This is a genomic window from Streptomyces sp. URMC 123 (assembly GCF_051386515.1).
In the GTDB taxonomy this organism is placed as follows: Bacteria; Actinomycetota; Actinomycetes; order Streptomycetales; family Streptomycetaceae; genus Streptomyces.
Genome location: NZ_JBPQTV010000017.1, coordinates 1 through 41,742 on the forward strand (window position 1 = coordinate 1; position 41,742 = coordinate 41,742).

General features: G+C 71.0%; 33 protein-coding genes and 3 pseudogenes. 25 read left to right on the forward strand and 11 right to left on the reverse strand.

The features are described from left to right. Positions 1-64: 64 nt before the first annotated feature. From alc to ACSNOD_RS04410, 5 genes are all read left to right on the forward strand, one after another. Positions 65-1,204: an allantoicase gene (gene alc, locus ACSNOD_RS04390; RefSeq protein WP_436765407.1), complete on the forward strand. Its 1,140-nt coding sequence runs from the start codon at positions 65-67 to the stop codon at positions 1,202-1,204. A 154-nt stretch (positions 1,205-1,358) separates the two neighbouring features. Then, a complete protein-coding gene (locus tag ACSNOD_RS04395) occupies positions 1,359-2,609 on the forward strand; it encodes a sensor histidine kinase (protein WP_436765378.1) in 1,251 nt (416 codons plus the stop codon). Further along, the gene (locus tag ACSNOD_RS04400; protein WP_436765379.1) at positions 2,606-3,370 is read left to right on the forward strand and encodes a response regulator transcription factor; all 765 of its coding nucleotides are present in this window, start codon (positions 2,606-2,608) and stop codon (positions 3,368-3,370) included. The genes ACSNOD_RS04395 and ACSNOD_RS04400 overlap by 4 nt, the downstream gene beginning before the upstream one ends. Before the next feature lie 166 nt (positions 3,371-3,536). Further along, positions 3,537-4,172 (forward strand): bifunctional 4-hydroxy-2-oxoglutarate aldolase/2-dehydro-3-deoxy-phosphogluconate aldolase, encoded by a 636-nt coding sequence (locus tag ACSNOD_RS04405; protein WP_436765380.1) that lies wholly within the window; start codon positions 3,537-3,539, stop codon positions 4,170-4,172. 222 nt (positions 4,173-4,394) lie between these two features. Further along, a complete protein-coding gene (locus ACSNOD_RS04410; protein WP_436765381.1) occupies positions 4,395-5,645 on the forward strand; it encodes a cytochrome P450 family protein in 1,251 nt (416 codons plus the stop codon). Positions 5,646-5,696: 51 nt separating this feature from the next. On the opposite strand, the gene ACSNOD_RS04415 is transcribed toward ACSNOD_RS04410, so the two are convergent. Next, the gene (locus ACSNOD_RS04415) at positions 5,697-6,698 is read right to left on the reverse strand and encodes a Gfo/Idh/MocA family protein (RefSeq protein WP_436765382.1); all 1,002 of its coding nucleotides are present in this window, start codon (positions 6,696-6,698) and stop codon (positions 5,697-5,699) included. A gap of 75 nt (positions 6,699-6,773) precedes the next feature. Here ACSNOD_RS04415 and ACSNOD_RS04420 point away from each other — a divergent pair, with 75 nt between their 5' ends. The 9 genes from ACSNOD_RS04420 to ACSNOD_RS04460 all read left to right on the forward strand — a co-directional run bounded on the left by ACSNOD_RS04420 (position 6,774) and on the right by ACSNOD_RS04460 (position 15,991). Continuing rightward, the gene (locus ACSNOD_RS04420) at positions 6,774-7,574 is read left to right on the forward strand and encodes a GntR family transcriptional regulator (protein WP_436765383.1); all 801 of its coding nucleotides are present in this window, start codon (positions 6,774-6,776) and stop codon (positions 7,572-7,574) included. Positions 7,575-7,867: 293 nt separating this feature from the next. Then, positions 7,868-8,887 (forward strand): sugar ABC transporter substrate-binding protein, encoded by a 1,020-nt coding sequence (locus ACSNOD_RS04425; protein WP_436765384.1) that lies wholly within the window; start codon positions 7,868-7,870, stop codon positions 8,885-8,887. Further along, positions 8,884-9,942 carry an ABC transporter permease gene (locus ACSNOD_RS04430; RefSeq protein ID WP_436765385.1) on the forward strand — a complete coding sequence of 353 codons (1,059 nt, stop codon included), beginning with the start codon at positions 8,884-8,886 and terminating at the stop codon, positions 9,940-9,942. The genes ACSNOD_RS04425 and ACSNOD_RS04430 overlap by 4 nt, the downstream gene beginning before the upstream one ends. Positions 9,943-10,088: 146 nt before the next feature. Then, positions 10,089-10,946 carry an ATP-binding cassette domain-containing protein gene (locus ACSNOD_RS04435; protein WP_436765408.1) on the forward strand — a complete coding sequence of 286 codons (858 nt, stop codon included), beginning with the start codon at positions 10,089-10,091 and terminating at the stop codon, positions 10,944-10,946. A gap of 168 nt (positions 10,947-11,114) precedes the next feature. Continuing rightward, complete coding sequence (locus ACSNOD_RS04440; protein WP_436765386.1) at positions 11,115-12,266, forward strand: ROK family glucokinase; 1,152 nt, start codon at positions 11,115-11,117, stop codon at positions 12,264-12,266. Then, positions 12,263-12,883 (forward strand): sugar kinase, encoded by a 621-nt coding sequence (locus ACSNOD_RS04445; protein WP_436765387.1) that lies wholly within the window; start codon positions 12,263-12,265, stop codon positions 12,881-12,883. The genes ACSNOD_RS04440 and ACSNOD_RS04445 overlap by 4 nt, the downstream gene beginning before the upstream one ends. A 107-nt stretch (positions 12,884-12,990) precedes the next feature. Continuing rightward, on the forward strand, positions 12,991-13,440 hold the full coding sequence (locus tag ACSNOD_RS04450; RefSeq protein WP_436765388.1) for a hypothetical protein: 450 nt from the start codon (positions 12,991-12,993) through the stop codon (positions 13,438-13,440). 138 nt (positions 13,441-13,578) lie between these two features. Next, positions 13,579-15,042, forward strand: a complete 1,464-nt coding sequence (locus ACSNOD_RS04455) for an MFS transporter (RefSeq protein WP_436765389.1) — start codon at positions 13,579-13,581, stop codon at positions 15,040-15,042. Between the two features lie 97 nt (positions 15,043-15,139). Continuing rightward, on the forward strand, positions 15,140-15,991 hold the full coding sequence (locus ACSNOD_RS04460; protein ID WP_436765390.1) for a helix-turn-helix transcriptional regulator: 852 nt from the start codon (positions 15,140-15,142) through the stop codon (positions 15,989-15,991). A 69-nt stretch (positions 15,992-16,060) separates the two neighbouring features. Here ACSNOD_RS04460 and ACSNOD_RS04465 read toward each other — a convergent pair whose 3' ends face one another. Next, positions 16,061-17,599: an FAD-dependent monooxygenase gene (locus ACSNOD_RS04465; RefSeq protein ID WP_436765391.1), complete on the reverse strand. Its 1,539-nt coding sequence runs from the start codon at positions 17,597-17,599 to the stop codon at positions 16,061-16,063. Positions 17,600-17,679: 80 nt separating this feature from the next. Between ACSNOD_RS04465 and ACSNOD_RS04470 the strand changes: the two genes are divergently transcribed. Next, positions 17,680-18,420 (forward strand): TetR/AcrR family transcriptional regulator, encoded by a 741-nt coding sequence (locus tag ACSNOD_RS04470; RefSeq protein ID WP_436765392.1) that lies wholly within the window; start codon positions 17,680-17,682, stop codon positions 18,418-18,420. Positions 18,421-18,520: 100 nt separating this feature from the next. Here ACSNOD_RS04470 and ACSNOD_RS04475 read toward each other — a convergent pair whose 3' ends face one another. Further along, entirely contained in the window at positions 18,521-19,057 is a 537-nt protein-coding gene (locus ACSNOD_RS04475) for a PadR family transcriptional regulator (protein ID WP_436765393.1), read from the reverse strand. Between the two features lie 125 nt (positions 19,058-19,182). Here ACSNOD_RS04475 and ACSNOD_RS04480 point away from each other — a divergent pair, with 125 nt between their 5' ends. Beyond that, positions 19,183-20,466 carry an MFS transporter gene (locus ACSNOD_RS04480; RefSeq protein WP_436765394.1) on the forward strand — a complete coding sequence of 428 codons (1,284 nt, stop codon included), beginning with the start codon at positions 19,183-19,185 and terminating at the stop codon, positions 20,464-20,466. Between the two features lie 117 nt (positions 20,467-20,583). Here the strand turns inward: ACSNOD_RS04480 and ACSNOD_RS04485 are convergent, their stop codons facing one another. Beyond that, positions 20,584-21,435 carry a class I SAM-dependent methyltransferase gene (locus ACSNOD_RS04485; RefSeq protein ID WP_436765395.1) on the reverse strand — a complete coding sequence of 284 codons (852 nt, stop codon included), beginning with the start codon at positions 21,433-21,435 and terminating at the stop codon, positions 20,584-20,586. 159 nt (positions 21,436-21,594) lie between these two features. On the opposite strand from ACSNOD_RS04485, the gene ACSNOD_RS04490 reads away from it, so the two are divergent. Further along, positions 21,595-22,182, forward strand: coding sequence for a TetR family transcriptional regulator (locus ACSNOD_RS04490; RefSeq protein WP_436765396.1), 588 nt, complete (start codon positions 21,595-21,597; stop codon positions 22,180-22,182). A gap of 191 nt (positions 22,183-22,373) precedes the next feature. Next, on the forward strand, positions 22,374-22,535 hold the full coding sequence (locus ACSNOD_RS04495) for a hypothetical protein (protein WP_436765397.1): 162 nt from the start codon (positions 22,374-22,376) through the stop codon (positions 22,533-22,535). Positions 22,536-22,664: 129 nt separating this feature from the next. Here ACSNOD_RS04495 and ACSNOD_RS04500 read toward each other — a convergent pair whose 3' ends face one another. The 3 genes from ACSNOD_RS04500 to ACSNOD_RS04510 form a co-directional block, all read right to left on the reverse strand. Further along, a complete protein-coding gene (locus ACSNOD_RS04500) occupies positions 22,665-23,774 on the reverse strand; it encodes a hypothetical protein (protein WP_436765398.1) in 1,110 nt (369 codons plus the stop codon). Positions 23,775-23,776: 2 nt separating this feature from the next. Then, positions 23,777-24,841 carry a hypothetical protein gene (locus ACSNOD_RS04505; protein WP_436765399.1) on the reverse strand — a complete coding sequence of 355 codons (1,065 nt, stop codon included), beginning with the start codon at positions 24,839-24,841 and terminating at the stop codon, positions 23,777-23,779. A gap of 153 nt (positions 24,842-24,994) precedes the next feature. Beyond that, entirely contained in the window at positions 24,995-25,126 is a 132-nt protein-coding gene (locus ACSNOD_RS04510; protein WP_436765400.1) for a hypothetical protein, read from the reverse strand. Between the two features lie 54 nt (positions 25,127-25,180). Here ACSNOD_RS04510 and ACSNOD_RS04515 point away from each other — a divergent pair, with 54 nt between their 5' ends. The 4 genes and pseudogenes from ACSNOD_RS04515 to ACSNOD_RS04530 all read left to right on the forward strand — a co-directional run bounded on the left by ACSNOD_RS04515 (position 25,181) and on the right by ACSNOD_RS04530 (position 30,035). Next, positions 25,181-26,146 (forward strand): DMT family transporter, encoded by a 966-nt coding sequence (locus ACSNOD_RS04515; RefSeq protein ID WP_436765401.1) that lies wholly within the window; start codon positions 25,181-25,183, stop codon positions 26,144-26,146. Between the two features lie 950 nt (positions 26,147-27,096). Then, a pseudogene (locus ACSNOD_RS04520) lies at positions 27,097-27,330 on the forward strand (HNH endonuclease); the annotation flags it as partial. A 99-nt stretch (positions 27,331-27,429) separates the two neighbouring features. Beyond that, positions 27,430-28,257, forward strand: a complete 828-nt coding sequence (locus tag ACSNOD_RS04525) for a hypothetical protein (protein ID WP_436765410.1) — start codon at positions 27,430-27,432, stop codon at positions 28,255-28,257. 782 nt (positions 28,258-29,039) lie between these two features. Beyond that, positions 29,040-30,035, forward strand: coding sequence for a hypothetical protein (locus ACSNOD_RS04530; protein ID WP_436765402.1), 996 nt, complete (start codon positions 29,040-29,042; stop codon positions 30,033-30,035). Between the two features lie 190 nt (positions 30,036-30,225). Here the strand turns inward: ACSNOD_RS04530 and ACSNOD_RS04535 are convergent, their stop codons facing one another. The 4 genes and pseudogenes from ACSNOD_RS04535 to ACSNOD_RS04550 form a co-directional block, all read right to left on the reverse strand. Further along, positions 30,226-30,867 carry a LysE family translocator gene (locus ACSNOD_RS04535; protein WP_436765409.1) on the reverse strand — a complete coding sequence of 214 codons (642 nt, stop codon included), beginning with the start codon at positions 30,865-30,867 and terminating at the stop codon, positions 30,226-30,228. Positions 30,868-31,060: 193 nt separating this feature from the next. Continuing rightward, positions 31,061-31,555, reverse strand: a complete 495-nt coding sequence (locus ACSNOD_RS04540) for a YbaK/EbsC family protein (protein WP_436765403.1) — start codon at positions 31,553-31,555, stop codon at positions 31,061-31,063. Positions 31,556-31,644: 89 nt separating this feature from the next. After that, positions 31,645-31,734, reverse strand: a pseudogene (locus ACSNOD_RS04545) (IS5/IS1182 family transposase); the annotation flags it as partial. Between the two features lie 169 nt (positions 31,735-31,903). After that, a complete protein-coding gene (locus ACSNOD_RS04550; RefSeq protein ID WP_436765404.1) occupies positions 31,904-33,412 on the reverse strand; it encodes a coproporphyrinogen-III oxidase family protein in 1,509 nt (502 codons plus the stop codon). A 225-nt stretch (positions 33,413-33,637) separates the two neighbouring features. Between ACSNOD_RS04550 and ACSNOD_RS04555 the strand changes: the two genes are divergently transcribed. The 3 genes and pseudogenes from ACSNOD_RS04555 to ACSNOD_RS04565 all read left to right on the forward strand — a co-directional run bounded on the left by ACSNOD_RS04555 (position 33,638) and on the right by ACSNOD_RS04565 (position 41,670). Further along, on the forward strand, positions 33,638-36,505 hold the full coding sequence (locus ACSNOD_RS04555; RefSeq protein WP_436765405.1) for a BTAD domain-containing putative transcriptional regulator: 2,868 nt from the start codon (positions 33,638-33,640) through the stop codon (positions 36,503-36,505). 1,642 nt (positions 36,506-38,147) lie between these two features. Continuing rightward, positions 38,148-39,232: pseudogene (locus tag ACSNOD_RS04560) on the forward strand (IS110 family transposase). Positions 39,233-39,363: 131 nt separating this feature from the next. Further along, on the forward strand, positions 39,364-41,670 hold the full coding sequence (locus ACSNOD_RS04565) for an alpha/beta fold hydrolase (protein ID WP_436765406.1): 2,307 nt from the start codon (positions 39,364-39,366) through the stop codon (positions 41,668-41,670). Positions 41,671-41,742 lie beyond the last annotated feature (72 nt).

Genomic DNA, 41,742 nt, shown 5'->3' on the forward strand with positions numbered 1-41,742 from the left:
GCCCGAAACCGTCCCGCCCGAAACCGTCCCGCCCGAGGCCGCCGGCACCGTCGGCGCCGCCGGCATCCCCCGCTTCACGGGTGCCGCGAGACCGTACGGCGGCGGCGACCCGTACGCCGACTACCGCGGCGCCACCTTCCCCTTCGGCCACCTGCCCGACCTCGCCGACCGGCGGCTGGGGGCCGGGGTCATCGCCGCCAACGACGAGTTCTTCGCCGAGCGGGAGAACCTGCTGGCCCCCGAGGCACCCGTGTTCGACCCCGAGCACTTCGGGCACAAAGGCAAGGTCATGGACGGCTGGGAGACCCGCCGGCGGCGCGGCGCCTCGGCCGAGCGGCCGCACCCGGAGGACGACGACCACGACTGGGCACTCGTCCGCCTGGGCGTCCCCGGGGTGATCCGGGGGATCGTGGTCGACACCGCGCACTTCCGGGGCAACCACCCGCAGTCGATAGCCGTCCAGGCCACGGCCGTGGACGGCTCGCCCTCGCCCGAGGACCTGCTCGACCCCGGGGTGAAGTGGACCGAGCTCGTGCCCCGCACCCCCGTCGGCGGCCACGCGGCCAACGGCTTCGCCGTCGAGGTGCCGAGGCGCTTCACCCATCTGCGGCTCGCCCAGTACCCCGACGGGGGCGTCGCCCGGCTGCGCGTCCACGGCGAACCCGCCCCCGACCCGGCCTGGCTGGCCGCGCTCGGCACCTTCGACGTGGTGGCGCTGGAGAACGGCGGCGCGGCCGAGGACGCCTCCGACCGCTTCTACTCCCCGCCGGTCCACACCATCCAGCCCGGCCGCTCGCGGAAGATGGACGACGGCTGGGAGACCCGCCGCCGCCGCGACCGGGGCCACGACTGGGTGCGCTACGCCCTCACCGAGCAGTCGGTGATCCGCGCGATCGAGATCGACACCGGCTGCTACAAGGGCAACGCCGCGGGCTGGGCGGAGCTCCACGCCCTCGACGCCTCCGGCGGCGCCGACCCGGCGGACCACGCCTCGGACGCGTGGCGGCCGATCCTGCCGCGCACCCGGCTCCAGCCGGACACGGTCCACCGGTTCACCGTTCAGGCGTCGCCGGCCGCCACGCATGTGCGCGTCGACATCTATCCCGACGGCGGCATCGCCCGGCTGCGGCTGCACGGCTCGCTCACGGAGGAGGGGGCACGCCGCCTGACGGCCCGCCACCTCGAACTCGGGGGCGGGGCCTGAGGGGGAGGCGACGCCCGGGGGTACGGGCCCGCGCGGCCCCCGCGACCAACGGCGTACGACCGAAGTCGACGTTTCCGCGCCGTCGGTCGGTGATCGCCGCCAGTAGATTGCCGAGGTGAGCGGCGAGGGCGGAACGGGCGGAGGCGGCGGAGCGGTGGCACGACGAACCGGGGCGGAGTACGCCTGGCTGCTGCCGTCGGCCCTCCTCGGCGACGACGGCGACGGCGATCGTGACGATGGCGACGGCGATCGCGACGGGCGCCCCCGCCCCCGTACGCCCCGCGACTGGGCCGTCGACCTCTGCTGCTTCCTCTTCGCCGCCGGACTCGGCCTGCTGACCGCCAAGGACCTGCCCCACAACCCGTATCTGTCCGACACCCAGGCGGCGGTGGACCAACTGCTCGGGGCCCTGGGCTGCGCCGCGCTCTGGCTGCGCCGCCGGTGGCCCGTCGGCCTCGCCGCGGTGCTGGTGCCCGCGTCCCTGGTGTCGTCGACCCTCGCCGGCGCGCTCGCCGTCGCCCTCTTCACCGTGGCCGTGCACCGGCCGTTCCGCCAGGTCGCCGCCATCGGCGTGCCGGCCGTGGCGGCCGCGCCCCTCTCCGCCCTGCTGATCCCCGAGAAGGAGCTCGGCTTCGGGGCCCTGACCCTGCTCGGCCTGGTGATCTACCTCGCGGTGACCGGCTGGGGCATGTTCGTCCGCGCCCGCCGCCGGCTCGTCATCGCCCTGCGCGACCGGGCCCGGCGGGCCGAGAGCGAGGCCCGGCTGCGGGCCGCCGAGGCGCAGCGGCTGGCCCGGGAGGCCATCGCCCGCGAGATGCACGACGTGCTCGCCCACCGGCTGTCGCTGCTCAGCCTGCACGCGGGCGCCCTGGAGTTCCACCCGGACGCGCCCCCGGAGGAGGTGGGCCGCGCCGCGGGCGTCATCCGCGACAGCGCCCACCGGGCCCTGGAGGACCTGCGCGAGGTGATCGGCGTGCTGCGCGCTGCCGGGCCCGAGGACGGCGACCGGCCGCGGCCCACCCTCGCCGACCTGCCCCGCCTGGTGGCGGAGTCCCGCGCGGCCGGGGCGCGGGTGACGCTCGACGACCGGCTCGGCGAGCGCTCCTCGGTGCCGGAAGCGGTGGGGCGGACGGCCTACCGGATCGTCCAGGAGGGGCTCACCAACGCCCGCAAGCACGCCCGGGGCGCGCACGTCACGGTGACGCTCGCGGGCGCGCCCGGCGAAGGACTCACGGTGGAGGTGCGCAATCCGGTGCCCGGCGGCGGGCCGGGGGAGATCCCCGGCGCCGGTCAGGGGCTGATCGGGTTGGCCGAGCGCGCCGCGCTCGCCGGCGGACGCCTCGAACACGGCCTCACCGGTGGGGGAGACCACCGGCTGCGCGCCTGGCTACCGTGGCCCGCATGAGCACACCGCCCCTGCCCCGGCCCGCCTCCGTCCCGTCGTCCCCCGCGCCCGGCGGCACCGGCCCCGTACGGGTGCTGCTCGCCGACGACGACCCGCTGGTCCGCGCCGGGCTGCGGCTGATGATGGGCGGCGCCCGCGACATCCGGGTCGTCGCGGAGGCGGCGAACGGCGCCGAGGTCGTCCCCCTGGTGGCGGAACACCGCCCCGATGTGGTGCTCATGGACATCCGGATGCCGGTGCTGGACGGGCTGGCGGCCACCGAGGCGCTGCGGTGCCGGCCGGGCGCGCCCGAGGTGCTCGTGCTCACCACCTTCGACACCGACGAGCACGTGCTCAGGGCGCTGCGGGCCGGCGCGGCGGGCTTCGTGCTCAAGGACACCCCGCCCGCCGACATCGTCGCGGCCGTACGGTCGGTGGCCGCCGGGGAGCCGGTGCTGTCACCCGCCGTGACCCGGCGGCTCATCACCCATGTGGCGGGCCGCGCCCCGGCCGGGGGGCCGGGCGGGGTCGGCGAGCGGGACACCGGCCGGCGCGAGCGCGCCCGTGCCGTGCTCGACCGGCTCAGCGAGCGGGAGCGGGAGGTCGCCCTGGCGGTCGGGAGGGGCCGGTCCAACGCGGACATCGCGGCGGAGCTGTACATGAGCGTCGCGACGGTGAAGAGTCATGTCTCGCGCGTTCTGACCAAGGCCGACCTCAACAACCGGGTGCAGATCGCCCTGCTCGCCCATGACGCGGGCCTGCTGGACGACGACGCTCCCTGAGCGTGCCCGGCGCCGGCCTCGAAGCGGCCCGGAGCCGCCCCGCGCACCCCGCTCCGGAGGCGTGGAAAAGCGCGCCCCGCGCGTGTGGCGCGGGGCGATGACGGGTACTGGGCCCTCCCCGGAGGGGGACCACGCACCAGGAACGACAGAAGGGCGGCGAACTGCCGTGTACCGCTGGGAGACGACCCGCGCCGCACTGGCACAGCGGGTCCTCGCCATCGTGCGCACCGACAGCTACGACCAGGCTGCCGCGACGGCCGACCATCTGATGTCCGGCGGGATCACCAACCTGGAGATATCGCTGGCCACGCCGTTCGCCCTGGAGGTCATCACCACCCTCAGCCGGGAGATGGGCGAGGAGGCGCTGATCGGCGCCGGCACCGTGCTCGACGCCCCCTCGGCGCGGCTCGCCATCGACGCCGGCGCCCGGTTCCTGGTGTCCCCGGGGCTCGACGCCGACGTGATCCGCACCGGACACCGGTACGGGGTGCCCGTCTTCCCCTGTGTCACGACCCCGACGGAGATGGTGCACGCCCTCGAACTGGGCGCCGACGCGCTGGGGCTGTTCCCGGCGTCCAGCCACCGCCCCTCCTGGCTCAGGGACGTACGGACCGCCCTGCCCCAGGCCCCGCTGCTGCCCAGAGGCGGGGTGACGGTGGAGAACGCCCCGGAGTGGATCGCCGCCGGGGCGGTCGCCTGTGCGATGGGTACCGAACTCGCGGAGGGCGACCGGGACACGGTCGCCAAGCGGGCCTCGGACCTCCTCGTCCGGCTGGCGGAGGTCGAGCCCGTACGGCTGTAGGCATGCCCGTACGGCTGTGGGCGTGCCCGCGCGGCTGTGGGCATGCCCGCGCCGGGCGGGACCCGCCGGGCCGTGACCGCACCGGAAGGAGGAGGCCGATCCGGCCGTGCGTACTCTCCCGGGAGGACGTACGGCCGGAACTCGCCTCCTCCACCAGGCCGATGACCGCCGCCCGGACCTCGATCTACGGTGACGCCAGTCGAGCGAAGGGCGGACGCGCGCATGACCGGGACCCGGACCACGAGCCGCGACGAGATCATCGACCTGCTCGCCACCTACGGCGAGGCCTTCCTCGCCGACCCCTACCCCGTCTACGCCGAGCTGCGCTCCCGGGGTCCGGTGCACCGGGTGCGCTCGGCCGACGGCTACGAGACCTGGCTGGTCGTCGGCCAGGAGGAGGCGCGCCACGCGCTGGCCGACCCCCGGCTCAGCAAGGACTGGCAGACCTCCAGCACCTGGTCGGAGGAGGCGTACCCGCCCATCTACACCACCATGCTGGAGAGCGACCCGCCGCGCCACACCCGGCTGCGGCGGCTGGTCGCGCGCGAGTTCACCGGCCGGCGGGTCGCGGCGCTGCGGCCGTCGGTCCAACGGCTCACGGACGACCTGCTCGACGCGATGCTCGCCGCCCCCGACCGCCGGGCCGACCTCGTCGGCGCGCTCGCCTTCCCGCTGCCGATGGGCGTCATCTGCGAGTTGCTCGCCGTGCCGGCCATGGACCGGGAGGCCTTCCGCTCCTGGTCGAACGAGTTGGTCGCGCCGACCGGGCGGGAGGCGGAGCAGGCCGCCGCGGAGGCGATGACCGACTACCTCCGCGACCTCATCGAGGCCAAGCGCCGCACTCCCGGCGACGATCTGATGAGCGATCTCGTCCGGGCCGAGGACGACGGCGGCGGGGCCGACGGCGGGAGCGGCGGCGAGGCGGCCGGCCGGCTCACCCCCGACGAACTGATCGGCATGGCCTCCCTGCTGCTGATCGCCGGCCACGAGACGACCGTCAATCTGATCGCGAACGGCGTCCGCGCGCTGCTGGCACACCCCGACCAGCTCGCCGCGCTCCGCGCGGACCCCGGCCTCCTCGACGGCGCGGTCGAGGAGATGCTGCGCTACGACGGGCCCGTCGAGAACGCGACGTACCGGTTCGCGCGCGAACCGGTGGCCATCGGGGACGTGGTCGTCCCCACCGGGGACTCGGTGCTCGTGGCACTCGCCGCCGCGGATCGCGACCCGGGCCGCTTCGCCGACGCCGACCGGTTCGACATCCGCCGCGCGCCCCAGGGACACCTCGCCTTCGGCCATGGCATCCACTACTGCGTGGGCGCTCCGCTGGCCCGGCTGGAGGGGCGGATCGCGATCGGCACGCTGCTGGCGCGCTGCCCGGACCTGGCGCTGGACATCACCGGTCCCGAGGCGCTCGAGTGGCTGCCCGGCTCCCTGATCCGCGGGGTCCGCCGCCTGCCGATCCGCTGGTAGGCCCCCGTACCCGCCCTCCGGGCGCGTGCCACCCCGCCCGGAGGGCGGTCCTCACCCGGGGATCTCGGCGAGAGCCACCGGCCGCCGCTCCCGCCGGGAGACCTCGCACGCCTCCGCGACCCGCAGCGCGGCGAGCGCCTCCCGGCCGTCGCAGGGGTTCGCCCGCTCCCCCCGTACGACCTCGACGAACGCGTGCAGTTCGGCCTCGTACGCGGGGGCGAACCGCTCCAGGAAGCCGGGCCACGGCTTGTCGGGCGCGGCCGGCCCGGCCGCCTCCACGGAGGTGAGGGGCGTGCGCTCGTCGAGCCCGACCGCGATCTGGTCGCGGTCCCCGGCCAGTTCCATCCGTACGTCGTAGCCCGCGCCGTTGCAGCGCGTGGCCGTCGCCGTGGCGAGGGTGCCGTCGTCCAGGGTGAGCAGCACCGCGGCCGTGTCGACGTCGCCCGCCTCCCGGAACATCGCGGGCCCGCGGTCCGAGCCGACGGCGTACACCTCGGTGATCTCGCGGCCGGTCACCCAGCGCAGGATGTCGAAGTCGTGGACGAGGCAGTCCCGGTACAGCCCCCCGGAGAGCGGCAGATAGGCGGCGGGCGGGGGCGCCGGGTCGGAGGTCACGGCGCGCACGGTGTGCAGCCGGCCGAGCCGGCCGTCGCGTACGGCGGCCCGCGCGGCGGCGTAGCCCGCGTCGAAGCGCCGCATGAAGCCCATGTGCAGCACCGTGCCGGCCCGCTCGACCTCGCGCAGGGCCGCGCTCGTGCCGGCCAGGTCGAGCGCGATGGGCTTCTCGCAGAACACCGGCAGGCCGGCCCGGGCCGCCCGGCCGATGAGCTCGGCGTGCGCGGCGGTCGCGGCGGCGATGGCCACCGCGTCGACGCCGGCGGCGAAGAGCGCCGCCACGGATTCCGCGGCCGTCGCCCCCGTCCGTTCCGCGACCGCCGCGGCCCGCGCCGGCTCCGCGTCCGCCACCACCAGGGAGTCCACCGAGGGGTGCGCGCCGAGCACCGCCGCGTGGAACGCTCCGATTCGGCCAGTGCCGATGAGTCCGATTCGCATGCGCACCAACGTCGCCCCCGCGCCTCCGTGCTGTCAATAGTTTGTCCGGACAATCAATCTTCACGACTTCCCGTCATGCACCCCGGCGACTACGCTCACCCCGTGGCAAAGGTGGTTAAAAACGAGGCGGACCCGACCGCGGCCCTGCGGCTCAGCGTCGACCGCGGCAGTCCCGTTCCGCTCTACTTCCAGCTCGCGCAGCAGCTCGAAGCGGCGATCGAACAGGGCAAGCTCGCCCCCGGCAGCCTGCTCGGCAACGAGATCGACCTCGCCGGCCGGCTGGGGCTGTCCCGGCCGACCGTGCGGCAGGCCATTCAATCCCTGGTGGACAAGGGGCTGCTGGTGCGCCGCCGGGGCGTGGGCACCCAGGTGGTGCACAGCCAGGTCAAGCGCCCGCTGGAGCTGAGCAGCCTCTACGAGGACCTGGAGGCGGCGGGGCAGCGCCCGGCCACCCGGGTGCTGCGGCACGGCGTCGAGCCGGCGTCCGCGGAGGTCGCCGCCGCGCTCGGCGTGCCGGAGGGCGCCGAGGTGGTCCTGGTGGAGCGGCTGCGGTACGCGCACGGCGAGCCCATGGCGCATCTGCGCAACCATCTGCCGGTCGGGCTGCTGGAGCTGACCACCGCCCGGCTGGAGGCGACCGGGCTCTACCGGCTGATGCGCGAGGCGGGCATCACCCTGCACAGCGCCCGCCAGTCGGTGGGCGCCCGCGCGGCCACGGCCGAGGAGGGGGAGCGGCTCGCGGAGCCGGCCGGCGCGCCGCTGCTGACCATGGAGCGCACCACCTTCGACGACACCGGCCGGGCCGTGGAGTTCGGCTCCCACACCTATCGCGCCTCCCGCTACTCCTTCGAATTCCAGCTCCTGGTCCGTTCCTGACACCCGTTACCGACGGTTCGTCGCCCGATCGCCACGGCAGTCGGGGGCCGGCGCCCGGCCACCCCGCCCGCGTAAGAATGTTCGGACAAAGTATTGACGGGGTGCGCCGGCCGCCGTTAGAACTCCTCCAGCCGCACTCCGGCGGCCCGGAAGGGAAGGCGGACCACCCGATGAAACGCCGGTCAACAGTGGTGACGGATACTTGGGCGGCCGGGGTCGGACATTTCACGCCACGGCGCGCCGGACAGCGGCGACACGCGCAGCGAGCTACACAGGGAGAGAGGCACGTTTTCGTGGCAAGGGTTCGGACACGGGTACGAGCGTCGGCGGTCGTTCTGGCGACGGTGCTCGGCGTGGCCCTGGCAGGGTGCAGCAGTACGGGCGGCAAGCGGGCGGAGGAGCGGGCCGCGCGGGCCGCTCAGGCCGCCGAGGGTCGCGCCGCGGTGAACACCCCGCGCTGGACCTTCGCGATGGTCACCCACTCGGGTGATGGCGACACGTTCTGGGACATCGTCCAGAAGGGCGCCAAGCAGGCCGCGGTCAAGGACAACATCGAGTTCCTCTACGCCCACCACAAGGAGGGCAAGGAGCAGGCGCAGCACGTCCAGACCATGATCGACAAAAAGGTCGACGGGCTGATCGTCACCCTCGCCAAGCCCGACGCCATGAAGGACGTCGTCGACAAGGCCGTCAAGGCCGGCATCCCCGTGATCACCGTGAACTCCGGCTCCCAGGAGTCCAAGGACTTCGGCGCGCTGAGCCACATCGGCCAGGACGAGACCATCGCGGGCGAGTCCGTCGGCGAGGAGCTCAACAAGCGCGGCCGCAAGAAGGCCGTCTGCGTGCTGCACGAACAGGGCAACGTCGGCCACGAGCAGCGCTGCTCCGGGGTGCGCAAGACCTTCAAGGGCGAGCTGGAGAACCTCTACGTCGACGGCACCAACATGCCCGACGTCCAGGCGTCCATCGAGGCCAGGCTGCAGTCCCAGCGCGACACCGACGCCGTCGTCACCCTCGGCGCGCCGTTCGCCGCGACGGCCGTCCAGGCGAAGAAGCAGGCCAACAGCGAGGCGGAGATCGACACCTTCGACCTCAACGAGAGCGTCGCCCAGAGCCTGAAGTCCGGGGACCTCGGCTTCGCCGTCGACCAGCAGCCCTACCTCCAGGGCTACCAGGCCGTGGACCTGCTGTGGCTCTACCGCTACAACGCCGACGTCCTCGGCGGCGGCCGGCCGGTGCTCACCGGCCCGCAGATCATCACCAAGGACGAGGCCGCCAAGCTGGAGGAGTACGCCAAGAGGGGGACCCGATGACCGCCACCTCGCCGGCACCGGCTCCACCGGTGGGGAAGGGCGACGAGCGGCTGGTGCGCACCTCGCTGCCGCGCCGGCTGCTCAGCCGCCCGGAGCTCGGCTCCGTCGTGGGCGCGCTGGCCGTCTTCCTCTTCTTCTCGGTGGTCGCCGACAGCTTCCTGCGGGCCTCCAGCCTCAGCACCGTGCTGTACGCGGCCTCCACCATCGGGATCATGGCCGTGCCCGTGGCGCTGCTGATGATCGGCGGCGAGTTCGACCTCTCCACCGGTGTGATGGTCACCTCGTCCGCGCTGATCTCCTCGATGTTCAGCTACCAGATGACGGCGAACGTCTGGGTGGGCGTCGGGGTGTCCCTGCTCGCCACGCTGGCCATCGGCTTCTTCAACGGCTTCATGCTGATCCGCACCAAGCTCCCCAGCTTCATCATCACGCTGGGCACGTTCCTGATGCTCACCGGCCTCAACCTGGGCCTCACCAAGCTGATCAGCGGCACCGTCTCCACCAAGTCGATCAGCGACATGGAGGGCTTCGAGTCCGCCAAGGCGCTCTTCGCCTCCCGGCTGACCCTCGGTGACGTCAGCCTGCAGATCACCGTCCTGTGGTGGCTGGGGCTGGTGGCGCTGGCCACCTGGGTGCTGCTGCGCACCCGCGTCGGCAACTGGATCTTCGCCGTCGGCGGCGGCGAGGACGCGGCCCGCGCGGTCGGCGTGCCGGTCACCAAGACCAAGATCGGCCTGTACATGGCGGTGGCCTTCGCCGCCTGGGTCTCCGGCCAGCACCTGCTGTTCTCCTTCAACGTGGTGCAGTCCGGCGAGGGCGTGGGCAACGAGTTCCTCTACATCATCGCGGCGGTCATCGGCGGCTGTCTGATGACCGGCGGCTACGGCTCCGCCATCGGCTCGGCGGTCGGCGCGCTGATCTTCGGCATGACCAGCAAGGGCATCGTCTACGCCCAGTGGAATCCGGACTGGTTCAAGTTCTTCCTGGGAGCCATGCTGCTCCTGGCCACCCTGCTCAACGCATGGGTCCGCAAGCGGGCGGAGGCGACGAAGTGACGCGAGGCGAGGACGTGACGCGGGGCGAGGATGTGACGCGGGACGAGGAGGCGGCGCCGGGCGGAGACGGCGTGACGCGGGGCGAGGACGTGACGCGGGGCGACGAGGTGGCGCCGGGCGGAGACGGCGTGACGCGGGGCGAGGACGTGACGCGGGGCGAGGAGGCGGCGGCCGGCGACCGTACGCCGGGTCGTACGCCGCTGGTCGAGCTCAAGGACGTCAGCAAGTACTACGGCAACATCAAGGCCCTCGAAGGCGTCTCCCTGGAGGTGCACGCGGGCGAGATCAGCTGCGTGCTGGGCGACAACGGTGCCGGCAAGTCCACCCTCATCAAGATCATCGCCGGTCTGCACCGGCACGACGCCGGCACCTTCGCCATCGAGGGCGAGCCCACGGCGCTCTCCTCCCCCCGCGAGGCCCTCGACCGCGGCATCGCCACGGTCTACCAGGACCTGGCCGTCGTGCCCCTCATGCCGGTCTGGCGGAACTTCTTCCTCGGCTCGGAGCCCACCCGCGGCAAGGGCCCCTTCCGCCGCCTGGACGTGGCGACGATGCGCGAGACCACCCGCGCCGAGCTGCTGCGCATGGGCATCGACCTGCGCGACGTCGACCAGCCCATCGGCCAGCTCTCCGGCGGCGAGCGGCAGTGCGTGGCCATCGCCCGCGCCGTCTACTTCGGCGCCAAGGTGCTCGTCCTGGACGAGCCCACCGCCGCCCTGGGCGTCAAGCAGTCCGGGGTCGTCCTCAAGTACGTGGCCGCCGCCCGCGACGCCGGTCTCGGCGTGGTGTTGATCACCCACAACCCGCACCACGCGTATCTCGTCGGCGACCGGTTCGTCCTCCTGAAGCGGGGTGCCATGTTCGGCAGCCACACCAAGCGGGAGATCACGCTGGACGAGCTCACCCGCCAGATGGCGGGCGGTTCCGAGCTCGAGGAGCTCAGCCACGAGCTGCGCCGGGCACCCGCCCCGGACCGCCTCGGGGCCGGCGCGGGCGAGCGCTGAGGGCGAGGCCGGCGAGCGGCCGGCATGTGCGTCCCGTACTGCGCGTAAGGCACAATCGCCACGAGCGACCGATCGACCGGACCGCCCGCGGCACGCCCTGGAGGGCGGGCCGCGGGCGCCCGTGCGACGGCCGCGCCGAGGACTGACCGCAAGCGACCCAGGGACGAGATGAGCACCTATCGGGAGCTGACCCACCGCGGCTCGGCGAGGGCCACCGTCCTGCGCACCGTCGGCACCCGCGAGCGGCGCTCGCACCTGACCGCCCCCCGGGTGCCCACCGTCGGCATCGACATCGGCGGCACCAAGGTGATGGCCGGCGTCGTCGACGCCGACGGCACCATCCTGGAGAAGCTGCGGACCGAGACGCCGGACAAGTCCAAGAGCCCCAAGGTCGTCGAGGACACCATCGTCGAGCTGGTCCTCGACCTCTCCGACCGGCACGATGTGCACGCCGTGGGCATCGGCGCGGCCGGTTGGGTCGACGCCGACCGCTCGCGGGTGCTCTTCGCGCCCCACCTGTCCTGGCGGGACGAGCCGCTGCGGGACGCCCTCGCCGCCCGGCTGGCGGTGCCCGTGATGGTGGACAACGACGCCAACACCGCCGCCTGGGCGGAGTGGCGCTTCGGCGCCGGCCGCGGCGAGGACCACCTCGTGATGATCACGCTGGGCACCGGCATCGGCGGTGCCATCCTGGAGGACGGCCAGGTCAAGCGGGGTCGCTACGGCGTGGCCGGCGAGTTCGGCCATATGCAGGTCGTCCCCGGCGGGCACCGCTGCCCGTGCGGCAACCGCGGCTGCTGGGAGCAGTACAGCTCCGGCAACGCCCTGGTCCGCGAGGCCCGTGAGCTCGCCGCGGCGGACTCCCCGGTGGCGTACAACATCATCGACCGGGTCAAGGGCAACATCCCCGACATCACCGGCCCGCTCATCACCGAGCTGGCCCGGGAGGGCGACGCCATGTGCGTCGAGCTCCTGCAGGACATCGGCCAGTGGCTGGGCGTCGGCATCGCCAATCTCGCCGCGGCCCTCGACCCGTCCTGCTTCGTGGTCGGCGGTGGCGTCAGCGCGGCCGACGACCTGCTGATCGGCCCCGCCCGGGACGCCTTCCGCCGCCACCTCACCGGGCGCGGCTACCGCCCCGAGGCCCGGATCGTGAAGGCCCAGCTCGGGCCGGAGGCGGGCATGGTCGGCGCCGCCGACCTGGCCCGGCTGGTGGCCCGCCGGTTCCGCCGCGCCAAGCGTCGCCGGGTCGAGCGGTACGAGCGCTACGAGCGGTACTACTCGCAGGTCACGCGCGCGGCCCGGGGGGCACAGCGGTGAGCGGCGCGGACCACCCGGCGGAGCGGCCGGCCGACCGCCAGGCCGAGCGGCCGGTGGAGCGGCCGGTGGAGCCGCCGGCGGAGGACGGCCCTCCGCCGCCGCGGACCAGCCTGCGCCGGCGCTGGCTGACCCTGCTCGTGGTGATCCTGCTCATCGGCTTCCCGACCTGCTATCTGGTGCTCTCCGCCGTGCAGAGCCGCGAGAGCGGCAACGACAAGCAGGACAAGGCGGCGGCGACGGGCCTGACCTGGGACTACCCCAGCAAGGTGCAGAGCCGGATCTACGATGTGCCGATCCCGCCGGGCTCGCTGGACGTGGCGTACTACGAGACCAACTCCTGGCGCACGAGCAAGCTGTACGTGCAGTTCATGACGAACGCCTACGGTCTCGACCTCTACTTGCGCACCATCGGCACCAGCCCTTCCCGCCTCGAACCGGGCCGCACCACGATCGACGCGGAGGACGCGGCGGCGGTCGGCTGGCGGCTGGGCGACGGCGAGCACTGGTCCGGCACGGTGCACACGAAGGTGAAACCCCAGCCGGAACAGGAAATCATGGTCGACCGCAGCAACCCCGAACACCCCATGGTGTACGTGGTCTCCGAGGCGACCCCCTGACGCCCCTCAGGGGCCGGACCGCCCCGGGGCCGAACATGACGACGGCACGACGATCAGCGCTGACGGGGGCGCTCGCCGCCTGCGTACTCCTGGCAGGCTGCTCGCACATGAACGACGACGACGTCGCGGTGCGTGACACCGCGCGGATGAAGGAGACGGTCGGGAGGGCTTCCGGCACGCTCCTCGACATCATGGGCCTGGCGGGCAAGACGACCGAACCGGGGCCGGCGGCATCGCCCTGCGACGGCCGCCCGTCGGGGGAGGGCGTCCGCGTGATCCGTCACCCCTGGAGCCTGTACGACGTGCCGGTGGACGACATGTACGCGGCCATGGACCGGTTGCGCGAGCAGCTTCCCCGCAAGGGCTGGAAGATCGTCAAGGACGGGCCGGACAAGAGCCCCGCCAGGACGCCGCAGATCGTCGCCGACTCCACCGAGGAACCCCTCTCGGCGGACATCAGGCTGCTCGACGAGCGCCCCTACGGCAAGCACACGTCCTTGCTCGAAGTGACCGTGGTCTCCACATGCTTCAAGGAGGCCAAGCCCTCAGGGAGCTGACCTGAGGCACGGCCTCCCTCCTGTTCGCCGTCCGACGTCCACGGGCTGGCCCAGGGTGGCACTGCCAGTGACAGTCTCCGCGGGGGTGCCGTCAAGAGGGAACTGGCTGGCCGGCGACGGGCGGTCGAGCCTTGGGGCATGACAACCGCCGAGACCACGACGACCGCCGCGGCCGCGGAGCCGTCGGTTCCCGCTCCCGCCCGGATGACCGGACGCCAGATCGCCGCCCTGGTGGCGCTCCTGGCGTCGCAGTTCATGATGGCCGCCGACTTCTCCGTGCTGAACGTCGCCCTGCCCGAGGTCGGCACCGCCCTCGGGTTCTCCACCGGCGGCCTCCAGTGGATCACCACGACGTTCGCGCTGTGTGCCGCCGGCTGCACCCTGGTCCTGGGCCGTGTCGGCGACCACGTGGGGCGGCGGCGCGTCTTCACCGCCGGAATGGCCGTCCTCGCCGTCTCCTCCCTCGTCGGAGGCGCCGCCGAGTCGCCCACGACGCTGCTGATCGCCCGTACCCTCCAGGGCCTGGCCACGGCCGCCGTCACACCCGCCGCGCTCGCCCTGCTCACCACGGCCTTCACCGCGCCCGCCCTGCGCACCCGGGCGCTCGGTCTGAACAGCGTGATGATGAGCTCCGGCTTCAGCGTCGGCGCCATCCTCGGCGGTGTCCTCACCGACGTGTTCTCCTGGCGCTGGGCGTTCTTCATCAACATCCCCGTGGCCATCGCCGCGATGCTCGTCGTGCCGCGGGTCGTCGACGAGAGCAAGGCCGAGCGGCGCACCCGGATCGACCTGCCCGGCGCGGTGCTCGTCACCCTCGGTCTCTTCGCCGCGATCCACGGCGTCACCCGCGCCGGCGAGGAGGGCTTCGACCCGGTCGCCGGCATGGCGCTGCTCGCGGGCATCGTGCTGCTGGGCGCCTTCTGGGCGGTCGAGAGCCGTACGGCCGACGCGCTGGTGCCGGTGCGGGTGCTGAAGAAGCCCGACATCGCCTTCGGCAACCTCGCCGCCCTGTTCGTCTTCGGCGGCGAGACGGCGCTGATCTTCTTCACCGGCCTGTACGTGCAGGACGTGCTCGGACTGTCGTCCCTGGCCGCCGGGCTCGTACTGCTCGGCATCGGTACCGGCCAGATCATCGCCGGCACGGTCGGCCCGCGCATCCTCCAGCGGGTCCCTCCGCGCACCCTGCTCGGTGTCTCCCTGACCCTGCAAGGCGCGTTCATGCTGCCCGCGCTGTGGGCGACGTCGGACTCGCGCTGGCTGATTCCGCTGGTCGCCACCCAGTTCGTGAACGCCTTCTTCTCCATGACGGCCGCCCTCTCCTTCATGGTCCTGGCCACCTCCGCCGTCGACTCCGACCTGCGGGGCATGGCGACCGGCATGGCCACCCAGAGCCAGCAGATCGGCATCGCCATCGGCATCCCGCTGCTCAGCGCGGTCTTCGCCGCCGTCATCGGGCACGGCACGTCCAGCGGGCCGGGGACCGCCGCCGAGGAGCTGACCGGCATCCACGCGGCGATCGGCGTGGCCGGCGGCTGTCAGATCGCGATCGGCCTGCTGCTGTGGGCGGCGCTCCGCCACGGGGCCGCCCCGCGGGTTCCCTAGGCGGTGTCGCCGAAGTCCGCTTCGACAGGCGCCCGTCGCCCGGCGCCCGTCGCCGCGGCCGATGCCGTACAGCACCCATAATCGAACGGTGGAACGCATGGTGAACACAGACCTCGGCAGCTACCTGCGCCGGATGCGCGAACGCGTCCGGCCGGAGCAGATGGGCCTGCGCTCCATGGGGTCCCGGCGGGTCCCAGGGCTGCGGCGCGAGGAGGTGGCCGCGCTCGCGGGCGTGAGCCAGACGTACTACACCCGGCTCGAACAGTCCCAGACCGCACACGCCTCGCCGCAGGTCCTGCTCTCCATCGCGCGGGCCCTGCAGCTGAGCGCCGACGAGCGGGACTACCTGCTCAAGATCGGTACGCCGGTGTCGAACCCGCGGGAGCCGGCGCCGCGCGGCGACCAGGTGAGCCCGTACACGCGGATGCTGGTGGGGTCGCTGGAGAACGTGGCGGCGGCCGTCCTGAACTACCGCTGCGACATCCTCGCCTGGAACTCCCTCTACCACCGGCTGTTCGCGCCGCACCTCGACGTCGACGCCCCGGAGCGCGCCGACGATCGGCCCAACATCATCAAGATGAACTTCCTCGACGAAGCCGTGCGTTCGCTGTATGCCGACTGGACCGCGGAGTCGGAGGCGAACGTGACGTATCTGCGGTTCATCTCCGGCGATCACCGGCACGACCCGCGACTCGCCGAGCTGATCGGTGAGCTGACCATGGGCAGCGAGGAGTTCGCCGAGCTGTGGTTTCGTCAGCGGGTGGCGAACTGCGTCGACGGAACGAAACTGTTCGACCATCCCGTGGTGGGCGAGCTGGAGCTGATGTACCAGTCCGCGGATCTCCAGGACGGCAACATCCTGAAGCTCTACCACGCGGAACCCGACTCCCCGCACGAGGCGGCCCTGCGACTGCTGGCGGTGGACCTGGACCCGGTGCGCCACGGCTGACCCGAGCTGCCTTCGGCACGCCGCTCCATGGCGTTGAGCCCCAGCGCCAGCGCCGGCACCTCGCGTCCTTCACACGGTCGCCCTCGTGGAGCCGTGCAGTGTGGTCCAGTACTGCTCGACCCGGTCGACGGTGCCGTGGTCGGTCACCAGGCCGAGGTAGCCGTCCGGGCGAACCAGCATCAGGGTTCCGTCGGTCGCGTCGTATCCGGCGCGGATGTGTCCGTGGCTGTCGATCAGCGCGTGTCGGCCGGCCGACTGGCCTGGCCGGACCACGACATGGGCGTGGAGGGCGGCGCCGAACCGGTCGTTGAGCGCCGCGACGGTGGGCGCGTACGCCGTACCGAAGGCCAGGAGGGTCCAGTGCGGGCCGTGGAACAGGTCGAACAGCCGCGTCGGTCGGCCGTCGGCCGTGGTCGCGGGTGCGTCCGGCGCCCGGTCGCCCGCCCTGATCGCGCCGGGGCGGGCGCGGTCGTCGCGGGAGAGTGGACTGGTGCGGTGGTTCAGGGTGAGCCCGTGCACCTCGGGGCCGCGTACGTGCGCGTCGGCGTCACCGCGCTGATGCTTCTCCAGCAGGGCTGTGGCGATGTCCAGCGCTGTGCGGGCCGCCGCCATCCGCTCCGGTTCGTAGCTGTCCAGCAGGAGGCCCGGGGCGCCGGTCAACGCGGCGGCGAGCTTCCAGCCGAGGTTGTAGCCGTCCTGGATGCCGGTGTTCATGCCTTGGCCACCGGTCGGGGGGTGCACATGCCCGGCGTCCCCGGCGAGGAGAACCCGCCCCTCCCGGAACCGCTCGGCCAGCCGGGTGTTCGCCCGCCAGGTGGTGTGCCAGGTCACCTCGCGCACCAGGATGTCGTTCCTGCCGGACGACTCTGCGATCTGCCGCTGCAGGTAGTCGCGGAGCGGCTCGTCCCGGTCGGCCGGGGGGCGCGCCGCGACGACGAACAGGTCGGTTCCGGCCAGCGGCACGGCCGAAACCTGCGCGTCGCCGTTCTGCCAGATCCGGCCGTGGTCGCGGCCGAGCCCGTCAACGCGGGCGTCCGCGAACAGCATCGTGGTGGCGTCGTCGGTCTCGCCGGGGAAGGCGATGCCCAACCGCTTGCGCACGGTGCTGCGCCCGCCGTCCGCGCCCACCAGATACCGGGCGCGCACGGTCTCGACCGTCCCGCCGGCGGCCAGCGTCGCGGTCACGCCGTCGGCGTCCTGGCTGAAGTCGACCAGCTCGGTCGACCGTTCCACGTGTGCGCCGAGCGCGGCGAGCCGCTCGCGCAGAATCTCCTCGGTGCGGAACTGGGGCACGAACCAGATGTTCGGATACGGCACGGACGGCGTCGGTTCGGCGGGCTCGCCCATCCGGCCTTCCCAGACGACCCTCTCGCCCCGGTAGGCGCGCATCACCGTGCCGAGAGCTCCACCGGCCAGGATCGGCTCCAGAATCCCCAGATCGGCGAAGACCTCCATGGTCCTCGGCTGAATGCCGTTGGCGCGCGACCCTCCTGAGAACCGGTCCACCCGATCGACGACGCGGCACGCGACCCCCCGCCGGGCGAGCTCGCAGGCGAGGGTGAGCCCGGTCGGACCGGCCCCGGCGATCAGCACGTCGATATCGGTCATGGCGCCCCCACACTCCTTCGGTGTACGCCGTACGAGCGTTTCGTACGGCGTACCAATAACGCTAACGGTACAGTGTACGAATGGCAACGGCGGAGGACTCGGCGCTCATCTGGACCCGTCCGGAACCCGGCACCCGCCGGCCGAAGTTCACTCGCGAGCACATCGCGTCGACTGCGCTGGCGATCGCCGACGCCGAGGGGCTCGCCGCCGTGTCGATGCGGCGGATCGCCGGCGAACTGGGCGCGGGCACCATGACGCTCTACTACTACGTCCGCACCAAGGACGAACTGATCGCGCTGATGGACGACGCGATCATGAGTGAGGCGCTCGTTCCCGCCGACGAGTTCCCGACCCACTGGTACGACGCGCTCGCCGCGGTCGCCACGCGCACCTGGGACGTGCTGATGCGGCACCCCTGGGCCCCGCACGCCCTGCGGAACGTGCCGGCCGGACCCAACGCCATGCGTCACTTCGAACAGTCGCTCGCGGCCGTCGCCGACACCGACCTGCGACCGGACGCCAAGCTCGCACTGCTCGCCATGGTGGACGACTACGTCCACGGCAACGTGCTGCGCGCCGCCGAGAAGCGCTCGGCCGCCGACAGGGTGGACAGCGAGGCGGCCGTGGCGGCCGCGCGGTTCACCGAGGCTCAGCTCACCACCGGGGATTTTCCGTACACCCGGGCGCTGTTCGGCGGTGACGCTCCCCGGACGGCGATCCCCCGCCTCGTCGGCGACCTGTCCGAACGCGACCGGTTCCGTCAGGGCCTGTTCGCACTGCTGGACGGCGCGGCCGGCAGGATGGGGCTCGGCCTGCCGTAACGGTGAGCACGCCGGTGGCGACCTGCCCGAGGTGGCCGCCTCGGGGCCCGGCCGCGTCCGGCGTGGCTCCGCTCCGCGGGGAAGGCCGCGCAGGAGGGCGTCAGGCCGGGTCGAGGTCGGCGATGGTGGCGTCGAGCCACGCGAGTTCCGCTTCGGACGTGGCCCTCGCGATCGTGAGGACCCCTCGCCGGAACGGGTCGTCCACGTCCGGGATGCCGAGGGGACGGTCACCGCTGTAGAAGAAGCTGCTCGGTTCCCGAAGGAAAGTGCGCCGCCTGCGCAGCACCTCCGCCTGGGCGTGCCGGTCGGGGAGATGGCGCAGGAAGGCCAGCAGGGTGAACCAGCGGTTCTCGTCGGTGATGAAGGGGTCGGCCGGTTCGCGGAGTTGCCCGAGCAGCACCTGACGGCCCTCCGGTGTCAGGGTCAGCATGTGCCGGGGCGCCGCCGCCGCGCCGGGTTGGGACTCCCGCACCAGCAGGCCGGCCTTCTCCATGCGCCTGATCGCCGGGTACAGCGTGCCGTGGCTGATCGCGCGGACGTGCCCGGTCAACCGCGCGACCCGGGTGCGCAGTTCGTAGCCGTGCAGGGGCTCTTCGTGGAGAAAGCCCAGGATGGCGAGGTCCAACATGCTTGACATGGTCGAACAGCATAGGGCTAGAGTCGATCATAGGTCGATACGACACATGGCGTAACGACGTATATCGATGACGACTCCCGGCTCCCGCGTGTCTTCTCCGCGGCCCCGGGCAAGGAGGTAGAGCCTTGTCGGCCTCATCCACGACACCGACCAACCGGAGCGCGCGACAGGGGGCCTTAGGCGCCGCCGAGCCGGCGCGCCCGGCCTTTCCCGTCGCGGCACTCGCGGCCCTGTCGCTGTCGGTGTTCGCCCTCTGCTCGGCCGAGTTCGCTCTCATCGGCCTGCTGCTCAACGTCTCCGACGACCTGCACGTGTCGGTGGGCACCGCCGGCCAGTTGCTGAGCGCCTATGCCATCGCCGTCGCGATCGGCGGGCCGATCGTCACGGTCATGACCTCGCGCGTCGCCCCCAAGGCGCTGGCCCTCGCCCTGCTGCTGATCTTCGCCGCGGCCAACGTCCTGGGCGCCCTCGCTCCCTCGTTCGGCCTGCTCGTCGCCGCCCGTACGCTCGGTGCCCTCACCCACAGCACCTTCGCCGCGGTCTGCGTCCTCATCGCCGTACGCCTCTCCCCGCCCGATCGCCGGGCCTCGGCCATCGCCTGGGTCGCCGGCGGGCTGGGCCTGGCCACCGTGCTGGGCGGTCCCATCGGCACAGCCATCGGCGAGCAGTGGGGATGGCGGGCCACCTTCTGGTGCGTCGCCGGGGCGGCGGCGATGGGCTTCCTGGCCCTGGCCTTGCTGATCCCCACTCACCTCGACCGCGGCCAGGGCGAATCCCCGCGCGCCGAACTCGGCATCCTGCGCCGCGGCCAGGTCCTGTGCGCGCTGGCCGTCACCGCGGTCTCCCAGGCCGGCTGGTTCCTGCTGTACAGCTACATCTCACCGCTCCTGCGGAACGTCACCGGCTTCGGTGCCGGCGCCGCGACGATCCTCCTCTTCGTCTTCGGCTTCGGCGGCTTCGTCGGCAACGCCCTCGGCGGCAAGCTGGCCGACCGCACGCTGCGCGGCACCCTCGTCGGCATGCTGGCCCTGCTGGCCGCGACCTTGTCGGTGCTCTCCTTCGCCGCCGAGTCCCGGGTCGTCGTGCCGGTCGCGGTCTTCCTGATCGGCCTGGCCTCCGGTGCCCTCGTGCCCCCGCTCCAGTCCTGGGTCCTCGGCGCCGCGGGCGGCGGTTCCGCCCTGGCCCTGGCCGCCAACACCTCGGCCTTCAACCTGGGCAACGCCCTGGGCTCCTGGTCGGGTTCGCGGTTGCTCGACGCCGGCGCCGATGTCACCACCCTGGCCTGGATCGGCGCCCTTGTCGTCCTCGTCGCCCTCCTCGGCGTTCCGGCGGCCCTCGCGCGCTTGGAGCGGAGCTCCCGAACGTCCTCCCGAACGCCCTCCCGTGGGGCGAGCCCGGGTGACAGGTGACAGGTGAGGCGGTGGGCGCCGGTCCGGCGCGTGCGTGGCCGCAGTCGCGGCCGAAACGGAACCGGCGCGAGCCCGGAGAAGGTCACGACCACGCGCCAAGGGCCTGTCCGGTGGGCGTCAGCCGGTCGGGCGGCCCGCCGTGACCAGCCACGACGTGCTGCGCAGCCGGACCGTGCCGTCCGCCGCCTCGTAACCGCGCAGGTGGTCCGTCAGGGCGCGGCGGGCGCGGGCCCGTACGGTCGCGTCGGCCCGCTCCATCAGGTGGCGGCCGGGACCCGTCCGCAGCAGGAACTCCGCCGCGTCGGCGGCTCCGCGCCCCCATGCCCCGTACGCCTCGGCGCGGTCCACGGCGATGCCGGTGAAGCCGGCCGCGGTGAGGATCTCGCGGATGCGGTCCGGCGAGGCCAGGGAGAACATGCCGGGCGATCCCGTCCGCCCGAAGTCGCCGACCGGCAGGAAGTCGCGCAGTGACGTCATCGCCACGACCCAGTCGTTGAGCGGGCCGTCCGCCGGGCAGACGAATGCCAGGCGCCCGCCGGGCCGCAGCGCCCGGCCGATGTTGCCGAAGGCCGCTATGGGGTCGGCGAAGAACATCACCCCGTAGCGACTGATCGCCGCATCGAAGGCGCCCGCGTCGAAGGGGTGCGCCTGCGCGTCACCTCGCACGAAGGAAACGTTGGCCACGCCCTCCCGCTCGGCGCGGGCACGGCCCTCGGCCAGCATCGGGCCGGACAGGTCGAGACCCAGCGCGTGGCCCCGGGGCGCCCTGAGCGCGGCGAGGCGCGTGGTCTGCCCCGAGCCGCAGCCGACGTCGAGGGTCCGGTGGTCCCCGGCGATTCCGGCGGCGTCGAGGAGCGGCTCGTTGAAGCCCTCGTTCACGGCGTTCCAGCGGTCCTGGTGGCGGGCCCAGTGGGCCCCTTCCGGACCGTTCCATGCCTGTGCCTGCGCGGTGTTGACGATGTCCGGCACGAGCGCCTCCTGGGGTGGGCGAGCAAGTATGGGCGTGCGCCCAAACAGTATGGGCGCGCGCCCATACTGGCAACCCCGCCGACCGGTGACCCCCGTTAAGGTGCAGGGGGTGGGCCGCCTCAAGGGCGGCGAAGGCGGAACGGAACGGAAGAGGGGCCCATGTCACCGCGCGGAGTGGCGACACCGGACGTACGCGAGCGGCTGTTCAAGGCCGCCGAGCGCGTCGTGGAGAGGGACGGCCCCGGCGCGCTCACCAGCCGGTCCGTCACGACCGAGGCGGGCTGCGCCAAGGGGCTGCTGCACGCCCACTTCGCGGGCCTCGACGAGTTCGTCGCCGAACTGTGTCTCGACCGGTTCGCGCGGACGGCGGCGAAGGCGCGGGCACTGTCGGGGCTCGCCGGACAGGGCGCGGTGGCGGGCAACCTCGAGGCCGTCGCCCTCGCGCTGTTCGACTCCGGCGGCCCCGCCATCTCGGGTCTGGCCATGACCCGCCCCGCCGCCACGCTGCGCGTCCGCGAGGCCCTGGAGGCCGGGGCGCCCGGCTTCGCCGCGATCCAGGAGGCCATCGCCGGCTATCTGGAGGCCGAGCGGGACCTCGGCCGAGTGGCGGAGACTGTCGACCCGGACACCGTGGCCCTCGCCGTCGTGGGCACCGCCCATCATCTGCTGATGACCGGTTGGCCCGGCGCCCCCGACCCGCGGCCCGCCATGACGCGCCTGGTGGCCGCGCTGGTGGACGGCGGGTAGGGAGCGGAGCCACCCCTATCGCACGCCATCCGGGCATGACCTGATGTAATCGGACAAGGCGGCAGGGAACGCCTGTTCGCCCGCGACCGGCGGCAGCAGCGGTACGCCACCGCGCGCCGCGCATCAACGTGAGGGGAGAGTCGGTACGCCCGGGGGCCGAGCACGGCTTGCCGGCGCGGCCCGGACGGCACATGACGACTCAGCGATACGCATACGTGGCCCTGCTCGGTGGAGCCATCGCCCTCTCCGGGGTGCTTGTCCGGTACACCGAGGGTGTGCCGAGTTTCCTCCTGGGAGCGGTGGCGGGTGCGGGGATCGTCGGGATCTGGGTGCTGCTCGCACGCGCCAGGTAGCTCGGAGCGCGAGGGGCTCCGTCCGGCGCGGACGGAGCCCCGTTCGTCATCTCGACCGAACCGCGGGACGCGTGGGCTCGGCCGACCCGCGGGACGCGTCATCTCGGCCGAACCGCAGGATGCGCGGGCTCAGCCGAACCGCAGGATGCGCGGGGCGAACGTGCCCTCGGGGCCGTCGGCGCGGCCGACCGCCCACACCGTCGCCGCGCCCGGCACCGACGCCAGCCACAGCGCCCGGGAGTCGCCCTCCCCGGCCACCGCCGGTTCGCTGTACTCGGTGAACGACTGTCCGTTCCAGGCGAGGAAATCCGGCCCCGGGACCAACGGCGGTTGGCTGCCCGGCGGGCCCCACTTCTGCGAGCGGGCCACCGCGACCCAGCCCAGCGCGCCGGACGGGGCGGGCGCCAGGGAGCTGATCCCGCCGAAGTCGGTGGGCAGGGTCACCCGGCTCCACGCCGTCCCGTCGAAGCGGACCAGCAGCGGCGGAATCGGCCGGCCCGGCGGGCCGCCGATGAACCCGGCCGAGCCACCCGCCCACACCTCCGTCGGCGAGACCGCCAGCACGCTGCCCACGCCCGCCCGCGGGAACCCGTGCACGATCGTCTGCTGCCACGCCTGCCCGTCCCAGTGCGACACGGCCGCCCCCGCGTTGGTGGCGCCCGCGGCCCAGACGTCGTCGGCCGCCAGGATGTGCAGGCCGTACACGACTCCCGGCGGCACCGGCACGTCCTGCCAGCCGCGCCCGTCCCAGCGCAGCAGGACCGGCGCGTCGTCCCGCGAACCGATCAGCCAGGTCTCCCCACCGCCGGTGACGGCTTCGGTCAGCACGACACCGCGCGGCGGCTGTCTCTCGTACCAGGCGATGCCGTCGAAGCGGAGCAGGCGCGCGCCGCCCGCCGCATCGCGGCCGACGGCCCAGACCGCGGTCGGCGAGGGCGCGGCGATGGACAGCAGCTCGCCCTGCCAGCCGATCCCGGGCAGGCGCTGGCGCTGCCACGCCCTTCCGTCCCAGCGCAGCACCAGCGGGAAGCCCGGCGCCTCGCGGCCGACGGCGTCGGTGCCCACCGCCCACGCCTGGTCGGGCCCCAACGCCACGGCCTCGTTCAGCCCGGCCTGCGGACGTACCTCCGCCGGCACCGGAACGCGCTGCCAGGACGGGGTTTCCGCCGCGGCCGAGCCCACGAGGGCCAGGACGGTCATGGCGACCGCGAGGGCCGCGGCGAGAAGTCGGCGTGCCATGGTCAGCCTCCCAGCCGCTCGCTCATCACGTTGGGTTTCGAGCCGTAGATCTCGACGGTCCCGAAGGACAGCAGCGAGGACCCGACGGTCGCCACCGCGCGCGGTCGGACGTCGATCGCGCCCTCGCGCTCCGGGCCGTACGAGAAGGTGGCGCGGGAGCCGTTCACCCGCGCGTACTTCGACTGGAACGCGCGGTCGCTGCGCACCGGCAGCCACAGCGCGCCGTCCGGGCCGCGGACCATGGCCTCGGTGGAGGCGTCGCCCAGCGGTGGGTGGGCGGTGTGCCAGGCATGCCCGTTCCAGGTCATGAGATACGCGCGGGGGGCCTCGCCGTCGGTGTGCCGGCTGCCGCCGATCGTGACCCGGCCGGACGGTTCGAACATGATCGTGTGCACGGTGCTGTTCGGCGGCAGCGGCACCTTCGCGTCCCGCCACCCCGTGCCGTCCCAGCGCAGAATGGTGGTCCCGGCGCTGGTGTCCCCCCAGGCCCAGACGTCGGTGGCCGTACGCGCGGTGATCCCCATGAGGAACGGCACGCCGTCCGGGGCGGGCGGTTCGGTCCAGCGGGAACCGTCGTAGCGCAACACCTTCAGCCCGGTGCTGTCCTCACCGACCACCCACGCGGCACCCGGTACGGCGGTGAAGTCCTGGTACGTCCACAGGGTCCGCGGCAGCGGGACGACGCTCCACCCGCTCGCCGACCGGCGCAGGATCTCGCCCGCCCCCTCGCGGTTGCGGAAGATCCACACTTCCTCGCCGACGAACTGCACATCGCGGAGCAGGCCCGGCTCACCGGCGCCGGGGAAGGTGGTGTCCCGGCTCCAGGCCGCGCCGTCCCACCGGTACAGCAGCGGCCGCTGTCCATCGGCGGCCTGCTCGAATCCGGTCGCCCACGCCTCGCCCGGCCCGCGGGCGGCGAGATCGGACACGTACGCCGGCGCTGCCGCCGCCGGCACCGACAGCGCCGACCAACCCGGTGCCGCGGCCGCGGCCGGCGACACCACCGCGGCACACGCGATCACCAGACAGATGACAAGCGCGCGTGGACCGCCACGGAGACCGTTCACGAGACCTCCCGAGAACGCGAAGGCCGCTCAGCTTAGGGGTGTCCACGACAGGTGAACAGATGTCGTACGGCCGTACTGCCGTTCGGAAGTTCACGGCGCGGGCCAGGACCCGCGACCGGCCGGGAAGATCTCCGCGCCCGGTCCTCCGGCCCCTCAGGTGGACGGGAGGGGTGGCTCGGTCCGCTCGACGGCGCTGAGGACGGAGTCGAACAGGCCCGGGAAGCGGGCATCGAGTTCCTCCCGACGCAGGGTGTTGAGGCGGGCGTTTCGCCAACGAGCGAACATTCTGGCGACGCCAGCGCCGGCGAACTCGCCCCACCGCACCACCGGGAGGCCCGCATGGCCGAAATGAAGACCGCCGCCGCAGCCGCCGGGGGCCTGTCCACCGCCCTCGCCTTCGGCGGCATGTTCACCGTCGCCAAGTCCGCCTTCGGCCACGTCGACCCCTTCCACCTCACCCTGGCCCGCTTCGCCCTCGGCTCCGCGATCTTCGTGATCGCCCTTCTGATCGTGGAGGGCCGTGCAGCGCTGCGGACCGACGGCGAGTTCCTCCAGCTCTGGGGCCTGGGCTCGCTCGGGTTCGCCGCGTTCAACCTGCTCACCTACGTCGGCCTGGAGTCCACCCCGGCGCCCACCGCCTCCCTGATCATGGCCGCGATGCCCGCCATCACCGTCATGGTGATGTGGGCCCGCACCGGGAAGCGCCCGGCCGGCGTCACCCTCGGCCTGGTCCTGCTCGCCCTGACCGGCGTCGCGATGGTCCTGGGCAACGGCAACCCGCTCGTCGTCTTCACCGGAGGCATCGGCATCGGCGGTCTCTCCATCCTCCTCGGCGTCATCGGCTGGGTCGTCTACACCACCGGTGCCGCCGGCTTCCCCGCCTTCTCCGTCCTGCGCTACACCGCCGTCACCAGCGTCCTGGGCACCCTCACCATCGCGATCGTCACGCTCGCCGCCGGCGCCTTCGGCCTCATCCCGACCCCCGGCCCCGCCGACTACGCCGCCAGTTGGTGGCAGATCCTCTACATGGCCGTGCCGGCCACCGCCGTCGCGATCCTCGCCTTCAACCACGCCACCCGCACCCTCGGCCCGGCCAACGGGGTCCTGTTCATCAACCTGGTTCCCATCACCTCCTTCGCCATCGAAGCCGTCCGTGGCCACCGGCCCACCGCCGCCGAACTGGCCGGCGTCGCCCTCACCCTCGCCGCCGTCGTCGCCAACAACCTCTATGGCCGCCGCGCCGCCACGGCCACCACCCCCCTCCCGACCGTCAGTACCGAGAAGGTCCTGACCACGGTCGTCTGACGACCGGGAACCCCAGCGCGATCGGGGCCGGCCGCGCCACCGAAGCGGCTCTCGTCGCGTACGCCTGTACGATGCCCGCGCCGCCTTGGCCCCGGGTGGCCGGCCACCCGGGCGGGGGCGACCCCCGGTCCGCGGCGGAGCGCCGGGGTGGCTCGGTCGGGGCCACTACCCCCATCGGTGAGATTTTGTGAGATGTGCGAGTGTGAACGAGTGAGCGAGACGACGACTGAAGCCCTGCAGTGCCGGTGTGACGGGCCGGAAGACGCCCCGGTCCTGGTTCTGGGGCCGGCCCTCGGTGCGACATGGCACAGGTTGTAAAGACCGTCCGGGGGTGTCTACGCCGGTCCAGCGCGGGCACGAAATACCCGGTCAGGGCCTTCTGGTCCGGGAGGGGCCGCCCAGTTGGTGATGGCTGTGTGATAGGCGAGTGATACGGCGAGGCCCCGCCGGAGTGCGTCCTGACGGGACTTTGAGTCGAGCCGTGAGACGACGAAGCGCATCGGAGCGTCGCTCCGGTGCGGCTTCGTCTGAGATCGGCTGCGCTGGCGCGCACGATGCGGCTGGCGCTTCATGCGGTCCGTGTTCCTGTGACGCTTCCAGAATGCGCCTACTTTGCGATTGCACTCGTTGGGAGAGGAGTCCGTGTATTCCTGGCGTGCGTTGTCAGTGCCTCCTTGTACCGTCCGGATGTGCCACGCAACCAGCGCTCCTTGAACGACCAACAAGCCCAGTGGGTACTACAGTCCATCGCCGGCGGCCACGTCACGAGGGCGGAGGCTGCAGATGAACTGGGTGTATCGCGTGCTGTGATCGACGGCATCGTCGGGGGCCGGAGCTACCGTCACCTTCCCCGGCCTACGTCCCTGCCGCTACCACGACCGCGCACCTACCGCGGCAGCGCAGAGACACCAGAGCGCAGAGCCTTGCGGGAGGCACAGTTCTGGACATCAATGGACACGTCACCGGGCGAGGCTGAGTGCTGGCCCTTCCTCGGCCCGCTCAATATCGACGGCTACGGCCAGTACTACGCCGGACGGACTCTGATCGGTACCGTAAGTGCCCATCGGGTTGCGTATGTGCTGGCTCATGGCTTGGCCTCGAACCTTCCCGCACACAGGCTCGTTCGGCATCTATGCGCCAATCCCCCCTGCTGCAATCCGGCACACCTGACGGTTGGCTCGCAGCGCGACAACATGACAGACCGCTTCCGCCTCCATCGGGACCGGCCTGGCCCCCACGCGGTGCGAACCTTGACTCCACCGCCTCCCGGCGGGTGGAGGGTGATGAGCGGCGACCTGAAAGAGCTGGCACGAAAGGCACTCGAGGCGGAGTTCTGGCGGAAGATCGACCGCAGCGGCGGCGATGCCGTGTGCTGGCCCTGGATGGCGGCGAGTCGTCATGACTTCGGATACGGCTTCGTGTATTGGGAAGGTCGCCACACGCAGGCTGCCCGGGTCGCTTATGTCCTGCACCACGGTCTGACCCTGGCACGTATCGACAGTGATCTTGTTGTTCGGCATCTGTGTCCTGGAGGCAGTAATCCGGGCTGCTGTAACCCGCACCATCTCAAGCTGGGGACACAAAAGCAGAACATGCATGATCGTCTGGCGCAGGGCAAGTACGACCGGGGAGATGACCACTTCGCAACCAAAGTGCCTAACCGGGAGGTCAGGGCATTGCGGGAGGAATACTGGAACGCTCCTCACGGGAAGCGGCCTAAGCTCGAAGTCCTTGCCCAGCGGCATGGCGTGTACTGGGGAACCATTCACCGTTGGTTGCGCGGGGCCGGCCGCCAAGAAGCAGGCGGCCCCACCGGCGAACTGGAGCCCGAGGCGGAGGCACGGACAAACCATGCACGCGGCGAAGCCCACCGCATGGTGAAGATATCCGACGCTCGGGTGCGCGAACTGCGCGAGACCTACTGGAGCATGCCCACGAAGCAGCGGCCGTCCACCGTGTCGCTAGCCGCACGGCTGGGCACCGACTCCAAGACCGTGTGGAACTGGCTGCACGGAAAGTCGCGGCTGTCGGCGGGTGGCCCTACCAGCGCCTCTGTGGAGAACAGCGGGCAGCAATCCGGGAAAGAGCCCATACCTGATCGGCAGTCGTGACGAGCTGTACCGCCTCCGGCGAGCGGCGCCGGTCTTCTCGCAGAAGGACGCCCGAGAGGTCTTCCACACCTGGTCGGGACGGTACCCCAGCGTCCCCCCCGTTATAGGGGCCGTCGTGAGGCGGTTCATCGACGAGTGCGGCCGGCCTCCACCGACCTCGCGACACATGCCGGGCCGGTGCCCATCACGTTCGGTGGGTTGCTGGTTCGTGCGTACGCCCAGGCCGGTCGAGCCCGGGAACCGTTCGCAGATCCTCGACCTCTTGGACGAGCTGCTGTTCTTCGGGTCGTACGGAGTGGCAGAGCGGTCGCGGGCGTCGATCGGAGAGAGCAGGAACACCCGTATGAGGTGCGGAGTGCCAAGGTCCGTTTCCCTCTCCCCTCCCAAGGGTTGGCGAAGTATCCGATGCTGGCGACGAGTCGTGGCAATCCGCAGGAAGGGTGGCGTACGGTGATCGAATGGTGGCGATACTGCGGTGTACCCCAGGCGAGGCCAAGTTCCTCGGCAGCCGGAAGCGGCAGGAGCAACTCGATGCCGGCTGGGAGTCAGTCGGAGAACGGGACGAGTGGAAGAGCAGACATGTCGTCCTGGTGGTGACCGGGCAGGAGAGAGGTCGACCGCGAGTCGAATACGTGGGGCAGGCCCGGAGCAGTCGCCCCGCCGGGACCTTCCGGCGTGTGGTAGAGGTGACTCAACTCCATCGAGTCGCGCCTCCGGTCCCGATGGAAGATTTGTCCGATCAACTTCCGCTCCGACACAGGGACGCAGTCGACCGGTCCGGCGTGTTGACGAAGCGGTCCGGCGAAGAGTTGCTGAACGCTCTTACCACGCTCCGGGCGGATCTGGCCGCGGTCATCGCCCAGTTGCAGGAAAGGGTGGGTGGCGTCCGGATCCTCGGCAGAGTGCGGGAGCTGTTCCTGGAGCAGAGAGATGCCACCGGACTGGCCCTTCAACTGGGCGGATTCGACCGAAGCATCATTGAAGAGGCGAAGTTCCCGGAAGAGGGCGGGGATCAAATCCCTGTCCTCGCCACCCTGCCGGGACATCCGGCGCACGAGGACCACCTCGTCGCTCACGATGCGCAACGCTTCTCTGACTGGATCGGAAGTGACGCGGAGCATCTCGCGAAGCGTGTATTCCACAAGGGCGACCAGCAACTGTTCATCGCCAACGTGAACCGCCTGCCGGCTGAGGACACGCTGGGGGTCGACCTGATCTATCACCATGTGAGCCGGGACAGCTTCATCCTTGTTCAGTACAAGAAGATGGCCCAGGTCGGAGCCGGGCGCAGCGAGTGGGGATATCGGCCGGATGGTGATCTTGACGACCAGCTTAAGCGCATGAGGCAGGTAGAAGAGGCGTGTATGCGGCTGGAACAGGATCCGCCGGCCGATTACCGCTTCGTTCACCAGCCATGCTGGATCAAGTTCTGCAAGTCCGAACAAGTGGCGCCCAAGGGAGATGCACTGATCGGCGGGATGTACCTTACGCGCGAACACGTCGAGTGGCTGCGAGGGCGGCCCGGACTGGCCACCGGTCCGAAAGGGGGTGAGCTGTTCGGCTACCACACGGTGCCCCGATATCTCGACAACACGACCTTCACCCAACTCGTGCAGGACGGCTGGATCGGAACCCGCGGCAGGGCCAGTGACATCATCCAGGCCCAGATCAAGGCCAGTCTCGACGGCTCGCGCGCACTGGTCTTCGCTGGCCTCATCGGCGACGACACGACCCAGGCCGAACGTACGCGGGAACGCAGGGGCGGTCTCACGGGCTGAGAGTGTGAGGGGTGGGGTCGACCGTGAACCGGTGGATCCGCCCTCACCACGGCAAGAAGCGGACTTGAGCCGCCGGTCCCGGGGAGAGCGGCGGGGTATCGGCGCGCCGCGGGCTCGGTCAGCGCTCTTCGGTGGCCCGCTCGGTATGGAGAAGGCTGGCCATGTGAGGATGCGGTCACTGCTGGGAAGGTCAGTCGCGGCCGGTGGTAGCCACCAGGAGCCCCAAACTGATCATCGCGAAGCCGCCGGCCCCGCCCACCAGAGACAGGCGGCGTTCGGATCGGGCGAACCATGTGCGGGCGGCCGAGGCCGTCAGGGCCCAGGCCGTGTCTGTGATCAGGCCGATACCGATAGGAACCAACCCCAGAACGAGCATCTGGGCGGGCACCGAACCGGCTCCGTGGTCGACGAACTGCGGAAGCACGGCAGCGAAGAAGACGATGCCCTTGGGGTTGGTGGCGCCCACCACGATGCCATCCACGATTGTACGGAGAACGTCGCGCGGCGACTGCTCGGCCGTACGCACAGGCACCAGTCTCAACTGCTTACGGTGCCGGAATGCCTGCACGCCCAGGAAGAGCAGGTAGGCGGCACCAGCCAGTTTCACAACGGTGAAGGCGGTCGCGGAGCGTTCGACGAGCGAGCCCAGGCCGAGAGCGACGAAGGCCACCAGGAGATAGGAGCCGATCACATTACCCCAAGCGGTTGCCAGAGCTGTGCGCCGGCCATGGGCCAGCGCCCGGCCGACGACGAAGAGCACGCTCGGTCCCGGGATCACAATCACAAGCAGGGACGCCGCTGCGAACGCGAGCATACGCTCAGCGGGCACCATAGTTTCATCCTCCACCACCCGAAGAAGGTAGGCGCCCGACCGGTGCCCCGACCGCCGGGCGCCGTGCCAGAACCTTCGGCACGGGTCCTGTCGGGAAAACGGCCCTTGACGCCGTCCGCACGGACCACTCGCGCGACCAAGGGCCTGACACCGTGAGCGATCCAGCGTCAACCGAAGTACGGCGCTTGCTTCTTCATGGCGAGGTGATGTCGGCAACCATGCTGTTCGATGGAATCCGCACGATGTCCGCCGCCCTCGCCTCCACAGTGCAGTCCGATCGGCCACTCCCGCAGAGCACACTGCCCATCTGAGGCACCGCGGCGTCGAAAACCACGGTGACGTCCGGAGCATCGCACAGGGGGCCGACCCCGCCGCGTTCCATGTCCAGCCTTTGCAGCGCTGCCTCATCGGCGGCTGCCAGCGCCGAGCGCGGAACTCCCAGCACGGACGCCAGTCGACCGTAGCGGATGCGGGCCGGGCCTGGAACGGCTGCCAGCGCAAGGCGATCGGGGCCGACACTGAAGGCCACCGTCTTTAACGACTTCTCGATGTCCTTCTCAGTGAACGCGGTACATGCCCGGATGTCTGCGCCGGTGCGGATCTCAACGTGCCGGTGCACGGTGAAGGGCACCTTCGCCGCGGTGAGGAGTGCGGCAGCAGGTGGGGACGAAGAGTGTGCACTATCCATGAATCTCCTATCGCGACGGTTCAGATCGCTTAGAGCTATTTCAGTCGGTGAGTCTGCGGTGGCATATCAGGGTTGCGGCGATGGCTGTGAACCCGGGCCTCGGTCCACTCGGTGAACCGGCGAAAGGTGGTCACCCCCGACGGCCCGAAGCCCGGTGGCAATTGGTTCCAGGTACATCCCGGCCCTCCGGCACCATCCGCTCGACAAGCGCAGCAGTCATCACCCCAGACTGCCGCAAGATCACACCAACTGAAACAGCCTCTAATTCGTGACGGCCACGTCGTCTGTGCACAGCCGAGTGGGTCAGGTTCAGTGCGGACGAGCAGGGGCGGCTTGATCCGACGATGTTCAGTGCGCTCTTGGCAAGCGGCGGCCCATCGCCGGTGAGACGCCGGCACCGACGGGGTCGCGCTCGATGGGCGAGAAGTCGTAGCGATCCAGGGGGTCGTGCTTGAGGTCAGTGATCGACAGGTTGGTGGAGCGAATCCGCGCGCGTACTGCCTCGCTGGCGAGCTTGATGGCGATGCTGTCTGCGAACGGGGCTCCTCGGTCAGTCACCCAGATGTGGGTGTCGCTGACGCCCAGCAGTCCGTGATCGACAAAGGGGCTGAGTTCGGCACCGAACCGCTCGACGGGGTCGACGCCGTACCTCTTGCGGAACTCCTCGCGATGTACGCCACTGGACCGCAGGGCGAACATGACGGCGCGGCGCATGCGCTCCTCGGCGTTGAGCCGGACACCGCGCCACACCGGCGGGCGTCCGCTCTCGACGGCGTCCATGTAAGAGCCGACTGTGCACTCGTTGTAGTACTGGGTGTGGCCGACGTAACCGAATCCGGAGACGCCGAAGGGCAGGAGATTGATGTCCTCGATGGAGTCGAACTTGCTCTCCTGTTGGCGAGAGTGGTGATGCTGGTCCTGCGCGTAGTAGAACAGCGGGCCGCGGCGGAATCTGATGCTTTTCATGATCGCCTCGGTCGCGAAATGCATGAGCAGCCGGTCCCGGTTACCCGGGAAGATCTCGGGATTCTTCCGGTAGTGCGCGGAGATCGGATCGGCCTGCTTGAACATCAGGGGGAAGATGTTGAATTTTGTCACCCCTGCCGAGACCAGGCTGCGGATGGTCGTGTACCAGTTCTGGAGGTTCTGGTACGGCAGGCCGAAGATGAGATCGACTGAGAGGTTGTCCACCCCACGATCGGACAGCATCCCCAGCAGACGGTGCACGTCCGCCGCGGTGTGGCCGCGGTTGAGCTTGCGTAGGATCTGGTCTTCCATCGACTGGACGCCGAACACCCAGCGGTTCACTCCCGCCTCCGCGATGGCGTCGAGGCGATCCACATAGTCAGGCGCGTCGATGACACTGGGATGGAGCTCGAAGGTCATCTCGGTCATAGGGGTCACCCCGACCGCACTGCGCAGGCTACGGAAAACTTCGCCTATCTGGCCGGCGTTCAGGTACGAGGGCGTGCCACCACCGAAGTAGACGGTGTCCGCGGACGGGTGACCGGCCAGGCTCCCCACCATGGAGAGATCCTCGCGTAACGCGTGAAGGTAGCGTTCGACGCGCTGGTCCTCCGGGAGGATCTCCTTCGCGAAGTGACAGAAAGTGCAGCGCTGCTCGCAGAAGGGGATGTGCAGATACACGTTGCAGGAACTGGTGGCCTGCGGCAGGAAATCCATGGGGTCCACGGCGCCCATGGCCTTGAGCGGAGGATAAGTGCCGATCAGATAGTAGTTCTCGATGGGCTGCAGGATCCCCAGCTCTGTCAACGCGTCCAGCGGGAGACCTGCGAGCGCCGATTGAGCCTCATCGGCTACCTCGCGAAAGCTCGGAAATAGAGAGACTGCGTCCATTCTTCCGCCCCTTGGCTTCGACGTGCGGCCCACGCTACGAGTTCGCCCGGGAAGATGGATGTCCGTCCGGTGGCCCCCTGTGGTTGGGGAGTGTCTGCGCGGTGTCTCTCCGGTGTCTGCATGGCGGCTGAAACCGATCGTCACAGCAAGTGGATGTGCCTACCATGGCCCGCAGTCTCCCGTTGTGTGGCGTCAGGAGCACGTACTGCGGAGAGGAGCGTCGCCTTGAGATTCGGCATCTTGGGGCCTGTCGTCGCCTGGGCAAGTGACGGGACCGAGGTGAAGCTGGGAGGACGGCGGCCACGAACCTTGCTGGCAAGGCTGTTGTTGGATCCGCGTGAGGTCGTGCCAACTCAAGATCTGGTGGAGGCGTTCTACGGCACGGAGCTACCCGACAGCGTCCGTAGCACGCCGAAAACCGCCGCCAAACTGCTACGGCAAGCGCTCGGAGAGCAAAGAGACCTCATTGAGACCTGCCCCGGTGGCTACATGATCTCCGCTGCCCTTGATGACATCGACGCCTACCGCTTCCGTGCGCTGGTCCGTAAGGCCGAGCGGCAGGACGCCCTGGAGAAAACACGGACGCTGTCTGAGGCGCTGAGCCTGTGGCGCGGACCGGCCCTGGCTGGGCTGAACAACGCTGTGTTCCGGTCAGCCGCCTCAGGGTGGGAGGAGATGCGGCTGGTTGCGCTCGAGCGAAAGCTCAGCGCAGATCTGGAACTCGGCAGGCACCATGATCTGGTCGGTGAATTGTACCAGCTCGCCGAGAAGCACCCCAAACGGGAAGCTCTGCGTGGCCTGTTGATGAAGGCGCTGTTCCGATCCGGCCGCACGACTGAGGCATTAGAGGTCTACGCGACCTACCGTAACCAGGTTCGCAGCGAATTCGGCATCGAACCTTCACCGCAGCTCAGCCAACTTCAACTGCGCATTCTTAATATGGACCCGGAGCTACAGGAATCAGCTTCGGACAGGTCGATTGAGTCTGTTGTGGTTGGACCCGCGTTGGTCCCGCCACCCGCTCCCGCCGACCGGTCCCCGGCAAACCTGCCGGCCCGCCCTCATGGGGTGATTGGCCGTGCCGAGCAGCTTGCCCTCATACAGCGCACGCTGACCACGAATCGTGGGTATCTGCCGGTCGCAGTCATCAGCGGACCGGGGGGCTACGGCAAGACCACTCTGGCCATCGAGGCGGCCTATCGCATGAAGGGCCACTTCCCGGACGGCCAGCTCTACGCTCACCTGGCCGGCGCGCAGCCTCAACCGGCGAGCGCGGGGGACGTCCTCGCTCGGTTTCTCACACTTCTAGGCATCTCTGAGATCCCGGCGACGGTCGACGCCAAAGCCGAGGTGTTCCGTGCCGCCATCGCCGGAAGGCAGCTGCTCGTCGTGCTCGACGATGCTGCGACCTCGGCACAAGTGTTGCCGCTGCTTCCCGGGGAGCCGGGCTGCGCGGTGATCGTGACGAGTCGCAATCCGATGCCCGGCATTGGCGGTGAGCACATCATGATGGGCCCGATGAGCCACGACGAGGCAAGCGAGCTGATCAGCAGTCGGGTAGACGTCGACCACCACGGCGGTGCACCCGCCGCGCTCAAGCGATTGATCGAGCTGTGCGGCGGCATGCCCTTGGCATTGGATCTGGCCTGTGCCAGGCTCGTCACCCACCCTCACTGGAACCTGAGTCACCTTGCTGACAGGCTCGCGGACATTGACCAGCGGCTTTCGGTGCTCAACGTCGACGGCCGGGATGTCCGCAAGTGCTTCGAGCTCGGTTATCAGCTCCTCTCTCCGGATGCCCAAACCCTGATGCGGATGATCGGCTATCTCGGCGTTGGGGAGATCAGCGCTTGGACCGCCGCTGCCCTAGCAGACAGCACACTCGGTCATGTCACCTCGCTTCTGGACGAACTTGCCGCGACCCACCTGCTGACTGTCACCGGGACCGTCCCGTACATCCACTGCCGGGTCCATGACCTGGTCTTGGCCTACGCGCGGGAGCGAGCGACGACCGATGGCGATCTGGCCGAGCTGCGCACTGGGCTGAACCGCGCCTTGGGCGCCCGGTTGGCCCTTGCGGACACCGCCTACGTCGCCATGCATGGACCTCATCAGCGCGCTCTGGCCGGCAGCACTGTCCGGTGGACCCCGGCGGACTCCGTGCTGCGGATCGCGGGATCGGCCACCGACTGGTTCACGGCTCGCCTTCCGGAAATCTCCCAGATGGTGCAACGCTCCGCCGAGGTTTGCCTGTACGAAGCCTGCTGGGAACTTGCGGTCGCACCGCAGACAGCCATGGAGGCTGGTGGCTACTTTGATCTTTGGCTCACCACGCACATGAGGGCCCTGTCCGCGGTCCGCTCGGCGGGCATCGAGTACGGCGAGGCCGTACTGCTGCACTCGCTGGGTTATCGCGCGCTCGTCCTCAGAGACCACCTCGAAGCCGAAACCCACCTGCGCCAGTCGGCCGAGATCTTCAGCCGCCTCGGTGACAGCGAAGGCCAAGCCGTTGTCATGATTCTGCTTAGCGACGCATGCCGTCTGCGAGGCGATCTGACTGCTGCCCAGGCAGCCTGCGAGGAGGGTTTCGCCCTGCGGCCGACCAACAAGCGGGCCCGCGCCGGCCTGTGGCTGAATCTAGGGCGGGCACAAACCCATGGTGGCGAGCTCGCGCGGGCCACTGAGTCGCTGCGCCAGTCACTCGACCTCTTCGAGCAGAGTGACGATCTCCGGGGACAAGCCGAGGCCCACTGCGATCTCGCGCGGATCTACGTCCGCGAAGCCAACCTGGCTGCTGCCGCCGCCGCGTTCAGCTCAGCCTTCCAGAGGGCTCAAGCCGTCGGCGACACTCTCGGTATGGCATACATCCTGACCGACCTGGGTGAAGCCCACGCCCAGCTAGACAGCGCGGAGAACGCCTATCCTCTACTGCTCGAGGCGGAAGAGCTCGCCCAGCAGGCCAACAACATGTATGTCCGACGGCGAGCGAGGCAAGCCCTCGCGAAGCTGGCTCATCCGATGGCACCGCCAGCGAGTCCAACTCACCCGGACGGTTCAGCGCTTCTGCGCGGCGGTAGGCCAGCAGGGCACTGAATGCTGAGCCAGCGCCGATGTCGGCTGACGCTACGGCACTGGTGGCGATGGGTAAAACAAGTCCGGCTGCTGAGGCGACGGTACGCGGATGGTACGCGGCGCTGTTGCTGCGTGGTTTGCTGGGAACAACTTCGCCAAATCGTGCGCTAAGGGGTATCGGCGCTGGTCAACGAGACCATTGAACGGCTGGTGCCGCTGTGCTGTGCTGTCTTCGAGCGGGGAGGCAATCAGATTTAACTGCAGCCACTTCGGTGGATCCGGCCAGGGGCGCGCACAGTGACCAGCTAGGTCCTGGGCAGGCTGGCCGTGGCACGGTGTGGAGGCATGCTGCCGTCGTTCTTCGGTCGGCGGTGGTTTGGAAGGGGCGCACGAACAGGTGCGGGAAGCTCTGCACGTTGAGTGGTGTCAGTCCGGAGGGGTGCAGGCAGCGGCCGGGACCTTGTGACGCTCAAGTCCCTGACATACGCGGCGGAATGAAAGGGAGGGCGTCGCGGAATCGACGCGTGGACGAGTCAGGAAGTCATCAGGAGAGCCCGTCGGGACGTTGAGGGAGTGGTAGGCCCGCAGGCCCGCAGCGAGGTGGAGGCAGCGTGTCTCGGTGCCCGCGGTGCCGGGGCGGGCACGGCGGAGACCGATCCTGGCGGGGCCCTTCACACCTGCGGTGGTGCGGGGAGATAGGGCCACCGCCGTAGCCGCAGTCGCCGTGTTAGTGAGACACCGTTAGCCTCACAGTCGGCGGGAGCTGGAGGCCGCCGTGGTACGGCTGACTTGTCCAGCCACGTCCGCTCAGGACCGGCCTCAACTCTTCTCCGTACAAGCGTTACCTTCCTGGCCGTGTTCACCGCACATTCACACGGCCGGGGAGGTCAGGGAGGACCTGGTCGGTGAGATCGGCAGGCCCAGCAATGCCGACCGAACAGCACAGGCCCTCAACAGGCCGCCACGGCACCGACCGCCTTGGGCCGCCAGGCGTCATTCAGCAGTCGGGGCGGGCATCCGTATGACCATCCCCCTCCGCGGTACTCGAAGGCGCGGATCCGGGTAGGTGATTGCCCTATGTGCTTTCACTGGCCGTGCGCCTGCTATCGAGGAGCAGCTGCTCGACGCCTGCTTCTACGAACTCGACTTCCGACTGGGTGACGGCTCTTGCCGGGCTGCTAGGGCGTAACTCCTCGGGGCCTCCACGACATGACTTCGGGACAGCCGTCAAGCAACAGGAGGGCTCGAGGCCGTTCGTGCAACGGCCGATGAAGGGCTGCTGGTGAGGCGGGTCCGCAGGCTGTCTGTCAATGCCGGTCACGATTGGGCGAGAAGTCGACTCTGCGTCAGCCCGTCCAGGCCAGGTTGAGCGCCGGTTCGGACGAAGTCACCCGGCTGTGGTCGGGTCATGCCGTTGCGCCGGGATCGATAGGACGGTTGCGCAGTGCCGTCCCGGACGGAGGTCTGACTCTTGAGATCTTTGACCGAAGTGTCCAGTCACAGGCTTGTCGACTGTTGTTGCGGGATGGTGTCTGCTGTCACCGAGCCACAGGGCGTGTCCCTATAGGGGCCTTGCCGAGTTTCAGGCGCCATCACGGTTCAGACCGCCCGAGCAGGCCGGTGCCATCCACCCAGCATGTCACCACGCAGGAGGCGAACCACCATGACGACCAGACAGCACAGCACTTCCCCCAGTACGGATCCTTCCGTTCGGCGTGAGGTCGTGCTGGGTGTTGACACGCACGGCGAGGTTCACGTCGCCGCCGTGGTGTCCCCGCTGGGGAAGGTCCTGGGCACCGAGTCCTTTCCGGCGACGGTAGCCGGCTACCGGCAGCTGCTCGTGTGGGCCCGTGAACGGGGGACGGTGGGCCGGGCCGGTGTGGAGGGCACCGGCACCTTCGGCGCGGGCCTGTCCCGCTACCTGCTGGCGCAGCAGGTCCAGGTGTACGAGGTGAATCGGCCCGACCGCGCGGCCCGCCGGCTGCTGGGGAAGTCGGACCCGCTCGACGCGCAGGCCGCCGCTCGAGCCGTGCTCAGCGGCCGCGCCCGGGCCCGGGCCAAGTCCGGCGACGGTCCGGTCCACAGCGCCCGGATGTTCAAACTCGCCAAGGACTCCGCGGTCAAGGCCCGTACCCAGGCGATCAACCAGCTCAAGGCGGTCCTGGTCATCGCCGACCCCGCCCTGCGGGAACAGCTGTCCAGCCTGGGCAACCGCGAGCTGATCCGCACCTGCGCGCGCCTCGCCCCACACGCGGTGGGGGAGACGAGGACGCGGTGGCCCAGGCCACCCATCTGAAGTTGCGCATGCTCGCCGAGCGCATCGAGCAGATCGACGAGCTGAACCAGCGCCTGACCCGGCTCGTCGAACGCCACGCCCCACAACTGCTCGAACCGGTGGGCATCGGCCCGGACAGCGCCGTCACTCTCCTGATCACCATGGGAGACAACCCCGACCGGCTGAACACCGAGGCGTCCTTTGCTGCCCTTTGCGGAGTCAGCCCCATCGAGTACTCCTCGGGCCGGCGGCGCACGCGTCGGCTCAACTACGGCGGCGACCGTCAGGCGAACGCGGCCTTGCACCGCATCGTCTTCACCCGCCTGCGCCACGACCCGCGCACCCAGGCGTACTACGAACGCCGCACCCAGGAGGGCAAGACCCGACGTGAGATCATCCGATGCCTCAAGCGATACGCAGCCCGCGAGGTCTTTAACCTGGTCAGACCGGTATCTAGCACCCCCGCGTTATAGGGGCGTCCGTGAGACGTGAGAGCGTCTGGGGCGTGAGTGAGACACCGTCGAACACCCTGCAATACCGCTTTGACGGGCCGGAAGACGCCCCGGTCCTGGTTCTGGGGCCGGCCCTCGGTACGACATGGCACATGTGGGACCGCCAAATACCCCGCCTCGTCCGGAATCGGCGCGTCCTGCGGTACGACCTCCCCGGTCACGGCGGCGCCCCCGCCAACCCCGCCGACACCGTCGCCGAGCTCGCCAACCGGCTGCTCGCCACCCTCGACGAGCTGGGCATCGAGCGCTGGGACTACGCCGGCTGCTCCCTCGGCGGGGCGATCGGGGTGGAACTCGCCCTGCTCCGCCCCGAGCGCGTCGCCTCGCTGGCGCTGGTCGCCACGGCCGCCCGGCACGGCGGCGCGGACGAGTACCGGCAGCGGGCCGCGACCGTACGGGCCGGCGGGCTCGACCCCGTGGCCCGGGCCGTCACCGACCGTTGGTTCACCCCCACCTTTGCCGCCGCACAGCCCGCGATCGTCGACTGGTCCGTGCAGATGGTGCGCAGCACCGACCCGGGCTGCTACGCCGCCTCCTGCGAGGCGCTCGCCGCCTTCGACGCCCGCGCCGAGCTGGGCCGGATCGCCGTTCCGACGCTCGTGCTCGTGGGCGCGGAGGACCGGGTGACGCCCCCGGCCGACGCGCGGGAACTGGTCGCGGGCATCCGGGACGCCGGATTCGCGCTGGTCCCGGGGGCGGCGCATCTGACGCCCGTCGAACAGCCGGCGGCGGTCACGGACCTGCTGGCGCGCCACCTCGACGACACGGCCGCCGCGGCGCTGGCCGACCTCGCCACCCGCCGTACGGACCGACTGCCCGCCCTGCTCGGGGCCGTGGTCGCCGTACTGCTCGCGCGGGCCGCGCTCACCGTCCGCCAGCGGACCGCGGCGGCCGACGCCGGCGCCGAGATCCGGGTCCGGCTGCGCGACGAACTCCTCGCCCACCTCGGCCGCCTGGGCCCCGCCCACCGCGCCGGCCGGCACACCGGCGCGCGCTCGGGGGCCGTCCGCGCCACCGTCGTCGACGGCGTGGAGGGCGTGAACGCCTATCTGTCGCGCTATCTGCCACAGCTCGCCGTGGTGTGCGCCCTCACCCCCGCCCTGCTGCTGGCCGTCGCCTTCCTCGACCCGCTCGCCGCGCTCGCGCTGACCGCCGCCACGGCCCTCGCGCTGGCCGCCCCCCGGCTCTGGGACCGGGCCCTGGCCGGGCGGGGCGCGGAGCACTGGGACAGCTACGAGCACCTCGCCGCCGACTATCTGGAGGCGCTCCAGCACATGCCGGCCCTGCGCGCGGCCGGGGCCGTGCCGCGGCGGCGCGCCCTCCTCGAACGCCGCTCGGCCGCCCTCCACCGCGCCACCGTCGCCAAGCTCCGCGTCTCCCTCGTCGACACCGCGCTCACCGACCTCGCCATCCAGGCGGGCACGGCCGCGGCCGTCCTGCTCGCCTGCGCGTCCGCCGCGACGGGCGGCGCCGGCGCGCCGCGCACCTATCTGCTGCTGATGCTCGCCTCCGAGTGCTTCCGTCCCCTGCGCGACCTCTCCCGCGAGTGGCACGCGGGCTATCTGGGCGTCTCCGCGGCCGAGGGCATCGCCGCCCTGCGCGCCGCCGAACCCGCCGTGGCCGACACGGGCCGCCACCCGGCCCGCCCGGCCGAACGGCCGCTCCCCGCACCCGAGATCGTGTTCGACGCGGTCCACTTCCGCCACTCGGGCGCCGGGCGGCCCGCCCTGCGCGGGGTGAGCCTCGTCTGCCCGGCCGGCCGCACCACCGCGATCGTCGGCCCCTCCGGCGCCGGCAAGTCCACCCTCCTCGCCCTCCTCCAGCGGCACCGCGACCCCGACGCGGGAACCGTACGGATCGCCGGCCGGGACGTGCGCGACCTCCCCCTGGAGGACCTGCGGCGCGGCATCGCGGTCGTCTCCCAGGAGACGTTCCTCTTCCACGCCACCGTCGCCGACAACCTGCGGCTCGCCCGGCCCGGGGCGACGGCCGACCAGCTCGTCGCCGCCTGCCGCGCCGCGGGCGTCCACGACGAGATCACGGCCCTGCCCCTGGGGTACGAGACGGTGCTCGGCGAGCGCGGCGCGACCCTCTCCGGCGGTCAGCGCCAACGGCTTGCCCTGGCCCGGGCGCTGCTCTCGGACGCGCGGGTGCTCGTCCTGGACGAGGCGACCAGCGCGGTCGACGAGCGGGGGGAAGCCCTCATCACCCGCTCCCTGCGGGAGGCGACCCGCGGCCGCACCTGTCTGGTGGTGGCCCACCGGCTGGCCGCCGTACGGGACGCCGACCGCATCGCCGTTCTGGACGCCGGGCGGATCGAAGCGGTCGGCGACCACGACTCCCTGACGGCGGCGGGCGGCACGTACGCCCGGCTGGTCACCGCCGATCTCCCCGCCTGAACGGCCTGTCGCGCCCTCCGGCAGAACTGCCGCACCCTCCCGCCGCCCCGGGCGCGACCCGCCGGCCCCGCC

Bases quoted from the DNA above. Each gene is read 5' to 3' on its own strand.
- ACSNOD_RS04515 (WP_436765401.1), top strand. From the start codon at position 25,181: ATGGCCGAAATGAAGACCGCCGCCGCAGCCGCCGGGGGCCTGTCCACC.
- ACSNOD_RS04430 (WP_436765385.1), top strand. From the start codon at position 8,884: ATGACCGCCACCTCGCCGGCACCGGCTCCACCGGTGGGGAAGGGCGAC.
- ACSNOD_RS04420 (WP_436765383.1), top strand. From the start codon at position 6,774: ATGCACCCCGGCGACTACGCTCACCCCGTGGCAAAGGTGGTTAAAAAC.
- ACSNOD_RS04470 (WP_436765392.1), top strand. From the start codon at position 17,680: ATGGCAACGGCGGAGGACTCGGCGCTCATCTGGACCCGTCCGGAACCC.
- ACSNOD_RS04550 (WP_436765404.1), bottom strand. From the start codon at position 33,412: ATGGACGCAGTCTCTCTATTTCCGAGCTTTCGCGAGGTAGCCGATGAG.
- ACSNOD_RS04475 (WP_436765393.1), bottom strand. From the start codon at position 19,057: ATGTCAAGCATGTTGGACCTCGCCATCCTGGGCTTTCTCCACGAAGAG.
- ACSNOD_RS04510 (WP_436765400.1), bottom strand. From the start codon at position 25,126: ATGTTCGCTCGTTGGCGAAACGCCCGCCTCAACACCCTGCGTCGGGAG.
- ACSNOD_RS04525 (WP_436765410.1), top strand. From the start codon at position 27,430: ATGAGCGGCGACCTGAAAGAGCTGGCACGAAAGGCACTCGAGGCGGAG.
- ACSNOD_RS04565 (WP_436765406.1), top strand. From the start codon at position 39,364: ATGTGGGACCGCCAAATACCCCGCCTCGTCCGGAATCGGCGCGTCCTG.
- ACSNOD_RS04450 (WP_436765388.1), top strand. From the start codon at position 12,991: ATGAACGACGACGACGTCGCGGTGCGTGACACCGCGCGGATGAAGGAG.
- ACSNOD_RS04455 (WP_436765389.1), top strand. From the start codon at position 13,579: ATGACAACCGCCGAGACCACGACGACCGCCGCGGCCGCGGAGCCGTCG.
- ACSNOD_RS04410 (WP_436765381.1), top strand. From the start codon at position 4,395: ATGACCGGGACCCGGACCACGAGCCGCGACGAGATCATCGACCTGCTC.
- ACSNOD_RS04500 (WP_436765398.1), bottom strand. From the start codon at position 23,774: ATGGCACGCCGACTTCTCGCCGCGGCCCTCGCGGTCGCCATGACCGTC.
- ACSNOD_RS04440 (WP_436765386.1), top strand. From the start codon at position 11,115: ATGAGCACCTATCGGGAGCTGACCCACCGCGGCTCGGCGAGGGCCACC.
- ACSNOD_RS04460 (WP_436765390.1), top strand. From the start codon at position 15,140: ATGGTGAACACAGACCTCGGCAGCTACCTGCGCCGGATGCGCGAACGC.
- ACSNOD_RS04415 (WP_436765382.1), bottom strand. From the start codon at position 6,698: ATGCGAATCGGACTCATCGGCACTGGCCGAATCGGAGCGTTCCACGCG.
- ACSNOD_RS04400 (WP_436765379.1), top strand. From the start codon at position 2,606: ATGAGCACACCGCCCCTGCCCCGGCCCGCCTCCGTCCCGTCGTCCCCC.
- ACSNOD_RS04490 (WP_436765396.1), top strand. From the start codon at position 21,595: ATGTCACCGCGCGGAGTGGCGACACCGGACGTACGCGAGCGGCTGTTC.
- ACSNOD_RS04495 (WP_436765397.1), top strand. From the start codon at position 22,374: ATGACGACTCAGCGATACGCATACGTGGCCCTGCTCGGTGGAGCCATC.
- ACSNOD_RS04465 (WP_436765391.1), bottom strand. From the start codon at position 17,599: ATGACCGATATCGACGTGCTGATCGCCGGGGCCGGTCCGACCGGGCTC.
- ACSNOD_RS04540 (WP_436765403.1), bottom strand. From the start codon at position 31,555: ATGGATAGTGCACACTCTTCGTCCCCACCTGCTGCCGCACTCCTCACC.
- ACSNOD_RS04535 (WP_436765409.1), bottom strand. From the start codon at position 30,867: ATGGTGCCCGCTGAGCGTATGCTCGCGTTCGCAGCGGCGTCCCTGCTT.